This is a genomic window from Streptomyces sp. NPDC104226, from assembly GCF_055584085.1.
Genome location: NZ_JBVJMS010000017.1, coordinates 112,720 through 158,910, shown reverse-complemented (window position 1 = coordinate 158,910; position 46,191 = coordinate 112,720). Strand labels below are relative to the sequence as shown.

Genomic DNA, 46,191 nt, shown 5'->3' with positions numbered 1-46,191 from the left:
AACGGGCGAAGGGCGGGTAGGGGACCTCGCCCCGCAGGGCCGACCCAGCCGCACCCGCCCACCCGCACCCGCGCCGGACGGCAGGGGCGACAGCCACGACCGGCCACCGACGGACGGAGTCAGGCGCAGCGACGCGAAGCCCGCGCAGCGGTGCGAGCGACGCGTCAAGAAGGGGCCCGGCACAGCGACGCGAAGCCCGGGAGGCCCGCAAGGGCCGAGCGGTGCGAGCGGAGCATCAGGAAGGGGCGGTGGCCTTCAGGGAGAGCCACAGTTCCATGCGGACGTCCGGGTCATCGAGGGAGCGGCCGAGGATCTCCTCGACGCGGCGCATCCGGTAGCGCAGCGTGTGCCGGTGCACGCCGAGGTCGGCCGCGGCCGCGTCCCACTGGCCGTGGCGGGAGAGCCAGGCCTGGAGGGAGGCCACCAGGTCGCCCCGCCCCTTCTCGTCGTGCTCGCGCAGCGCCCGCAGCGTGCCGTCCGCGAAGGCCCGTACCGCGTCGTCGGCGAGGAGGGGGAGGACCGAGCCCGCGGCCAGGTCCTCGTGTTCGACCATGGGGCGGCCGCGCCGCCGGGCCACGGCCAGGGCCTGGTCGGCCTGTTTGAAGGCGGCCGCCACGCCGGAGGCCACCGCGGGCGCGGAGAGGCCGAGGACGAGTTCGTCCGGCTCCGGTTCGGCCGAGTCCCGGCCGCGGCGCGATTCCAGGGCCTCCGCGTGGTCCATGCAGGCCTGCACCGCCGAGCCCCCGTCGGCCGCCAGGACCACGAGCCGGCCGGGCTCGGGCACCACCAGCAGGGTCTCCCCCGTGCGCGCCGCCGCCGATTCCACGGCGTCGGCGAGCATCGCCAGTCCCTCCGGCTGGGCCGTGCCCGCGAGGGCGGGTTCCGCCACGAGGATCCGGAACGGGGCGTCGAGCAGGGCCCCGTACAGGTCGCCGGCCACGGCTTGGGCGGGTTCCGCCTCGCCGGCGAGCAGCATGCGCAGCACGGCGGCGCCGAGCCGGGATTCCGCGTCGTGCAGGGAGCGGGAGCGTTCGGTGGTGAGGGTGAGCAGGGCTACCGCGGAGTGGACGGCGTACCGCTCCGCGGTGCCGAGCGGGGCCCCGGTACCGACGGCGAGGGCTCCGCGCGCCCGCCGGCCGGTGCCCAGGGACTGGAGTTCCACCCGGTCCTCGGAGCCGCCGACCACGGCGCTGGCCGGCGCCGGCCGCTCGCGGAGCCGTTCCACGTCGGGGGTGAGCCGGGCGGCCCGGCGCGCTGCCCAGTCGGGGGCGGCGGCGACGACGGCGCCCGAGGTGTCGTACAGGGCGGCCCAGCCGTGCACGTGCGCGGCAAGCTTGGTCAGCAGTTCGGCGGGCCCGTCGGCGGACAGCGCGGCCCGGGTCAGCTCGCGCTGGGCCTCGAAGCCTGCGGTGACGGCCCGGTACTGGTCGGCGGCGAGGGCGGCGGAGACGGCCTTGCTGATGGCGAGGAACGGGGTGCGGCGGGGCACCTCCAGCAGCGGCAGGTCCTCGGCGGTGGCGGCTTCGACGAGCGCTTCGGGAACGGCCTCGTAGTTCACGCCGATGGCGAAGCCGATGCCGACGACCCCGGCGGCCGCGAGCCTGCGCACGTAGCGCCGCATCTCCTCGGGGTCCTCCGCGTCGAGCTTCATCGCGGTGATGAGGAGGAGCTCCCCGCCTTCCATGTACGGCACGGGGTCGGCGAGCTCACTGACGTGGGCCCAGCGCACGGGGGTGTCGAGGCGGCCTTCCCCGGCCCGGACGCTGAGTTTGAGCGCCGAGTGCTGGACGAGCGAGGCGAGGGTGAGCGGCATGGGTACCGGGGCGCCTTAGGGAGAGGAACGGAGAGGAAGAGGAGGGAAAAAGGAAGACAAGGGGGGTGCGGCGGCGAGGTGCCGACGGAGGATTCTCGCCGTGGCCCGCCCCCGCGGTTTTCGCCGTGTCGTACGAACGGCTCCCTCGATTCTGCCACCTCGTACGGATTCGCTCCCTCCGTCCGCCTTCCCCCCTCCCGGCCTCAGCCCTGCCCAGGCCCCCCGAGCCGCACCAGCAGCGGGGCGGCCCGCTCGCCGCGGACGGAGGTGAGGGAGAGCACGGCGTGGCCGGGGGGCACGGTGTTGGCGAGGGCGGAGGCCGACCAGCGTTCCCGCTCCACCTTGCGCACGGTGACCGCGTCCGTGGTGACCGCCTTGCCGGTGATCACCTTGCGGACCGCGTGCACGGCGCGGGTGAAGGGCTGGTCGGCGTAGACCGTGCGGCTCGTGACGTCCCGCGTCTCGACCAGCTCGGTCCCCCAGGCGTCGGCGAACCACTTGCCGTCCCACGTGGTGACCCCGGAGAAGGCCATCCGGCAGCCGACCGTTCCGAGGAGCGGGGTGCGCAGCCCTTCGGGTACGTCGTCCAGGGTGCGCAGCGCCAGGAGAACGCCCGCGTTGGCGGACCGGAGCCCCTGCATGCCGCGTACGGCCTCGGCGGTGAGGGTGTGCGAAGCGTCGTCGAGGGCCAGGAAGGCGAACAGGGAGCGGTCCGCGCGGGCCGCGGCCGCCGCGTTGAACTGGGCGAGGAGGAGCCGGGCCAGCAGCCGGGAGGCGTCCGGGTGCCCGCGCTCGGGGAGGTCCACGCGCACCCGGACCGGGTGTCCCAGGGCACGCAGGGAGAAGGGCCGCCCGCCGCCGGTGGTGTCGAAGAAGCCGTGGAACGCGGGCCGGTCGAGCAGGGCCGCCCGGTCGGCGAGGACCGGTCCGGGGTCGCCGTGGACGGCGTGCTGCCGTGCCCGGGCATCGAGCTCGCGCAGCATGCCCTGCTGCCCGGAGGCCTCCAGCTGGTGGCGCAGGGCCCCGAGCGCCGCGGGCAGCTGTTCGAGCAGGGAGCGCAGTTCGGGCACGGTCGGGAAGCGGCCGTACGCGGCACGGAACGGGCCGAGGATCTGGGCGAGCGCCGTTGCCGCCCGGCGTACGTCGACGCCCGGCAGGTCGCCCACGAATGCCTCGGCGAGGAGGGAGGCGGCCTCGTCTGAGTCGCCGGTGCCGCCGTAGAGGTCGAGGTCGTGCACGGATGCCGGGTCGCCCGGGCGCACCACGATGTCGTAGGCCTCGTCGGGTCCGAGGCGGGATCCGGCGGCGCCGACGGCGATCACGGCCGCCTGCCCGGCCAGCGCCTGGAGGGCGAGCGACTCCACGACCGGCCTGACCAGCCCGTGCGTCTTGCCCGAGCCCGAGGGGCCGACGGCGAGGACCGACGTGCCCAGCACGCCGGGGTCGAGGGCCAGCCCGGTCCCGCGGCGTTCGTGGGGGTTCGGCTCGGCGCCGGTGACCTTGCCGAGCCAGACCTGTCCGACGGTCAGGTCGTGGGAGGCGGTACGGGCGGGCAGGTCGCGGGCGCCCGAGGGGTGGCCGCAGGCGGCCGCGCCCTTGTCCCGTACGGCTTCCACGAAGGCGGGGCGGCGCGTGGGGTCGGCCTGCACGGACTCCCAGGCCCGCCGGATCCGTGCGTGGTCGACGTCGTTCATCCGGCCCTGCCGGGCTTCTGCCGCCAGCCGGTCCGCGCTCTCCCCGAGCCCGGCGGCACGCAGGTGCGGCCAGCCGGCCGGTGCGTCCGGGCCGTCGGGGGTCACGGCCTGCGGGGCGTCGGCGGATGGTGCGGAGGAGCGGAGGCCGGTCAGCAGGGTGGTCCAGCCGCCGAGCCGGGCGAAGAGGACGACGACGGGGGCGTAGATCAGTACGTAGAGGGCGTTGGTGACCACCGAGCCGCCCGTTTCGCCGAGCTCGGCGTACGGCAGGTGCCCGAAGACCAAGGGGTAGACGACCACGGTCTGGGTCTGGATCAGCATGACCACGACGAAGGCTCCTGCCGCGGCGCCCAGCGCGCGGTACCAGGGGCCGCGGGCCGCGATCAGCTGGTCGAAGGCGGTCCGCCAGCCGCCCATCTTGGCGAACGCGATGCACAGACCCACGGTGACCAGCAGGACGTAGACCTCGAGGGCCGCCTGCCCCCGGTGGTCGACCGGGCCGTTGATCAGGCCGCCCTCCCACCAGCTGTCGGGGGTGAAGTAGTAGAGCGGGGCCCCGAGGAAGGGGAGGTTCCCGTCGAGGAAGGCCTGCCAGCACACGAAGAAGACCAGGAAGGAGATCACGACCCGTGTGATCAGCGACCGGCCGTTGTGCTCCGGCTTCGGTGCGGCCGGGGTGTAGGCGTAGCGCCAGATGCCGGGCTTGGCCTGCGGTCGCGGGGCGTTCAGCCAGGCGGTGAAGGGCGTCGCCGCGGGAGCCTCGGGAGCCGCAGGAGCCCCGGTCGCGCCCGCGGCAGGGCTCCCCGGCGCGTACGCGGGCGGCGGCGGGGCCTGGACCGGGCGCGGCGGCGCCGGCGGCGGTCCGGCCGGCCGGGGGATGTGGGGACCGCCGGTCCCCACGTCGGGCGAGCCGCCGTGACCGCCGCGGTCCCCGCCGTGCGTGCCGTCGGTGTCCATGAAACCTCTGCCCCCTGCCCGTTGCCGCACTGCGCTGCGCCGCACTGCACTGCGCGCTCAATCTAGTGGTCGTCGCCGCTCCGCGGCCCGCACCCGGTCATGATCCACAAGACAGGCCCGGATTCCTTCCTATGGCCGTCACGGACAAGGACACGCGGGGACCACTCCCGAACGGAGCATGCAGGACCCCGCCTCCCGGGCCTAGCCTGCGGACAAAGACACAAGTGCGTCCGAAAACACCCCCCAGGAGCCCCCTATGACCGCTGTCCCGCAGGAGCGCCGCATCGTCACCGCGATCCCCGGCCCCAAGTCGCAGGAGCTGCAGGCCCGCCGTCTGTCGACGGTGGCCGGTGGCGTGGGCTCCGTGCTCCCCGTCTTCACGGCCCGCGCGGGCGGCGGCATCATCGAGGACGTCGACGGCAACCGCATGATCGACTTCGGTTCCGGCATCGCCGTGACCTCGGTCGGCGCCTCCGCCGAGGCCGTCGTGCGCCGCGCCGCCGCGCAGCTCGCCGACTTCACCCACACCTGTTTCATGGTCACCCCCTACGAGGGCTACGTGGAGGTCTGCGAGGCCCTCGCCGAGCTCACCCCGGGTGACCACGAGAAGAAGTCGGCGCTGTTCAACTCCGGCGCCGAGGCCGTCGAGAACGCCGTCAAGATCGCCCGTTCGTACACCAAGCGCCAGGCCGTCGTCGTCTTCGACCACGGCTACCACGGCCGTACGAACCTCACGATGGCGCTGACCTCGAAGAACATGCCGTACAAGCAGGGCTTCGGCCCGTTCGCCCCCGAGGTGTACCGCGTCCCGGTCGCCTACGGCTACCGCTGGCCGACCGGCGCCGAGAACTGCGGTCCCGAGGCCGCCGCCCAGGCGATCGACAACATCGTGAAGCAGATCGGCGCCGAGAACGTCGCCGCGATCATCATCGAGCCGGTGCTCGGCGAGGGCGGCTTCATCGAGCCGGCCAAGGGCTTCCTCCCGGCGATCGTGAAGTTCGCCAACGACAACGGCATCGTCTTCGTCGCCGACGAGATCCAGTCCGGCTTCTGCCGCACCGGCCAGTGGTTCGCGTGCGAGGACGAGGGCATCGTCCCCGACCTCATCACGACCGCCAAGGGCATCGCGGGCGGTCTGCCCCTCGCCGCGGTGACCGGCCGCGCCGAGATCATGGACTCCGTGCACGGCGGCGGCCTGGGCGGTACCTACGGCGGCAACCCGGTGGCCTGCGCCGGTGCGCTCGGCTCCATCGAGACCATGAAGGAGCTCGACCTCAACGCCGCGGCGAAGAAGATCGAGTCCGTCATGAAGGCCCGCCTGACGGCCATCCAGGAGAAGTTCGACATCGTCGGCGACATCCGCGGCCGCGGCGCCATGATCGCGATCGAGCTGGTCAAGGACCCCGCCTCCAAGACCCCGAACCCGGAGGCGGCCGCCGCGCTCGCCAAGGCCTGCCACGCCGAGGGCGTCCTCGTCCTCACCTGCGGCACCTACGGCAACGTGCTCCGCTTCCTGCCGCCGCTCGTCATCGGCGAGGACCTGCTGAACGAGGGCCTGGACGTCATCGAGGCCGCGTTCGCGACCCTCTGACGGACACTCGGCTCGAACGTCTGACGCGGGTGCTAGAACGCGAGGACGCGATCTTCGATCACCGCGCGGTCACTACCGCGGGTAACGGTCGGGCGCTGTGAAGAAGGTGTGGGGGGCCGATGGCGGGAGCGTTTTCCTGCTGTCGGTCCCCCTTCCGCTGCCGTACGGTTTCTGCAGATGAGTGAGACACCCCGCTCCCGGGAAATCGGAAGCGACACCAGTACCGGGCTTCCCCAGCGCCGCACTGGGCATGCGTTCGCGCACACTCCTCACCGATCGGACGGCCGCACGCCCCAAACCCCCCGGGGCGCCCGGCAACCCGATCCGGGCGGCCGCCCCGGAACCACCCCCCCTGTTCCGGGGCGGCCGGCCACTCTCCGTCCGGGGATCTCCCCGGGCCGCGCGGCCTGCGCGATCTCCGCACTCTGCGTCACGCTCTTCGCCCTGACCACCTGGCAGGTCCTCGTGTCCGGGCCCCTGCTGGTCCCGGACGCCGCCCTCAGCCGGGCGCTCGTGCGCACCGTCCCCGACGCGGTCACCCAGCGCCTGTCCGACCTCGGCAACGTCCCGGTCGCGGTCCCCGTCCTGCTCCTCGCGGCGCTCTACGCCGCCCGGCGCGGCAACCGGCGGGGCGCGGCGGCGGCAGCCCTGGCCATGGCCCTGGTGCCGGCCCTGATCGTCCCGCTGAAGGAGTGGACCGCCCGGCCGGGCCCCCTGGAGCCCTGGGCCTCGGGCTACTACCCCTCGGGCCACACGGCCACCGCCTACGTGGCGTACGCGGGCGCCGCCCTGCTCGTGCGCCCGTACGTCCGGGGCCGCTGGCCCCTGCTGCTCGCGGCCGCCCTCACCGCCCTGACGGCGACGGGGCTGATCCTGCGCGGCTACCACTGGCCCCTGGACGTCCTGGCCAGCCTCCTGATGTGCACGCCGCTGCTGCTCGGGGTGCGGCGCGCGGCGGGGCCGGGGCGCGCTCGCCCCGGCCCCGCCGTGTCCGATGGTGAAGCCTCCGGTCAGCCGCCGAAGTAGGCGTCGAAGTTCTTCGAGAACTCCCAGCTGCCGAAGCGGTCCCAGTTGATCGACCAGGTCATCAGGCCGCGCAGGGCGGGCCAGGTGCCGTGGGTCTGGTACGAGCCGCAGCTCACCTTCTTCGTCAGGCAGTCCAGCGCCTTGTTGACCTCCGCCGGGGAGGTGTGGCCGTTGCCCGCGTTGGTGGTGGCCGGCAGGCCGATGGCGACCTGGTCGGCGCGCAGCGCGGGGAAGACGCGGGAGGTGTTGCCGGCCACGGGGAAGCCCGTGAGCAGCATGTCGGTCATGGCGATGTGGAAGTCGGCTCCGCCCATGGAGTGGTACTGGTTGTCGAGGCCCATGATCGAGCCCGAGTTGTAGTCCTGGACGTGGAGCAGGGTGAGGTCGTCGCGCAGGGCGTGGATGACCGGGAGGTAGGCGCCGGCGCGCGGGTCCTGGCCGCCCCAGGGGCCGGATCCGTAGTACTGGTAGCCGAGCTGGACGAAGAAGGTCTCGGGGGCCATCGTCAGGATGAACTCCGGGCCGTACTTGGCCTTCAGGGTCTTCACGGCGGAGATCAGGTTGACGATCACCGGGGTGGTGGGGGCGCGGAAGTCTGTGTCGCCCGTGGCCAGGGAGAGGGAGTGGCCCTCGAAGTCGATGTCGAGGCCGTTGAGCCCGTACTCGTCGATGATCTTGCTGACGGAGGAGACGAAGGTGTCGCGGGCCGCCGTGGTGCCCAGCTGGACCTGGCCGTTCTGGCCGCCGATCGAGATCAGCACCTTCTTGCCCGCGGCCTGCTTGGCCTTGATGGCCGCCTTGAACTCCGCGGCCGATTCCACGGTCGGGCACTCGCTGACCGGGCAGAGCTGGAAGCGGATGTCACCGGAGGTCACCGAGGTGGGTTCGCCGAAGGCCAGGTTGATGACGTCCCACGAGGCGGGTACGTCGGCCATCCGGACGTAGCCGGAGCCGTTGGCGAAGCTGGCGTGCAGGTAGCCGACGAGGGCGTGGGCGGGCAGGCCCGGGTTGCCGGGGTTGCCCGGGCCGCTCGGCGTGGTCACCGGGACGGCGGCGCTCTTCGGGGACTCGCCGGCCGCGTTGACCGCGCTGACCTGGAAGGAGTACGTCGTCGCGGCGGTGAGGCCGGTGACCGTGGCCGAGGTGGCGCTGACGGTGGTCGGGTTCGCGCCGTCCCGGTAGACCTTGTACGAGGTGGCTCCGGTCGCGGCGGCCCAGGAGAGGTTGACCGCGGTGGAGGAGGAGGCGGACGCGGTGAGCCCGGTGGGCGCGGCCGGGACCTGGGGGCCCGGGCCGGAGCCGCCGGGGTCCGGGCCGACGAGGGTCACGTCGTCGGTGAACTGCGGCGGCTGGCCGTACCAGCCCTGCGTGTACACGGTCACGGAGGTGGTGTTCGCACCGGTACGGAAGCTCGTGCTCAGCTGCTTCCAGGCACCCGGGCTCTGGGTCCAGGTCTGCGCGTCCGTGGTCCCGGTGCCGGTCGCGCCGAGGTAGACGTACGCGCCCTGCACCCAGGCGCTCAACGTGTAGGCGGAGTCGGGCTTGACGGTGACGGTCTGGGAGCAGCGGGCGTTGTCCTGCCCGGCCGGGGTGCCCTTGAGGGCCGAAGTGCCTCCGTGCACCGGGGTGCTGACGAGGGCTCCGCTGCCGGCCGAGCAGCTCCAGCCGTCGAGGCCGGCTTCGAAGCCGCCGTTGCGGATGAGGTCGGCGTCGGCCGCGGCGGCGGGCTGGCCGGTGGCGAGGAGTCCGGCCGCCGCGAGGGCGGCGGCGGTAAGGAGGGACAGCACGGAGCGTATGACGGTGGGTCTGGCGGGGCCGCTGGGGCCGGCAGGACGGGTGGGGCGCACAACTGCCTCCGGTACATGGGGGGATGGAGCCGGGCCGCGCGCGGTGAAGCCGTGGGGGAAGGCGCAGCGGCGCCCAAGATGGTCCAGACCAATGCCCTTGTCAAGACTTCCGGCCCTCCCGCCCCACGACGCGGGCCGCCGCCTCGTGCATCGCGAGCTCCAGTACCTCCGGATCGGTGAGCGTGCCCTGCCCGTCCGGGACCACGAGCCAGCGGACCCCGCCCGTGGCCCGGCCGGGGTACGGGACCACGATCCAGCTCCCGTGTCCGGCTCCCCGCACCCCCGACCCGATCCAGCGGGACGTCGTGCCCGGAGGCACGAAGAAGCCCAGCCTGCCGAAGACCGTGCGGCTCCGCCGCGTGGCGCCGAAATCGGCGAGCACCGGGCCTGGCCGGTCGAGCAGCGCGTTCAGTACGTCGAGGGTGGCGTGTCCCAGCTCCCCCGGCAGGATCAGCACGTCCCAGCGACGGCCGGCGGGCAGCAGGGCGACCCCGAGGGGGTTGCGCTCCCACTCCCGCCGGCAGGCGTCCGGATCGGGCGCCACCGAGACCAGCCATTCCACTGCCGTCTTGTTCCCCGGGATCGTCATCGCCCGGCCTCCGCTCTCTGTGGGTGAGGTGAAGCGTTCTCACTGGAGAGAGCGGGGCCGGGCGCGGGTATGACGCGGGTTTCGTTACTCCATGGTAGTGAAGCAGGTCACACCGGACCGGGCGGTGTGCGCCCGGGGCGTGCGGAGGTCGCTTACCCGATCAGCTGTCGAAGCCGAGACCGAAGCGGTCCAGCGTCTTCAGCCACAGGTTGCGGTGCCCGCCCATCCGGTCGGCCCTGGCCAGCGACCACTTCGTCATCGTGATGCCGGTCCACGCGAAGGGCTCGGGCGGGAAGGGCATCGGCTTGGAGCGGACCATCTCCAGCTCGGTGCGCTCGGTCTTCTCCCCCGCCAGGAGGTCGAGCATCACGTCGGCGCCGAAGCGGGTGGCTCCGACGCCCAGTCCGGTGTAGCCGGCCGCGTAGGCGACCTTGCCCGCGTGCGCGGTGCCGAAGAAGGCGGAGAAGCGCGAGCAGGTGTCGATCGCCCCGCCCCAGGCGTGGCTGAACTTCACCCCTTCCAGCTGCGGGAAGCAGGTGAAGAAGTGCTCGGCGAGTTTGAGGTAGGTCTCGGGCCGGTGGTCGTGCTCGGCGTCGAGCTTGCCGCCGTACGGGTAGATCGCGTCGTAGCCGCCCCACAGGATCCGCCGGTCGGGGGTGATCCGGAAGTAGTGGAACTGGTTGGCGCTGTCGCCGAGGCCCTGGCGGTTCTTCCAGCCGATGGAGGCGAGCTGCTCCTCGGTCAGGGGCTCCGTCATCAGCGCGTAGTCGTACACCGGGACGGTGAGCGGGCGCACCCGCTTGACCAGCGACGGGAAGATGTTGGTGCCCAGCGCCACCCGGCGGGCGAAGACCCGCCCGTAGGGGGTCCGCACGGCCATCCCGGCTCCCGAGCCGGCCAGCTCCAGCCCGCGCGTGTTCTCGTAGATCCGTACGCCCAGCTCCAGGCAGGCGCGCTTGAGGCCCCAGGCGAGCTTCGCCGGGTTGAGCATGGCGACGCCGTCGCGGTCCCAGATCCCGCCGAGGAAGGTCGGGGAGTCGACCTCGGCGCGGAGGGCGTCCGCATCCAGCCATTCGGAGCGGCCCGCGAGGCCGAGCCGCACGGCCTCCGCGTGGAACTCGCGGAGCTCGGCGACCTGGTGCGGCTCGGTGGCCACGTCGATCTCGCCGCTGCGCTCGAAGTCGCAGTCGATGCCGTAGCGGGCGACCGCTTCCTCGATGGCGTCGAGGTTGCGGGCGCCCAGGTCCTCGAGCGTGGCGAGCTCGTCCGGCCAGCGGGCCATCCCGTTGGCGAGGCCGTGGGTGAGGGAGGCGGCGCAGAAGCCGCCGTTGCGGCCCGAGGCGGCCCAGCCCGCCTCGTGGCCCTCGATGAGGACGATGTCCCGGGCGGGGTCGCGCTCCTTGGCGAGCAGCGCGGTCCACAGGCCGCTGTAGCCGCCGCCGATGACGAGCAGGTCGCAGTGCTCGTCCCCGGTGAGGGCGGGCTCGGCGGCGGGCTTGCCGGGGTCGTCCAGCCAGTACGAGACCGGCTTCGCTTCGGAAAGGGATCGTGCAGCGGTGCGCATGGCGTCTGGGGCCATGTCTTCCAACTCCCTACAGGGCTTACGAGGTGTTGCTGCTTACTTGGGCTGTGCCTTCTTGCGGCGGTTGGCGACCATCTGGCCGCCCAGCACCACCAGGACCGCGATCACGAACATCGCGGTGCCGATGACGTTGATCTGTACAGGCGTACCGCGCTGGGCCGATCCCCACACGAACATGGGGAAGGTGACGGTGTTGCCCGAGTTGAAGTTGGTGATGATGAAGTCGTCGAAGGAGAGCGCGAAGGAGAGCAGCGCGCCCGCCGCGATACCGGGGGCCGCGATCGGCAGGGTGACGCGCAGGAAGGTCTGCACGGGCCCGGCGTAGAGATCGCGGGCCGCTTCCTCCAGGCGGGGGTCCATGGAGAGGACCCGGGCCTTGACGGCGGCGACGACGAAGCTGAGGCAGAACATGACGTGGGCGATCAGGATCGTCCAGAAGCCGAGCTGGATGCCCATGTTGAGGAAGAGGGCGAGCAGGGACGCCGCCATCACGATCTCGGGCATGGCCATCGGCAGGAAGATCAGCGAGTTGACCGCGCCGCGCCCCCGGAACCGGTAGCGGACCATCGCGAAGGCGATCGCGGTGCCGAGCACGGTCGCGCCGATGGTGGCCCACAGGGCGATCTGGAGCGAGAGGGACAGGGACCCGCACATGTCGGCGACCCCGCAGGGGTCCTTCCACGCGTCGAGGGAGAACTCCTGCCAGGCGTAGTTGAAGCGCCCGGTGGGGTTGTTGAAGGAGAAGACCGTGACGACGACGTTCGGCAGGATGAGGTACGCGAGCGTGCCGAGCCCCGCGATGACGACGAGGTTGCGGCGCAGCCAGGTGGTGGCGCTCTTCATCAGACCAGGTCCTCCGTCCCCGCTCGGCGGATGTAGATGGTGACCATGACGAGCACGATGGCCATGAGGATGAAGGACAGCGCGGCCGCCGTCGGGTAGTCGAGGATGCGCAGGTACTGCGACTGGATGACGTTGCCGATCATCCGGGTGTCCGTGGAGCCGAGCAGTTCGGCGTTGACGTAGTCGCCGCTCGCCGGGATGAAGGTGAGCAGGGTCCCGGAGACCACGCCCGGCATGGACAGCGGGAAGGTCACCTTGCGGAAGACCGTGGCGGGGCGGGCGTACAGGTCCCCGGCCGCCTCGTGGAGGCGGGTGTCGATGCGCTCCAGCGAGGTGTAGAGCGGCAGGATCATGAAGGGGAGGAAGTTGTACGTCAGACCGCAGACGACCGCGAGCGGCGTGGCGAGGACGCGGTCGCCCTCGGTCATGCCGAGCCAGCTGGTGACGTCCAGGAAGCCGATGGTGTTGAGGACGCCGACCACCGGGCCGCCGTCGGCCAGGATCGTCTTCCAGGCGAGGGTGCGGATCAGGAAGCTGGTGAAGAACGGGGCGATGACCAGCACCAGGAGCAGATTGCGCCAGCGGCCCGCCTTGAAGGCGATCAGGTAGGCCAGCGGGTATCCCAGCAGCAGGCAGAGCACGGTCGCGGTGCCGGCGTAGAGCAGGGAGCGCAGGAACTGCGGGTAGTACTCGGTGAAGGCGTCCCAGTAGGTCTGGAAGTGCCAGGTGACCTTGAACCCCTCTTCGAGGGAGCCGGTCTGCACCGAGGTCGAGGCCTGGTAGACCATCGGCAGCACGAAGAAGACGAGCAGCCACAGGATGCCCGGGAGCAGCAGCCAGTACGGGACCAGGCGCTTCTTCAGGGACGGCTTGTGCACCGGGGGTTCGGCCGGAGCGGGCGCCTGGGGCGGCGCGGCGACGGCGGTCACGCGGACTCCTCGACCGTCTCGATGCCCGCGTCGATGTCCTGGTCGGCGTCCAGGCCGAAGGTGTGGTCCGGGTTCCAGTGGAGTATCACGTCGGCACCGGGGACGAGGCGGGCGTCGCGCTCGATGTTCTGCACGTACACCTCCAGCTCCGGGCAGACCGGGCTGTCGATGACGAACTGGGTGGAGACCCCGATGAAGGAGGAGGCCGCGATCTTGCCGGCGACCTTGTTGCGGCCGGTCTCGATGGTGTCCTCGGAGTCCGCGTGGACCAGGGAGATCTTCTCCGGGCGCACCCCGACCAGCAGCTTGCCGCCGGCGCGGGGCGTGGTCGAACATCGCGCCGCCGGGACGCGGAGCTTCGTACCGGCCGAGGAGACGAGGACGTCGGACGCGCCGGCTTCCAGGACCTCGGCCTCGATGAGGTTGGAGGTGCCGAGGAAGTTCGCCACGAAGGTCGTCTTCGGGTTCTCGTAGAGCTCGGCGGGGGCGCCGAGCTGCTCGACGCGGCCGCCGTTCATCACGGCGACCGTGTCGGCCATGGTCATGGCCTCTTCCTGGTCGTGCGTGACGTGCACGAAGGTGATGCCGACCTCGGTCTGGATCCGCTTGAGCTCCAGCTGCATCTGGCGGCGCAGCTTGAGGTCGAGGGCGCCGAGCGGCTCGTCGAGGAGCAGCACCTGCGGGTGGTTGATGAGCGCGCGGGCGACGGCGACGCGCTGCTGCTGGCCGCCGGAGAGCTGGTGCGGCTTGCGGCCGGCGAACTGGCCGAGCTGGACCAGCTCCAGCATGTCGTCGACCTGCTTCTTGACCGACTTGATGCCGCGGCGGCGCAGGCCGAAGGCGATGTTCTCGGTGATGTCGAGGTGCGGGAAGAGCGCGTAGCTCTGGAAGACGGTGTTCACCGGGCGCTTGTACGGCGGCAGGTGCGTGACCTCGCGGTCGCCGAGGCTGACGGTGCCGGTGGAGGGCTCCTCCAGGCCGGCGATCATGCGCAGGGTGGTGGTCTTCCCGCAGCCCGAGGCGCCGAGCAGGGCGAAGAAGGAGCCCTGGGGAATGGTGAGGTCCAGCGGGTGCACGGCGGTGAAGGATCCGTAGTGCTTGCTGATCCCGGCGAGGCGGACGTCGCCGCCTTCGGTCTTGTCAGTCATGGGCCTGGGCCTTCGGTGGTGTGTCGTGGAAGGGGCAGGTGCCGGTACGGGGTCCGGTTCCGGCGCGTCGGTGGGGACTGCGGCGGGACCCGTCAGGCTCCGATGAGCTTGGCGAACTTCTCCTCGTACGCCGTCTCTTCCTCGCTGGTGAGGGAGCGGAAGGCGTGCGACTTGGCGGCCATCGCCTTGTCCGGGACGATCAGGACGTTGTCCGCGAGCTCCGGGTCGATCTTGGCCAGCTCGTCCTTGACGCCCTCGACGGGGCAGACGTAGCTGATGTAGGCGGCCAGCTGCGCCGCCACCTCGGGCTCGTAGTAGTAGTCGATGAGCCGCTCCGCGTTGGCCTTGTGCCGGGCCTTCACGGGGACCAGCAGGTTGTCGCTGGAGGTGATGTAGCCCGGTGCCGGGATCGCGTACTGGATGTCCGGGTTGCCGGCCTGGAGCTGGATGACGTCGCCGGCCCAGGCCAGGCAGGCTGCGAGGTCGCCCTTGTCGAGGTCCGCGGTGTAGTCGTTGCCGGTGAAGCGGCGGATCTGCTTCTTGTCCACGCCCTTCTGGAGCCGGCCGATCGCCTCGTCGTAGTCGGCGTCGGTGAACTTCGCCGGGTCCTTGCCCTGGTCGAGCAGGGTCATGCCGACGCTGTCGCGCATCTCGGTGAGGAAGCCGACGCGGCCCTTGAGGGAGGGGTCGTCGAGCATCTGCGTGACGGAGTCGACCTTCTTCCCGCCGGTCGCCTTGGTGTTGTAGGCGATCACGGTGTTGATGCCGGTCCAGGGGTAGCTGTACGCGCGGCCCGGGTCCCAGTCGGGGCTGCGGAACTGCGGGATCAGGTTGGCGTAGGCGTGCGGGAGGTGCGAGGGGTCCAGCTTCTGGGCCCAGCCGAGCCGGATGATGCGCGAAGCGAGCCAGTCGGTGACGACGATCAGGTCGCGGCCGGTGTCCTGGCCGGCCGCGAGCTGGGGCTTGATCTTGCCGAAGAACTCGACGTTGTCGTTGATGTCCTCGGTGTACTTGACCTTGATGCCGGTCCGCTTGGCGAACTCCTCCAGCGTGGGACGCGACTTCTCGTCCTCGCTGGTGTCCATGTACTCGGTCCAGTTGGAGAAGTTGATCTCCTTCTCCTGGTCCGAGTGGTCGTCGGAGGCCGCGGCGGTGCCCTCCGCGCGCTTGGCCGGCGGAATGCCGCACCCGGCCAGCGCGGACAGACCGCCGAGGGTGAGCGCTCCGACTCCGGAGGCGCGCAGCACGGAGCGGCGGGTGAGGGCGCCGCGCCCGGTGGTGAGGCTGCGCCGCATAGCGGCGAGTTGCGCCGCCGAGAGGCGGTCGGGCTCGAACTGCTCCATGGGAGGTGCCCTTTCGGGATGGGTGCGGGCCGCTGGTCGGGCGGCTGTCTCTTATCGGTCCCCGAAGATCGTGCGGTGCCAGTCCTTCGCGGCGACCGCGGTGTTGTCGTACATCACGTGCTTGACCTGCGTGTACTCCTCGAAGGAGTAGGTGCTCATGTCCTTTCCGAAGCCACTGGCCTTGTAGCCCCCGTGCGGCATCTCGCTGATGATCGGGATGTGGTCGTTGACCCAGACGCAGCCCGCCTGGAGCTCACGGGTGGCACGGTTCGCCCGGTACACGTCCCGGCTCCACGCGGAGGCGGCGAGACCGTACGGGGTGTCGTTGGCCAGCGCGATGCCCTCGTCGTCGGTGTCGAAGGGCAGGACCACGAGGACCGGCCCGAAGATCTCGGACTGGACCACCTCGCTGTCCTGGGCGGCGCCGGAGATGAGCGTGGGCCGGTAGTACGCGCCGTCCGCCAGCTCTCCCCCGGGGATCTCGCCGCCGGTGACGACGGTGGCGTAGGACCGGGCGCGCTCGACGAAACCGGCGACCCGGTCGCGGTGCACGTGCGAGACCAGCGGGCCGAGGTCGGTGGCCGGGTCGAAGGGGTCGCCGACGCGCACGGTCTCCATCAGCTCGGCGACCCGGGCGACGAAGGCGTCGTGGAGGGGGCGCTGGACGTAGGCACGGGTGGCGGCCGTGCAGTCCTGGCCGGTGTTGATCAGGGAGGCGGCGACGGCGCCGTTGGCGGCGGCCTCCAGGTCGGCGTCGTCGAAGACGAGGAAGGGGGCCTTGCCGCCCAGCTCCAGGTGGAGCCGCTTGACGGTGGCGGTGGCGATCTCGGCGACCCGCTTGCCGATGGCGGTGGATCCGGTGAAGGAGGTCATGACCACGTCCGGGTGGCCGACCAGGTGCTCGCCCGCGTCCCGTCCGGCGCCGGTGACGATGTTGACCACGCCGTCGGGCAGGCCCGCTTCCTTGGCCGCCTGGGCGAACATCAGGGAGGTCAGCGGGGTGAGCTCGGCGGGCTTGAGGACGATGGTGTTGCCCGCGGCGATCGCCGGAAGGATCTTCCAGGCGGCCATCTGCAGCGGGTAGTTCCACGGCGCGATGGAGCCCACGACCCCGATCGCCTCGCGGCGCACGTACGAGGTGTGGTCCCCGGAGTACTCCCCGGCGGCCTGCCCCTGGAGGTGGCGCGCGGCGCCCGCGAAGAAGGCGGTGTTGTCGATGGTCCCCGGCACGTCGAACTCCGTCGACAGCCTGACCGGCTTGCCGCACTGCAGGGACTCGGCGTACGCGAACTCCTCGGCCCGCTCGGACAGGACGCCGGCCAGCCGGTGCAGCGCGTCGGAGCGCTCCCCGGGGGTGGCTCCCGACCAGCCGGGGAAGGCCCGCTTGGCGGCGGCGACGGCGGCGTCCACGTCGGCGGTGGAGGCCAGCTCGTAGGTGAGCACCTCCTCGCCGGTGGCGGGGTCGACCACGGTGTGTGACCGGCCCGAGGTTCCGGGCCGCAGCTGCCCGTCGATGTACTGCGCGCCTTCGGCGAAGCGGTCCTTGACCTGGACCTTGACCTGGAAGCGGTTGCCCATCACGCTCTCACGCTCTCCGTAGCTACAGTTCGAGCTACAGCTCGAATTGAGTGCCGATCCTGACAGAGGTACATCCCTCGGCCAAGTGATTCCGTTGTTGCCTTTTGATTACGCGACGGAATCGGTCGACGGGGTGTCGAGGCGCGCCCGAAATCCCGTACGAAGTGTCCGCTGCTCCTGCGAGACTCGCGTGCATGGAGATGATCGAGGAACTGATCGGGCAGGTCAGCCGGGGTGAGCGGCCGAAGTTCCTGCCGTTCTGGGGACACCGCCCGCGCCCCGACGGATCGCTCGGACCGAGCTGCCTCAGTCAGTGGTGGCCGTCCGAGTTCACCGTGGGTGACGTCCGGTACGCCACCGCCGAGCACTGGATGATGGCCGGAAAGGCACGCCTGTTCGGGGACGCCGAGGCTGAGCGGGCGGCCCTGGAGGCGACGAGTCCGGCCGCGGCGAAGAAGGCCGGGCGGCTGGTGCGCGGCTTCGACGACGCGGTGTGGGAGCGGGAGCGGTTCGCGCTGGTGGTGGAGGGCAGCGTGCACAAGTTCGGCTCCGACCCGGCGCTGACCTCGTACCTGCTCGCGACCGGCGAGCGGGTCCTGGTGGAGGCCAGCCCCATGGACCGGATCTGGGGCATCGGGCTGGCCGCCGACGACGAGCGCGCGCTGGACCCGGCGCGCTGGCGCGGCCTGAACCTCCTGGGCTTCGCGCTCATGGAGGCGCGCGAGCGGCTGCGGGCGGGGCTGCAGGAGGCGGAGGTTTAATCGCTCGCGGCCGGTGAAGGCGTGCGGCTAGCGTGATCCTTGTCCAGGTGCGCAGGTGAGACCTACTTCCACTGTTAATGGGGCGGCCGCGGGTTCGAGTCCCGTCACCGGCTTCGGGCCGGTGTAGCTCAGTTGGTAGAGCACCACGTGGTTTCGCCGACCTCGATCTCTGGACACCTCTTCACGCACCTCCCGGTGCGCGGGCAACGGCTCCTTCTTTTGCAAAGAACCCAAGGCCGTCGCCACCTTGATCTCGGGAGGCGCACGTACGGGAAGCCCGGTGCGCAGGCAACGGTTACTTCCGGATCAGCAGGTCGCGGGTTCGAGTCCCGCCCGGCTCCGGCCGGTAGCTCAGATGGTTAGAGCTGCTGACACAAGTCCGTCGTCGACTTCCGATCTCGGGCCTCCCGTACGTCACGCCTCCCCCGGTTTCCACTGAATTCGGGGGGATTCACATGGCTCGTTTCAACCTGCTCCGCTCCAAGGCGGCGCCCACCGCACCCACCTCACCGGTCCGCTCCACCGGCCACCGCGCCGCCAACGCGCAGGGCAGCCCCGGCTTCCTCCGCGATCCGCGCTCCGAGCTGTTCCTGCTCGCCGTCGCCAACTTCGTGACGCAGCGGACCGCCTACGAGTCCGGCGAGGCCCGGGACGACCGCTTCGGCGCGCTCGTGCGCACCCTCGCCGTGGAGGATCCCGAGTGGACGGCCGGACTACTCGGCTGGCTGCGGCGGGGCGGCAACATGCGGACGGCGTCCCTCGTCGGAGCCGCCGAGTACGTCAAGGCGCGGCTCGACGCCGGAGCGACCGGGGGGCCGTCCAACCGGCAGGTCGTGGACTCCGTCCTGCTGCGCGCGGACGAGCCCGGCGAGCTGCTCGCCTACTGGACGGCCGCGTACGGCAGGAACGTGCCCAAGCCCGTCAAGCGCGGGATCGCCGATGCCGTACGGCGCCTCTACTCCGGGACCTCGCTGCTGAAGTACGACACCGCCTCCCGGGGGTACCGCTTCGGCGACGTCCTCAACGTCGTGCACCCCTCCCCCGACCCGGACAAGCCCTGGCAGGGCGAGCTGTTCCGGTACGCCCTCGACCGCCGGCACGCCCCGGAGACCGCCGAGGTGCCGCCCGGCAACCGCACCCTGCTCGCGCACCGGGCCCTGATGGAGCTGCCCGTGGAGCAGCGCCGGGCCGTGGTCACCGCGGCGGACGGCGCCGAGCGGCTCGCCGAGGCGGGCATGACCTGGGAGGCGCTGGCCGGCTGGTTGCAGGGACCGCTGGACGCGGCCGCCTGGGAGGCGGTCATCCCCTCCATGGGCGCGATGGCCCTGCTGCGCAACCTGCGCAACTTCGACCAGGCCGGTGTGTCCGACCTGGTCGCCTCCCGGGTCGCGGCGAAGATCTCCGACCCGGAGACCGTCGCCAGGGCCCGGCAGTTCCCCTTCCGCTACCTGGCCGCCCACCAGCACGCGCCCTCGCTGCGCTGGGCGTACCCGCTGGAGCGGGCGCTGGGCCACTCCCTGGCCAACGTACCGGCGCTGCCGGGGCGGACGCTGGTCCTGGTGGACCGCTCCGGGTCCATGTGGTCGCGGCTGTCGGAGCGCTCGCAGCTCAACCGGGCCGACGCGGCGGCCGTCTTCGGCACGGCGCTGGCGCTGCGCGCCGAGTCGGCGGACCTCGTGCAGTTCGGCACGGCCAGCAAGCCGGTCGACTTCCGGCGGGGCGAGTCGGTGCTGAAGGTGCTGGAGCGGTTCGGCGACCTCGGCGGCACGAACACGGCGGAGGCCGTGCGCACGCACTACACGGGGCACGACCGGGTCCTGATCGTCACCGACGAGCAGGCCTCGTACGCCTACGGCGGCGATCCCACGGCCCTGGTACCGGACACGGTGCCGGTCTACACGTGGAACCTCGCCGGGTACCGGGTGGGCCACGCGCCCTCCGGGTCCGCGCACCGGCACACCTTCGGCGGGCTCACCGACGCGGCCTTCCGCATGGTGTCCCTGATCGAGGACGGCCGGAACGCCAGGTGGCCGTGGGAGTCGGGCCGGGCCGGCACGACCGGCTGACGGTACGGCCGGCCGGCCGGCGGTACGGCGGAGGGCCGGGCAGGGAGGTCGTGTACCCCCCGCCCGGCCCTTCCGGTGCTTCCGCCGTCCGGTCTCAGCCCCGGTGGAGGACCTGCGTGTTCTCGACCTGGGTCGAGTGCTCCAGGTCCCAGTCGGATCCCGAGCCGGAATCACCGAGCATGAGGCCGAAGATCATGAGCGCGATGAACACGCAGCTGATCAGGATGCCGACCGCGCCGGTGATGATGCCGGCCAGCGCCATCCCCTCGTTGTCCGCCTCGCCGCGCTTGGCCTTGCCGCGGCCCAGGACGCCGAAGATGACGGCCGGGACGCCGAACAGCAGGCCCAGGTAGCAGGTGACCACGGCGAGGATCCCGAGCACGAGCGCGGTGATGCCGAAGCCGTTGCTCTTGGGCTGGTGTCCCGGGTATCCGGGGTACCCCGCATAGCCGGGATACCCCGGCTGGCCGCCGTAGGAAGGCTGCGGGGCGGGGTAGCCGCCGTACGGGGCCTGCGGCGCCCCCGGCTGGGCCGGGTAGCCGTACCCGGCCGGATCCGGCTGCGCCGGGTAGCCGTAGGCGGGCGCCTGCCCGGGCTGGGGTGCGGGCACCGGCGTGCCCGCGGGTATGCCTCCGGCGCCGGGCATGCCCGCCACGGTCTGCTGGTCGTGCACCCCCGGCGCACCCTGCGCAGCCGGTCCGCCCTGCTGTTTGCCCAGATCGACCGCGGGCTGCTCCGGCAGTGCCCAGGGGTCTCGCGACTCGGGGCTCTGATCGGTCATACGGCGCCCCCCTCTCGTACGGCCATGCTAAGCGCTCCCTCCGACAGGCCACTTCCACGGTGCGGATCCTGCCTACGATGAAGCCCGTTCCATCCGCACGCGCCCTCGGAGGCACCCTCATGCCCGACCTGCACCCCTTCATCGCGGGGCTGCCCAAGGCCGAACTGCACGTCCACCACGTCGGTTCGGCCTCCCCCCGCATCGTCGCCGAACTCGCCTCCCGGCACCCCGACTCGAAGGTCCCCACGGACCCCGAGGCCATCGCCGACTACTTCACCTTCACCGACTTCGCGCACTTCATCGAGGTCTACCTCTCCGTCGTCGACCTGGTCCGCACCCCCGACGACGTGCGCCATCTCACCTTCGAGATCGCCCGCGACATGGCCCGGCAGAACATCCGGTACGCCGAGCTCACGATCACCCCGTACTCCTCCACCCGCCGCGGGATCGACGAGAAGGCCTTCATGGAGGCCATCGAGGACGCCCGCAAGGCCGCCGAGACCGAGCTCGGCGTGATCCTGCGCTGGTGCTTCGACATCCCCGGCGAGGCCGGCCTGGAAGCCGCCGCCGAGACCGCCCGCCTCGCGGTGGACCTGCGCCCCGAGGGCCTGGTCTCCTTCGGCCTGGGCGGCCCGGAGGTCGGGGTGCCGCGCCCGCAGTTCAAGCCGTACTTCGACGCCGCCCGCGCCGCCGGTCTGCACAGCGTGCCGCACGCCGGCGAGACCACCGGTCCCGAGACCATCTGGGACGCGATCCGCGAGCTGGGCGCCGAGCGCATCGGCCACGGCACCAGCGCCACCCTCGACCCGGAGCTGCTCGCCCACCTCGCGGAGCACCGCATCGCGCTGGAGGTCTGCCCCACCTCCAACATCGCCACCCGCGCCGTCGCCACCCTCGACGAGCACCCGGTCAAGGAGATGGTGGCCGCGGGCGTGCTCGTCACCATCAACAGCGACGACCCGCCGATGTTCGGCTCCGACCTCAACAACGAGTACGCGGTGGCCGCCCGCCTGCTGGACCTCGACGAGCTCGGCCTGGCCCAGCTCGCGAAGAACGCCGTCGAGGCCTCCTTCCTCGACCCGGCCGGCAAGGCGAAGATCACCGCGGAGATCGACGCGTACACCTCCGCCTGGCTGGCTTCCTGACGGCCCAGCAGAATGGGTGCATGCGCACCCTGACTGCCGTAGGCCACCGCGGGGACCCCTACCGCGTCCGCGAGAACACCCTGCCCTCGATCCGCTCCGCCTTCGACCGGGGCGCGGACGCGGTGGAGATCGACGTGCGGATGACCCGTGACGGGGTCCCCGTACTGCTCCACGACGAGGACCTCCAGCGGCTGTGGGGCCATGACGTACGGCTCGAGGACGTCACGGCCCCGCAGCTCAAGGAGCTGACGGACGGCGGTGTCCCGACCCTGCGCGACGCCCTGATGGCCGCGGGCGCGGGCCGGGTCATGGTCGACCTGCCCGGCGCGACCCCCGAGACGGTACGGACCGTCGTCGGCCAGGTCCGCGAGTGCGGGGCCCGTGACCGCACGTACTACTGCGCGGGTCCGGCCACCATGCTGGCGGTGCGCGCCGCCGATCCGGGCGCCGAGATCGCACTGACCTGGACCACCCTGAATCCCCCGCGCCGGGTGCTGATCGACGCGGTGGCCCCGACCTGGCTCAACTACCGCTTCGGGCTGATCGGCCCGGAGCTGGTCGACGCCCTGCACCGGGACGGCCTGCTGGTGTCGGCCTGGACCCCGGACACCAAGCGGGCGATGCGCGCGCTGATCGCGGCGGGGGCCGACTCGATCACGACGAACCGGGTGGACGTGCTGGCCGCCCTGCGTGCCGAGCGCGGTCGGTGATACGCGCCTGGAGGGAGATCGGAGGGCGGGTGCGGGGGGCCGATCCGCGGCTGCAGGACCTGGGGCTGACGCTGCTGGTGCAACTGGCCGTCACGATGCCGTTTGCAGTGCCCCGTTCGGCCGACCTGCCGCCCGCCGACTGGGCCTCGTACGCGATGACCACGCTCGGCACGGTTCCGCTGGTCTGGCGGCGGCGGGCCCCGGTCGCGGTGCTGATCGCCGTCCTGGCCACCGGCGGGGTGTACAAACTGACGATCGACGGGCCGGGGCAGCCGCTCCCGTACGCCGGCCTCATCGCCTTCTACACCGTCGCACTGCTGTGCAGCGCGCGGGTGCGGCTGGGCGTGGCGCTGCTCACGGTCGGCGTGGTCGCCCTGTCGGTGGGCTGGAACACGGGGACGACGCGCGAGCTGCTCTTCACCCTCTTCGTCTCCGCCGCGGCCTACGCGCTGGGTCGGCTGCAGTACACGCGGCAGGCGTACACGTCGGCCGTGGAGGACCGGGCGGCGCAGCTGGAGCGGGCCAACCGGATCGAGGCGGAGCAGGCGGCCGCCCGCGAACGGGCCCGGATCGCCCGGGAGATGCACGACATCCTCTCGCACGCGGTCAGCATCATGATCGTGCAGGCGGAGGCCGGTCCGGTGGCCGTACGCAGGGCCCCCGAGCGGGCCGAGGCCGCCTTCGAGGCGATCGCGGAGACCGGCCGGGACGCGATGGCGCAACTGCGCACGATGCTGGGGGTGCTGCGCACGGACGAGGCGGCGCCGCGCTCCCCTCAGCCCGGTATCGGGGAGCTGGCGGGGCTGCTGGAGCGGGTCCGGGGCAGCGGGCCGGAGGTGCTCTACGAGCGCACGGGCTCGGTGCGCCCCCTGCCGGCGGCGCTGGAGGCCACGGTGCACCGGGTGGTGCAGGAGGCCCTGACCAATGTGGTCAAGCACGCCGGGGCATCGGCGGTGGCCGTGCGCCTGGAGTACGGGGAGCGGGACCTCACGGTGACGGTCACGGACGACGGGCGGGGGCCGGGGGCGGCTGCCGGCTCGGATGCGGGCGCGGGTTCCCTGCCGCGGGCGCGGCAGGGTGGGCACGGCCTGATCGGGATCCGGGAGCGGGCCGCCGCCCACGGGGGCACGGCCCGGACGGGGCCCGGGCCGGACGGCACCGGATTCGAGGTGCGGGTGGTGCTTGTAACGTCGGGCGCGGAGGTGGGGAAGTGACGATCCGTGTGGTGGTGGCCGACGACCAGGAACTGGTGCGCAGCGGCTTCGCGATGATCCTGGACGTGCAGGAGGACATCGAGGTGGTGGCGGAGGTCGGTGACGGGGCGGCGGCGGTCGCGGCCGTACGGTCCCTCGCGCCCGACGTGGCGCTGCTGGACATCCGGATGCCGGTGCTGGACGGGATCGAGGCGTGCCGGGAGATCTCGGGGACGAGTGCCTGCCGGACGGTGATGCTGACGACCTTCGACTCGGACGAGTACGTCTACGAGGCGCTGCACGCGGGGGCCAGCGGGTTCCTGCTCAAGGACGTGCGGCGGGACGATCTGGTGCACGCCGTACGGGTGGTGGCGGCGGGCGAGTCCCTGCTGGCGCCTTCGGTGGCCCGGCGGCTGATCGCGGAGTACACGGCGGCGACGGCCCGGCCCGCGGCCGGGGAGGCGGCCGCGGGGGCGCTGTCCGCGCAGCGGCTGGAGGTGCTGACGGCCCGGGAGCGGGAGACCCTGCTGCACCTGGGGCGGGGGCTGTCGAACGCGGAGCTCGCGGTGGAGCTGATGGTGAGCGAGCACACGGTCAAATCGCATGTGGGCAACGTGCTGTCGAAGCTGGGGCTGCGTGACCGGATCCAGGCGGTGATCGTGGCGTACGAGACGGGTCTGATCGCGGCTGGCTCTCCGGTATCTCCCTCTGGGGAGTGAGACGAAGGGGATCTCCTGGCTCTCGGTGGTGAGTTGTCGTACCGGCAAAGACCCCTCTCGATGGCGATCCGCAACTACCCCTGTGACCAGCAGCATTGAGGTCATCGGGGCGGAGGTCGCCCGGAGAGCCGACAGGGGGATCCCCTCATGAACGTCACGACCCGCACGCTGATCGCCACCGCTCTCATCCTGGGCGTTGCGGCCGGTCCGGCCGTCGCCCAGGCCGCTCAGGCACCGGTCGGGGTTTCGGTGGCGGCGTCGAGGCCTGCGCCGCTGGTCTCGACCCCGCCGAACGCGGCGGCGCTGGAGCAGTCGATCGCGGGCCTCGGCGCCGACCACGCGTACGCGACCGCCGCGGCGGTCCGGGTGAGCGGTACCGCCGGCGCCTGGAGGGGCAGCTCGGGTGTCTCGGACGTCCTCACCGGCGCCGCGGCGATCTCCGACGGCCGGTTCCGGGCCGGTTCGGTGACCAAGACCTTCACGGCGGCGACGGTGCTCCAGCTGGCCGCCGAGCGCCGGATCGACCTCGGCCGGCCGGTCCAGGAGTACCTGCCGGGCATGTTCCCGGACACCTTCGAGCCGATCTCGGTGCGCCAGTTGCTGAACTACACGAGCGGCATCCGGTCCGCCGACGGCCCGGGCGACACCTTCCTGGCCCAGTGGGACCACCGGTTCGACGTGGTCGACCCTCGCGCGCAGATCGCGAACGCCCTGGCGAAAGGGCCGGAGTCCCGCCCCGGCACGTTCCAGCACTACCAGAACATCAACTACACCCTGCTGGGAGTCCTGATCGAGAAGGTGACCGGCACGACGTACGAGAAGGCGGTCGGGCAGCGGATCCTCCGGCCGCTGGGCCTGCGCCAGACCTCCTTCCCGGGGCGGACGCAGACGGGGATACCCGGCCGGCACAACATCGGGTACCAGGCCGTGCCCTTGGCCGACGGGACCACCGAACTGCGCGACGTCACCGTGTGGAACCAGTCCGACCGCTGGGCCGCGGGCGACATCATCTCCTCGACGGCGGACCTGGAGCGTTTCACCCGGGCGCTGTTCGCGGGGAGGATCGTGCCCGCGCGGCAGCTGGAGGAGATGTTCACCGTCCCGCGGGTCTTCGACTTCGGCACCACGCAGCCCGCTTCGCGTACGGCGGGGATGCAGCGGCTGGTGCTCCAGGACGGCACCGAGGTCTACGGCAAGACGGGCGCCCGCCCCGGCTTCAGCGCCGGAATCGGCGGAGCCAAGGACGGGTCGCGGCTCGTCGTCTACACGATCAACTCCAAGGACGCCAAGAGCGAGGAGCCGAACCGGGTGGCCGGAGCGATCGTCGCCGCGGCCATGGCTAAGTAGCCGGTACGGGCCGCCCGGCCGGCGCGGGCTCCGGTAGGGGCACCGGCCCGGCGTCGGGCAGGGCCTCCAGCCGCTTGATCATGCGGCGCAGGATCAGCAGCGGGATCACCCCGAAGACGCCGAACGACATGTCGATCACCGACCACCAGACGGGGATGCCCCGGATGGGCCCGCAGATCAGGGCCAGCGGAATGATGCCGGCACAGGCGATCATTCCGGCCTCGACGATCCAGATGTTGCGGACCGGGTCCCGGTGGACCCCGTAGAAGAAGACGGCGATCACCAGGTGGGCGAAGGCGAGCCAGTCGGTGCCGTAGAGGAGGAAGGGGTACTCGGAGTCCGCCCGGTCGAGCCCGTCGCCCACGCGCCGCAGCCACGCGTTGTCCACCAGGGCGTTGGCCCAGTGGAGTTCGCTGACCAGCGGGAAGGCGGTGAGTCCGCTCAGCACGAGGCAGACGAGGAACAGGGCAAGCCAGGCACGGATCCGCCGCAGAAGGGCGCTTCTCTCGCTCATGGAAGGAAGCCTACCCAGCTTTCTGAACATGTTCAGCAAAATTGCTGAACATGTTCAGTTCCGCCGCAAGGGGGTGATCAGAGCCCGACGATGCCGTTCCAGCGCCTGGCGAAGGAAGGGCGCTCGGCGGAGGAGATGTCGCGGGCCACGGCGAGCCGCTTGCGCATGTCCTCGTCGGGGAAGATCAGCGGGTTCTCGGCCAGTTCGGCGGTCTCCGGGTCGTCCGAGGCGGCCAGCACCTCGCGGGCGGCCGGGACCGGGCAGACGTAGTTGACGGAGGCGGCGAGCAGCGCGGCCGTCTCCGGTTCGTAGTAGAAGTCGATCAGCGCTTCGGCGTTGGCCTTGCGTGGAGCCAGGTTGGGGATGAGCAGGCTCTCCGCCCAGAGTTCGCCCCCTTCCTCGGGGACCACGAACTCGATGTCGGGGTTGTCGGCCTGGAGCTGGATCGCGTCCCCGGAGTAGGCCTGGCAGGCCAGCACGTCGCCCTTGCTCAGGTCGGAGGTGTAGTCGTTGCCGGTGAAGCGGCGGATGTGCTTCTTCTTCACCATGCTCTCCACCTGGTCGCACATCCGGTGGAAGTCGGTTTCGGTCCACTTGGTCACGTCGGCCCCGTTGCCCTGCATCAGCAGGGAGAAGGACTCGTCCAGACCGGAGAAGAGCGTGACCTTGCCGGCCAGGTCCGGGTGCCACAGGTCCTGGACGGACTTGATCTCCCGGCCCAGCGCCTTGCGGTTGTAGGCGATGCCGGTGATCCCCGACTGCCAGGGCACGGTGTGCAGCCGGCCCTCGTCGAAGGCGGGCGAGCGCAGCTGCGGGTCCAGGTACTTCGACACGTTCGCCTGCGCCGAGCGGTCCATCTTCTGCGCCCAGCCCAGGTGGACGAAGCGGGCGGCCATCCAGTCGCTGACCACGACCACGTCGTGGCCGGTCTGCTGGTGGTTCATCAGCGCCGGGCTGATCTTGCCGAAGAACTCGTCGTTGTCGTTGATGTCCTCGGTGTACCGGACCTCGATGCCGGTCTTCTCCGCGAAGGCGTCCAGGGTCGGACGCCTGCTCTCGTCCTCTTCGTCGGTGTCGATGTAGAGGGGCCAGTTGGAGAAGGCGACGGTCCGGTCGCTCGCGGACCGGTCCCGCCCCTCCCGCCGGCTCTCGGGGACGTACGCGGCCGGGACACCACAGCCGGTGAGGCCGGCCAGCAGGCCCGCGGCACCGAGGCCGCGCAGCGCCGCGCGGCGGGAAAAGGCGAGTTCAGGCATGGAAGGAGCCTGGTGGAACGCCGAAGGGCGGGCAATAGACATGTTGTCTACTACCCGCCCCTTCGAGGCTGTGACCTGATCAGCCGTCGAGCGAGGTCATGACGTGCTTGATGCGCGTGTAGTCCTCGAAGCCGTAGGCGGACAGGTCCTTGCCGTAGCCGGACTTCTTGTATCCGCCGTGGGGCATCTCGGCGACGAGCGGGATGTGGGTGTTGATCCACACGCAGCCGAAGTCGAGGTTCTTGGACATCCGCATCGCGCGGCCGTGGTCCTTGGTCCACACGGACGAGGCGAGGGCGAACTCGACGTCGTTCGCGTACGCCAGGGCCTGGTCCTCGTCCGTGAAGGACTGGACCGTGATGACGGGGCCGAAGACCTCGTTCTGGACGATCTCGTCGTCCTGCTTGAGGCCGGAGACCACGGTCGGGGCGTAGAAGTAGCCCTTCTCGCCGACCTGGTGGCCGCCCGCCTCGACCTTGGCGTGGGCGGGGAGCCGCTCGATGAAGCCCGCGACCTGCTTCAGCTGGTTCGGGTTGTTCAGCGGACCGTAGAGCACGTCCTCGTCGTCCGGCTGTCCGGTCTTGGTGTCGGCCGCGTTCTTGGCCAGCGCCGCGACGAACTCGTCGTGGATCGACTCGTGGACCAGTACGCGACAGGCCGCGGTGCAGTCCTGGCCGGCGTTGAAGAAGCCCGCGACCGCGATGTCCTCGGCGGCCTTCGCGATGTCCGCGTCCTCGAAGACCACGACGGGGGCCTTGCCGCCGAGCTCCAGGTGGACGCGCTTGACGTCCTTGGAGGCGCTCTCGGCGACCTGCATGCCCGCGCGCACCGAGCCGGTGATGGAGGCCATCGCCGGGGTGGAGTGCTCGACCATGGCGCGGCCGGTGTCGCGGTCTCCGCAGACGACGTTGAAGACGCCCTTGGGCAGGATCTCGCCGATGATCTCCGCCATCAGGATGGTGGAGGCCGGGGTGGTGTCCGAGGGCTTGAGGACCACGGTGTTGCCCGCGGCCAGGGCCGGGGCGAACTTCCAGACAGCCATCATCATCGGGTAGTTCCACGGTGCGACCTGGGCGCAGACGCCGACCGGCTCACGGCGGACGATCGAGGTCATCCCGTCCATGTACTCACCGGCCGAACGGCCTTCGAGCAGGCGGGCGGCGCCGGCGAAGAAGCGGATCTGGTCCACCATCGGCGGCAGCTCCTCGCTGGCCGTGAGGCCGAGCGGCTTGCCGGTGTTCTCCGATTCGGTGGCGACGAGCTCCTCCGCACGGGCCTCGAGGGCGTCCGCGATCTTCAGCAGTGCCTTCTGGCGCTCGGAGGGGGTCGCGTCGCGCCACGCCGGGAAGGCGGCCGCGGCCGCGGCCATGGCGGCGTCGACGTCCGCCTGGCCGGAGAGGGGAGCAGTCGCGTACGCCTCGCCCGTGGCGGGGTTGACCACCTCGGTGGTCCGCCCGTCGGCGGCGTCCTTGAACTCCCCGCCGATGTAGTTGCGCAGACGACGCAGTTCGGTGGTCACTACAGCCACACTCCTGTGATCACATGTCCAATGGTTGAGACAGCTACCAAGCCTAGCCTCTCAGACGCCGTTTTCGACAGGCCCACACATCACGAACTACGGAATCGGTGAGATCCAGCTCCCCAAACAACGAATTTCATCGTTCTCGCCTTGCGGAACAGACGACTCCTCGTGCACAGTGAGGTCGTGGTCAGTCGAAGCGCAGATTCCAGGAACAGACAACCGTCCCCTTCGGTCGATGCTGTGTCCCTGGCGATCATCGAGCAACTGCAAGAGGACGGCCGCCGTCCTTACGCGGCGATCGGCAAGGCCGTTGGCCTGTCCGAGGCAGCGGTGCGCCAGCGAGTACAGAAGCTGCTCGACCAGGGCGTCATGCAGATCGTGGCCGTCACCGACCCGCTCACCGTGGGGCTCCGGCGCCAGGCGATGGTCGGCATCAACGTCGAGGGAGACCTCGACCCGGTGGCCGACGCGCTGACCGCGATGGCCGAGTGCGAGTACGTGGTGATGACCGCGGGCTCGTTCGACCTGATGGTGGAGATCGTCTGCGAGGACGACGACCACCTGCTGGAAACGATCAACAAGAAGATCCGTGCGCTCCCCGGCGTGCGATCAACCGAAAGCTTCGTTTACCTGAAGCTGAAGAAGCAGACCTACATGTGGGGAACGCGATAGCCGTGAGCCAGGACCTCTCCAAGACCGCCTACGACCACCTGTGGATGCACTTCACCCGCATGTCGTCGTACGAGAACTCGCCCGTACCCACCATCGTGCGCGGCGAGGGCACCTACATCTTCGACGACAAGGGCAAGCGCTACCTCGACGGTCTCGCCGGCCTGTTCGTGGTCAACGCCGGTCACGGCCGCAAGGAACTGGCCGAGGTCGCGTACAAGCAGGCCCAGGAACTGGCCTTCTTCCCCATCTGGTCGTACGCGCACCCCAAGGCCGTCGAGCTCGCCGAGCGCCTCGCCCAGTACGCCCCGGGCGACCTGAACAAGGTCTTCTTCACCACCGGTGGCGGCGAGGCCGTCGAGACCGCCTGGAAGCTCGCCAAGCAGTACTACAAGCTCCAGGGCAAGCACACCAAGTACAAGGTCATCTCGCGTGCGGTCGCCTACCACGGCACCCCGCAGGGCGCCCTGTCGATCACCGGCCTGCCAGCCCTGAAGGCCCCCTTCGAGCCGCTGGTTCCCGGCGCGCACAAGGTGCCGAACACCAACATCTACCGCGCCCCGATCTACGGCGACGACCCGGAGGCCTTCGGCCGCTGGTGCGCCGACCAGATCGAGCAGGAGATCCTGTTCGAGGGCGCCGACACCGTCGCCGCCGTCTTCCTGGAGCCGGTGCAGAACGCCGGTGGCTGCTTCCCGCCGCCGCCCGGGTACTTCCAGCGGGTCCGCGAGATCTGCGACGAGTACGACGTGCTGCTCGTCTCCGACGAGACGATCTGCGCCTTCGGCCGTCTGGGCACGATGTTCGCCTGTGACAAGTTCGGCTACGTGCCCGACATGATCACCTGCGCCAAGGGCATGACCTCGGGCTACTCCCCGATCGGTGCCTGCATCATCTCGGACAAGCTCGCCGAGCCGTTCTACAAGGGTGACAACACCTTCCTGCACGGCTACACCTTCGGCGGACACCCGGTGTCCTCCGCGGTGGCGCTCGCCAACCTCGACATCTTCGACAAGGAAGGCCTCAACCAGCACGTGCTGGACAACGAGGACGCCTTCCGCTCGACGCTGGAGAAGCTGCACGACCTGCCGATCGTCGGCGACGTCCGCGGCAACGGCTACTTCTACGGCATCGAGCTCGTCAAGGACAAGGTCACCAAGGAGTCCTTCACGGACGAGGAGACCGAGCGCGTGCTCTACGGCTTCCTCTCGAAGGCGCTCTTCGAGAACGGCCTGTACTGCCGCGCCGACGACCGTGGGGACCCGGTCATCCAGCTGGCCCCGCCGCTGACCGCCGACCAGGGCACCTTCGACGAGATCGAGGGCATCCTGCGCCGCGTGCTCACCGAGGCCTGGACCAAGCTCTAACCAGCTCGCGTCCTCCCACCGTCCCGCAGGCGGCAAACTGCCGGACCACACGGCCCGGATCCCCCGTTCGAGTGAGAACGCGGGGGTCCGGGCCGTGTGCTGTCACCATTCAAGACGTTCATCTCTTTACATCTCATTGCGGCGCCAGTGACCAAGCGGGCTCCGCTTCGTTCCCCCGGACGGAGGTGTACGCCATGGTGGCTCCACGGGACAACGCTCCGCCGGACAAGGCTCCGTCGGACAGAACTCCTTCGGACAGAGTCCCGCCCCAGGACGATCTGCTCTGGGCACGGTCCCTTCACTACTCCCACAGCGGCTCGCCGGGCCTCATCGGGGTCTCGGTCGGCGTCCGCGCCGGCGAGATCCTCGCCCTGACCGGCCCCCGGGGCAGCGGCAAGACCACGCTCCTGCGCTGCCTGTCGGGACGGCTGCGGCCCGAACAGGGCGAGGTCTGGTTCAACAGCGTCCCCGTGCACACCATGGGGACCGTGGCCCGCGAACGGCTGCTCCAGGGCAGCTTCGGCTGGATCGGCCCCGAGCCGCGCCTCCTGCCCGAACTGCGGGTCTGGGAGAACGCCGCGCTGCCGCTGCTGATCGCGGGCGCCGGACACCGCACCGCCAAACGGGCGGCCTGCGAATGGCTGGACCGCCTCGACATCGGCGCCTTCGCCCGCAAGCACCCCGGCGCCCTCACCCGGGCCGAGTCCCAGCGCGTCGCCCTGGCCCGCGCCCTCGCGCACCTTCCCGCCGTGGTCTTCGCCGACGAGCCCACGGCCCCGCTGCACCGCACCGAGCGCTCCCTGCTGCTGCGCACCCTCACCACGGCCGCCCGCTCCCACGGCATCACCGTGCTGCTGGCCACCCACGACGAGGAGACCGCAGCCGTCGCCGACCGCCGCTTCGGCCTGCTCGACGGCCGACCGGCCGCCACGGCAGCCGCGGCCGGACTCCCCCCGACCGCCATCCCCCAGCCCCCGGAGGACCAGGCCGCGTGCTCGCTCTCCGCCTAGCCCGCGGCTCCCGGCCGCTGGTACAGCTGCGCCGGCTGCTCGTCGCCGCCGCCTCCGCCGGCAGCGGCTTCCTGCTGCTGTACGTGCTCGCGCAGGCCACCGCCCGGCCCGCCGGATCGTTCCCTCAGCTCCTGTGGGCCCTGGTCCCCCTCGCCGTCACCGTCCAGTTCGCCGTCGCCGTGGCCCGTACCGACCCAGCGACCCGGCCCCCGGAAGGACTGGACGCCGCCGGGCTGGGACCCGTACGGCTCACCCTGGTCGCGACCATCTCCACCGCCGTGGCCTGCACTCTCGGCAGCGCCGTCGCCCTGGCCGTCTTCCTCCACCTGCGCGGGGAGGTGACCGGGCTGCCCTTCGACGGCGCCGGGGCCGGACTGCTCCACGCCGAGGAGCCGCTGCCCGTGGCGGCCGCCCTCACCCTGTTGGCCATGCTGCCGCTGGCCGCCTCGGTCACCACCGCCCTCGCCCTGCGCCCGCACCCCCGGCCCGCACCTCAGACCGCGCTGCCCTGGGGCATCGCCCTCACCGCCTGCGGACTCGCCGTGCTGGCCTACGCCCGCCCCGGCGGAGCCGGCATGCCCGCGGGTTGGGCGCTGACCGCCCTCGGGCTCGCCCTCGCCGGACCGGGCCTGGCCTACGCCTGCGGGGCGCTGGTCCAGTCCGTCCGTCCGAGCGCGCTCAGGCTGCTGGCCGGGCGGGCCCTCCAGGAGGAGGCCCCCCGCGTGGGCGCACCCCTCGGTGTCCTGTGCGCCGTCGGGGCGGGCGCCCTCAGCGCCGTGGCCCTGCGCGGCCACGGCGGGCTCCAGGTCCCGCTCGGGCCGCTGACGGTTCCCGCCGCCGTTCTCGTGGCGCTGTGCGCGGCCGCCACCCTGCTCACCTCCGCGGTCGAGGTCCACCAGGCACGGGCCGCCACCCGCGAGACGCTGACCGGGCTCGGAGCCCCGGGCAAGGTCCTCCGTACGGCCGCGACCGTACGCGCCACCGCGCTGGTGGCGGTGTGCCTGCCGCTCAGCTGGGGTGTGTCACAGCTGACGTCGCTGGCATTGACCCGCTGAGACGGACAGCCCTTAGGGTGGGCCGAATGGTCAACCCACACATCGAGACCGACATCGAGATCGAGACCCTCGCCGAATTCGACCGGGTCGCTGCCCGCGGCTCGCTCAGCGGGTACCGGATCCAGTCGGTCAACCTGCTGGAGCGGACCTTCGCCCTGCTGTCCGCCGACACCTCGTCGGCGGTCTTCCTGGGCTGCGCGATGGAACCGGACGCCTCGGTCAAGGTGCGCGCGGACGGCGCCCTGGTCTTCCCGCCCGTCCCCGACCTGCCCTTCAACCCGTACCGGGGCCTGCTCTACACGCCCGAGGAACTCTTCACCGGGCTGTCCGAAGGCTACGAGGCCACCCCGGACGCCGAGGCGTACGCCTGGTTCCAGGAGACCAAGGCGGACGGGGACATCTACTCCTCGATGCTGCGCTCCATCCACGACGACGCCATCTCCGACGCCCTCGACGAGCACCTTGCCGGCGCCCGCGTGGTCGGGGTGATGGGCGGCCACGCCATGACCCGCGGCGGCGACGCCTACCGGGGCGCGGCCGAACTCGCCCGGACGCTGACCCGCTCCGGACACACCGTGGCCACCGGCGGCGGCCCCGGCGCGATGGAGGCGGCCAACCTCGGCGCCTACCTCGCCCCGGCCCCCGACGAGGCCCTGCCCGAAGCCCTGCGGATGCTGGCCAAGGCCCCGTCCTTCACCCCGTCCGTGTCCGACTGGGCGCGCGCGGCCTTCGCCGTACGGGAACGCTGGCCGGCGGCCGCGGGCGGCGACTCGGTGGGCATCCCGACCTGGTTCTACGGACACGAGCCGCCGAACCCCTTCGCCGGGCACATCGCGAAGTACTTCGCGAACGCCACCCGGGAGGACGGACTGCTCGCCCGGTCCAACGCGGGCGTGGTGTTCCTGCCGGGCGCGGCGGGCACGGTCCAGGAGATCTTCGACAACGCGACGCCCAACTACTACGCGTCCCGGGGCGAGCCCACCCCGATGGTCCTCGTCGACCGCGCCCACTGGACCGAACAGCTGCCGGCCTGGCCGCTGCTCCAGGCACTGGCCCGCGGCCGGTCGATGGAGTCCCGGATCGCCCTGGTCGACTCGGTGTCCGAGGTCCCGGCGGCCCTCGCCGCAATGAACTGACCTCGACGACCTGCCCCGGGCAGGCAACTTCTTTCCCCTTTTCCACGTCTGGAAGAGGTACGCACTACGTAAAACCTGCCAGACGTGAACGGAGCCCTCGGGTGCTCATAGGCCTGCTCACCGCCATCGCGGCGTCCATCTGCTACGGCACCGGGTCCGTCCTGCAAGCCGTGGGCTCACGGCGGGCGGCCCGGATGTCGTCGGCCGCCGCAGGGGTCACCCAGCACGGCGGCCCGAACCTCAGCTCCACGGCGAAGGCCGCGATGACCTGGGAGTTCATCGTCGGGACGATCCTGGACTTCGTGGGCTTCGGCCTGGGCGCCCTGGCGGCCCGCCTCCTGCCGCTCTTCCTCTCCCAGACCGTCATCAGCGCCAACCTGGTGATCACGGCCGTGCTGAGCGTGAAGATGCTCGGCATCCGGCTGACCCGCAAGGAATGGACCTCCATCGGGGTCGTCTGCGCGGCCCTGGTCCTGCTGGCGACGGCCGCGGGCCACGAGGGCGGCCACTACGCGCCGGCCGCCACGCACTGGTGGCTCCTGGCGGTGACCGTGCTGATCATCGTGGGCGGCACGGTGGCGGTACGTTTCCTCGGTGCCCGGGCCGCGATCCTGGCGGGCCTGCTGTCGGGTCTGGCGTTCGGCGCGCTGGGCGTCGGGGTCCGCATCCTGAACGGCGTCGACCCGTTCTCTTTCGCCTCGCTCCTCACCGACCCGGCCCTGTACGCGATCGTCCTGGCGGGGGTCGGCGGCATGTACCTGCACACCGTGGCCCTCCAGATCGGCTCGGTGAACGGCGCCACCGCCGCCCTGGTGGTCGGCGAAACCGTGCTCCCCGGAGCGATCGGCGTCCTCTGGCTGGGCGACGCCTCCCGCCCCGGCATGGCCTGGCTGGCGGTCCTCGGCTTCGTCCTGGCGGTAACCGGCGCCGTAGCAGTCGCCTGGTACGGCAACCACGAGGGCGCCGAAGCGACCGCCCCTGCCGAACCGGTCCCGGTCCCCTGACCCTGCGCACTCCAGCCGTCCGGCGTACGAGAACCCGGGCCTGGGCCAGAGCCAATCCAGCCGTCCGGCGTACGAGAACCCGGGCCTGGGCCGGAGCCAATCCAGCCGTCCGGCGTACGAGAACCCGGGCCTGGGGCGGAGCCAATCCAGCCGTCCGGCGTTTGAGGACCGGGGTCTGGGGCGGAGCCCCAGAAGGGGTCCGGGCACAGCCTGGGGAACGGGCGAAGGGCGGGTAGGGGACCTCGCCCCGCGCAGCGGGCAAAGGGTGCTGCGGGGACCTCGCCCCGCACAGCGGGCAAAGGGTGCTGCGGGGACCCCGCCCCGCGGGGCCCTACTCCCCCGGCAGCACGACCACCTCGCCCGGGGCGAAGGTCACCGCAACCCGGTCCCCGACGGCCGGCGCCCCGGCCAGGTCGCACTCCGCCTCCAGCACCGGCCCCACCTCGGGCCGCAGCAACAGCGCGACGTGCGTCCCCCGGAAGGTCCGCGACACCACCTCGCACCCCAGCCCCCCGGGCGACAGCAGCACACCGGCCGGCCGGATCAGCACCTTCCGCTCCCCCGCCGGCGCCCCGGCCGGAACCGGGACCTTCCCCCACGGAGTCGCCGCCACCCCGGCGGAAAGCTCCGCCGGCACGACGTTCTCGAAGCCCAGGAACCGCGCCACGAACTCCGACGCCGGCCGCTGCCACACCTCCAGCGGGGTCCCCGCCTGCGCGATCCGCCCGTCCCGCATGACGACCACCCGGTCGGCCAGCGCGAACGCCTCGCCCTGGTCGTGCGTGACGGCCAGCACGGTCGTGCCCAGCCGCGAGAACAGCCCCTGCAGCTCCACCACGAGCCGCTCCCGCAGCCCGCGGTCCAGCTGCCCGAGCGGCTCGTCCAGCATCAGCAGCCGCGGCGAAGGCGCGAGCGCCCGCGCCAGCGCGACCCGCTGCTGCTCGCCGCCGGACAGTGAGGCCACCGCCCGGTCCTGCGCCCCGGGGAGGCCGACCAGCTCCAGCAGCTCCGCGACCCGGGCCCCGTAGGACTGCTTCGAGCCCGAGCCCCGCATCCGCAGGCCGAAGGCGACGTTCCCGCCCACGTCCCGGTGGGGGAACAGCTGGTGGTCCTGGAACATCAGGCCCACCCCGCGCCGGTGTACGGGCACTGCGGCCTGGTCGGCGCCGCCCAGCAGCACCCTCCCGCCGGCGACGGTCTGGAGCCCGGCCACCACCCGGAGCAGGGTGGACTTGCCGCTCCCGCTCGGGCCGAGCACGCACACGATCTCGTGCTCGGCGACGGCCAGGTCCACGGCGTCCACGACCGCGCGCTCACCGAAGCGGACCGACACCCCTTCCAGCTGAAGCAGGGTCATCAGAATTCTCCGGAGGTCTTGTCGGGTCGCAGCCGCTCCAGCAGGAGCAGGGACACCGCGCACACCAGCATCAGGATCGTGCTCAGGGCCATCGCCTGCCCGTAGTTCATCTCCCCGGCCCGCCCCAGCAGCCGCGCCACGGCGACCGGCAGCGTCGGGTGGTCGGGCCGCGCGATGAAGACGGTCGCCCCGAACTCCCCGAGGGACACGGCGAAGGCGAAGCCCGCCGCGATCAGCAGGGCCCGCCGCACCATCGGCAGGTCCACCTCCCGCCAGGCCCGCAGCGGTGAGGCGCCGAGTACGGCGGCGGCCTCCCGCAGCCGGCCGTCCACCGCGCGCAGGACCGGCAGCATGGTCCGTACGACGAAGGGAACGCCCACCAGCGCCTGCGCCAGCGGCACCAGGATCCACGAGGTCCGCAGGTCCAGCGGCGGCTCGTCGAGGGTGATGAGGAAGCCGAAGCCGACGGTCACGGCGGACACCCCCAGCGGGAGCATCAGCAGCGCGTCGAAGCCCCGTACGAAACGGCCCGCGCGCCGGGTCAGCGCCGCGGCCGCGAGCCCGCCGACGACCAGCGCGATGGCGGTGGCGGCGAGTGCGTACTGCAGGGAGTTCCAGATCGCCTCCAGCGGCGGAACCAGGAAGGTTCCGCCACCGGCTCCGACTTCCTGGAGCGCCCGGTAGAAGCCGAACCCGTACCCGCCCGGGGCGTCGAGGGAGCGTTCCACGAGCACGGCGAGCGGCGCCACGATCAGCAGCGCCACCGTCAGCAGCACCCCGCCGAGCAGGGTGCGCTGGGCCCAGCCGCGCGGCCGGTGCGTGGTCCGCCCCGGGTCGACCAGCCGCAGCGCGGTCTCCCGCTTGCGCACGGTCCAGGCGTGCACGCCGAGGATCGCTCCGATGGCCGCGAACTGCACCATCGTCAGCACGGCGGCCGTCGGCAGGTCCAGGAGCTGCGCGGTCTGCCGGTAGACCTCCACCTCCAGGGTGGAGTACGCGGGCCCGCCCAGGATCTGCACGACGCCGAAGGAGGAGAACGTGAACAGGAACACCATCAGCGAGGCGGCCGCGACGGCCGGCCCCAGCGCGGGCAGGGTCACGCGCCGCCAGGCGGCGAACCGCCCGGCGCCCAGCACCCGGGCGGCCTCCTCCTGGCGCGGGTCCAGCTGCGCCCACAGCCCGCCGACCGTGCGGACGACCACGGCGTAGTTGAAGAAGACGTGCGCGAGCAGGATCGCCCAGACGGTCGTGTCGAGGCGGATCCCCCACACCTCGTCCGTCAGACCGTTCCGGCCCACCAGTGCCAGGAACGCGGTGCCGACCACGACGGTCGGCAGCACGAACGGCACCGTCACGAGCGCCCGCAGCAGCTGTTTGCCGGGGAACTCGAAGCGCGCGAAGACGTACGCGCCGGGGAGTGCGATCAGGAGCGTGAGCGCCGTGGACGCGAGCGCCTGCCAGGTGGTGAACCAGAGCACGTCGCCGATGTCGGGCCGGGCCAGCACCTCGCCGATCCGGCCGAACTGCCAGCCGGCGTCCGTCTTGAGCCCGCGCCCGACGATCGCGGCCACGGGGTACGCGAAGAACAGCCCGAAGAAGACGAGCGGCACGGCCATCAGACCGAGCCTGACGGCCGTGGCCCGCCCGCTCTCCTTCGCAGCCTCGTTCACCCGTCCTACTTCACGACGAGGGCGGACCAGGTCTTGATCCACTGGTCACGGTTCTTCGCGATCGCCTCCGGGGCGACCGTCTCGGGCTTCTCGATGACCACGCCGTGCTTGGTGAACAGCTCCGGCAGGGCCGCGTCCTTGGCCACCGGGTTCACGAACATCTGGAGCGGCATGTCCTCCTGGAACTTCTTGGAGATCAGGAAGTCCAGGAGCGCCTTGCCGCCCTCCTCGTTCTTCGCGCCCTTGAGCAGGCCCGCGAACTCGGTCTGGCGGAAGCAGGTGCCCGTCGAGACGCCCGTCGGGGCCTCGGCCGGCTGCGGCTCGCCGTAGAGGACCTCGACCGGCGGGCTGGAGGCGTAGGAGACGACCAGCGGGCGGTCGCCCTTGGCCTTCTTGCCGCCGGCCGAGCCGGAGAAGCGCTCGTTGTAGGCCTGCTCCCAGCCGTCGACGACCTCGACGCCGTTGGCCTTGAGCTTGGTCCAGTAGTCCTTCCAGCCCTCGTCCCCGTACTTGCCGACGGAGGCGAGGAGGAAGCCGAGGCCGGGCGAGGAGGTCGCGGCGTTCTCGGTGACCAGCAGGTTCTTGTACTCCGGCTTGATCAGGTCGTCCAGCGTCTGCGGCGGGGCGAGCTTCTTGTCGGCGAAGTAGGCCTTGTCGTAGTTCACGCAGATGTCGCCGGAGTCCACGGGGGTGACCCGGTGCTCCTTGTCGAGCACGAACTCGGGCTTCACGCCGGCCAGGCCCTTGGCCTCGTAGGGCGTGAAGATGCCCTGGTCGAGGGCGCGGGACAGGAGCGTGTTGTCCACGCCGAAGAAGACGTCGCCGCGCGGGGAGCCCTTGGTGAGGATCTCCTGGTTCAGAGCCGCGCCCGCGTCGCCGGACTTCAGGACCTTGACGGTGTAGCCGCTCTGCTGCTCGAACTCCTTGAGGACCGTGTCGGTCACGTTGAAGGAGTCGTGCGAGACGAGGGTGATCGTCTTCGACTTCGGGGCGTCGCTCGCCCCGGCGGACTTGTCCTTGGCGTCGCCGCCGCCGCAGGCGCTGAGCGTGGTGACGCCGAGCGCGGCCGCGAGCGCGACGCCCGCCATCTTCTTGGTGGTGCTCATTGGTGCATTCCTCCTGGGATGTCCAGGAGAAGACGCGGCCCTGCCCGGCGCTCTGTGGAGCGGACGCCGGGCAGGGCGCAACAGCTTGAGTGATGACCGAACTTCCTACCCCGAATGACCGGGGCGAGGTTCAGAGGGTCTGCGGTGACGGTTACCGCACTCTCAGCGCTGTGGCGCTCCCCTGTCGGAATATGAAAATTTGGTTCGGCCACAGGGTACCCCGCGGCCGAAAGTAAACCTCAATTGACGAAAATCAGCGCTCCGAGGCGGCGAGCTGGCCGCACGCGCCGTCGATCTCCTGACCGCGGGTGTCGCGGACGGTCACCGGCACGCCGTGGCGGGCGATGGCCTCCACGAACGCCTTCTCGTCCTCGGGCCGCGAGGCGGTCCACTTCGAACCCGGCGTCGGGTTCAGCGGGATCAGGTTGACGTGCACGCGCTTGCCCTTGAGCAGCCTGCCGAGCAGGTCGCCACGCCAGGCCTGGTCGTTGATGTCGCGGATCAGGGCGTACTCGATGGAGATCCGGCGGCCGGACTTCTCCGCGTACTCCCAGGCCGCGCCGAGCACCTCGCGGACGTTCCAGCGGGTGTTCACGGGCACCAGGGTGTCGCGCAGCTCGTCGTCCGGGGCGTGCAGGGAGACGGCCAGGCGGCACTTGAAGCCCTCGTCGGCGAAGCGCAGCATCGCCGGGACCAGGCCCACGGTGGAGACGGTGATCCCGCGCTGGGACAGACCCAGGCCGTCGGGCTCCGGGTCGGTGAGGCGGCGGATGGCGCCGACGACGCGGTTGTAGTTGGCGAGCGGCTCGCCCATGCCCATGAAGACGATGTTCGACAGCCGGGCGGGCCCGCCGGGGACCTCGCCGTCGCGCAGGGCGCGCATGCCGTCGACGATCTGGTGCACGATCTCGGCCGTCGACAGGTTGCGGTCGAGGCCCGCCTGGCCGGTGGCGCAGAACGGGCAGTTCATGCCGCAGCCGGCCTGCGAGGAGATGCACATGGTGACCCGGTCCGGGTAGCGCATCAGCACGGACTCGACGAGCGTGCCGTCGTGCAGCTTCCACAGGGTCTTGCGGGTGGTGTCGTCATCGCACGAGATGTGGCGGATGACGTTCATCAGGTCCGGCAGCAGCTCCTGCCGGAGCCTCTCGCGGGACGCCGCGGGGATGTCGGTCCACTCGGCCGGGTCGTGCGCGTACCGGGCGAAGTAGTGCTGGGAGAGCTGCTTGGCCCGGAAGGGCTTCTCGCCGATCGCGGCGACCGCCTCCCGGCGCTCCTCCGGGGTGAGGTCGGCGAGGTGCCGGGGCGGCTTCTTCGCTCCCTTGGGGGCGACGAAAGTGAGCTCTCCCGGAACGGGGCGGGCCATGGCAGGTACTCCTTGTAAGACGAAAGGCGCGCCGCAGAAGCAGCGCGCCTTCCAAGAGTAACCGCCCGGCGTGTACGGGCGCCTTTTCGCAGGTCAGACGGTCAGCCGGTGCCGACGAACAGCGCCAGCAGCAGCCAGACCACCGGAGCCGTCGGCAGCAGGGAGTCCAGCCGGTCCATGATGCCGCCGTGACCCGGCAGCAGGGTGCCCATGTCCTTGATCCCGAGATCCCGCTTGATCATGGATTCCCCGAGGTCGCCGAGCGTGGCGCTGACCGCGACGGCGAGGCCGAGCACGAGGCCCTGCCACCAGACGCCCCCGTCGATCAGGAACTCCATGCACAGCGCGCCGGCCGCCATCGCGAAGGCCACCGCTCCGAAGAGCCCCTCGCGGGTCTTTCCGGGGCTGATGCGCGGGGCGAGCTTGGTCTTGCCGAAGCGCCAGCCGACCGCGTAGGCCCCGGTGTCGCTGACCACCGTCAGGAGCAGGAAGGTGATCACCCGCTGCGGCCCGTCGTCGGCGGTGAGCAGCATCGCGACGAAGGTGGCCAGGAAGGGCACGTAGAACGCCGCGAAGGCACCCGCCGTGACGTCCTTGAGGTAGTCCTCGGGCGGATCGGTCATCCGCCAGACGAGGACGGCCAGCACCGTCAGCGCCATGGCCACCCAGGCGCCCTCGGCACCGCGGACGTATCCGGCGATGACCATGGCCGCGCCGCCGATGGCGAGCGGGACCAGCGGGGCCTTGATGCCCTTCTTCTCCTGGAGCCGGGAGGTGAGCTCCCACAGGCCGACGACGACCGCCACGACGACGACGCCGACGAAGACGGCCTTGACGATCAGCAGCGAGGCGAAGATCACCGCGCCGAGGCCCACTCCGACCCCTATGGCGGCGCGCAGGTCCCGCCCGGCCCGCTTCTTCTGAGGCGGGGGCGAGGCGTCCTGCGGTGCCGGCGAAGGCGGGGTCGGCGGGGGGCTGGGCATGGGCTCCTGCGGCGGCGTCTCGGCGCGGAAGAGGGAGCCGCCGTCAGCGGCGGCCCCCCGATCGCGTGCTTCCCGGTCGTCGAAGTCACGGCCGGCGGCATCGGGCACGATGGGCATGGGCCGAGTGTGCGGGCCCACCAGCGCATCGTAGGCGGGACCCGCCGGAACCGGCTCCGGCTGCCAGGAAGTGTCGTTCATCAGACTTCGAGGAGCTCGGCTTCCTTGTGCTTGAGGAGCTCGTCCACCTGCGCGACGTACTTCGCGGTGGTGTCGTCGAGCTCCTTCTCGGCGCGGCGCACCTCGTCCTCGCCGGCTTCCTTGTCCTTGACGAGCTTGTCGAGGGCGTCCTTCGCCTTGCGGCGGATGGCGCGGATCGACACCTTGGAGTCCTCGGCCTTGGTGCGCGCGACCTTGATGTACTCCTTGCGGCGGTCCTGCGTCAGCTCGGGGAAGGTCACCCGGATGATGCTGCCGTCGTTGCTGGGGTTGACGCCCAGGTCGGAGTCGCGGATGGCCGTCTCGATGTTGCGCAGGGCGCTCTTGTCGAACGGGGTCACGATCGCCATGCGCGGCTCGGGGACCGAGAAGGAGGCGAGCTGGTTGATGGGCGTGATGGCGCCGTAGTACTCCGCCACGATCTTGTTGAACATCGCCGGGTGCGCACGGCCGGTGCGAATCGCGGCGAAGTCTTCCTTGGCGACGACGACGGCCTTTTCCATCTTCTCCTCGGCCTCGAGGAGGATCTCTTCGGTCACCACGTGCTCCTGCATGTCAGAAATGGATGGTTCAGGCGGACGGGGGCCTGCTCAGGCCCGGGTGCCCTGGTCGCTCACGAGCGTGCCGATCTTCTCACCCTTGACCGCTCGCGCGATATTGCCCTCGGCGAGCAGCTCGAAGACCAGGATCGGCAGCTTGTTGTCGCGGCACAGCGTGATGGCGGTGGCATCGGCGACCTTGAGGTCGCGCGACAGCACCTCGCTGTACTCCAGCGCGTCGAACTTCACCGCGTCCGGGTTCTTCTTGGGGTCGGAGTCGTAGACCCCGTCGACGCCGTTCTTGCCCATGAGGAGGGCTTCCGCGTCGATTTCCAGGGCGCGCTGGGCGGCCGTGGTGTCGGTGGAGAAGTAGGGCATGCCCATGCCGGCGCCGAAGATGACGACGCGGCCCTTCTCCAGGTGGCGGACGGCGCGGAGCGGGATGTACGGCTCGGCGACCTGGCCCATGGTGATGGCCGTCTGGACGCGGGAGTCGATGCCTTCCTTCTCCAGGAAGTCCTGGAGGGCGAGGCAGTTCATGACCGTACCGAGCATGCCCATGTAGTCGGACCGGGCCCGGTCCATGCCGCGCTGCTGGAGTTCGGCGCCGCGGAAGAAGTTGCCGCCGCCGATCACCACGGCGATCTCCGCGCCGTCGCGGACCACCGCGGCGATCTCGCGGGCGATGGCGTGGACCACGTCGGGGTCGACGCCGAGTCCTCCGCCACCGGAGAAGGCCTCGCCCGACAGCTTCAGCATGAAGCGGCGGCCCTTCTTGTCCTGGTCGCTCTTGTCGTCGGAAGCGGTGTGGGTGTCCACGCCCTGATTCATGGAGATCTCCTCGTGCACATACGAAGAAGGCCATTGCCGGTGGGTCCTCGCGGTTCCCTCTACGGCAATGGCCTCCTCGTCAGATCTGCGGTCGCCCTGCGCGAACGCGGGCGACTGCTTCAGACCCTACCGGGGTCCGGTGTCCGTCGCGTACGGACGGACTCAGATGCCGACCTTGATGCGCGAGAAGCGCACCAGGGTGACACCGGCCTCGTCCAGAACCTTCTGGACGGACTTCTTGGCGTCCAGGGCGTACGCCTGGCCGAGCAGCGTGTTGTCGCGGAAGAAGCCGTTGACACGACCCTCGACGATCTTCGGCAGCGCGGCTTCCGGCTTGCCCTCGGCGCGGGTGACCTCTTCGGCCACGCGGCGCTCGGACTCGACGACCTCGGCCGGAACGTCCTCGGCGGACAGCCACTTCGGCGCGAACGCGGCGATGTGCTGCGCGACGCCGCGGGCGACCTCGGCGTTCTCCTTGTCGAGCTCGACCAGGACACCGATCTGGAACGGCAGGTCGGGCATCGTGCGGTGCATGTACGCCGAGACGTAACCGCCGGTGAACTGCGCGAAGCGGTCCAGGACGATCTTCTCGCCGAGGTTGGCGTTGGCCTCGTCGACGAACGCCTGCACGGTCTTGCCGGGGGCGATCTCGGACGCGAGCAGCGCGTCGATGTCGGCCGGGGAGGTCGCGGCGACGTGCGCGGCCAGCTCTTCGGTGACGGCCAGGAACTTGTCGCCCTTGGCGACGAAGTCCGTCTCGCACTTCAGCTCGACGAGGACACCGGAGGTGTTGTCGTCGGCGATGAGGGAGACGACGGCACCGTTCTCGGCAGAACGGCCCTCGCGCTTGGCGACGCCCTTCTGACCCTTGATACGGAGCGCCTCGACGGCCTTGTCGACGTCGCCGTCGGCCTCGACCAGAGCGTTCTTGCAGTCAAGCATGCCGACGCCGGTGAGCTCGCGGAGCTTCTTGACGTCAGCGGCGGTGTAGTTCGCCATGAGTCTGTGATTCTCTCTCGAAGTCGTAGATCTACGGGTGAACGGCGGAGGAGCGCGCTCGTGGCGCGGCTCCCCCGCCGTCATCGTCCGTGCTGCGAGTGCCCGGCGCGTGAACGCCGGGCGCTCTCAGTGGGTCAGGCCTGCTCGGCGTCGGCGGCCGGAGCCTCGACGACAGCCTCGGCGGCGGGGGCCTCGACAGCGGCCTCGGCCGGAGCGGCCTCAGCGTCGTCGGCCTTCTTCTCGCCCTCGAGCAGGTCGCGCTCCCACTCGGCGAGCGGCTCGGCGGCGGCCTTCTCGCCCGGCTTCGAGTCGCCCGTGGCGGCACCGGAACGGGCGATGAGGCCCTCGGCGACGGCGTCGGCGATCACGCGGGTGAGCAGGGTGACGGAGCGGATCGCGTCGTCGTTGCCCGGGATCTTGTAGTCGACCTCGTCGGGGTCGCAGTTGGTGTCGAGGATCGCGACGACCGGGATGTGGAGCTTGCGCGCCTCACCGACGGCGATGTGCTCCTTCTTGGTGTCGACGATCCAGACGGCGCTGGGGACCTTCGACATCTCGCGGATACCACCGAGGGTCTTCTCCAGCTTGATCTTCTCGCGGGAGAGGACCAGGAGCTCCTTCTTGGTGAGACCCGAGGCGGCGACGTCCTCGAAGTCGATCGCCTCAAGCTCCTTCAGACGCTGAAGGCGCTTGTAGACGGTGGAGAAGTTGGTGAGCATGCCACCCAGCCACCGCTGGTTGACGTAGGGCATACCAACGCGCGTCGCCTGCTCGGCGATGGCCTCCTGGGCCTGCTTCTTGGTACCGACGAACATGATGGAACCGCCGTGGGCGACGGTCTCCTTCACGAACTCGTAGGCGCGGTCGATGTACGACAGCGACTGCAGCAGGTCGATGATGTAGATGCCGTTGCGCTCCGTGAAGATGAAGCGCTTCATCTTCGGGTTCCAGCGGCGGGTCTGGTGACCGAAGTGGACGCCGCTTTCCAGCAGCTCCCGCATCGTTACGACGGCCATGGCCATCTCCTTGTTTTCTCGGTTTGGTTCCTGACGCCCCTGTCGCGCCCTGCCCCCGTGGAGGGGACCGAGAGACGCTGCCACCTGGCCCTGAGGAGCCGGTGCTGGGGCGTGCGAAGTCGACCCGGTGACCCGGATCGCCACAAGAAGTGTACGGGACCCGCTGGTATGCCGGATGACGCGGTTGTCCACAGCCGCCCGCCCGTCCACAGGCCCGGGCGGGACCGGCCCGGGGTCCGGAACCCTGGCCCCCATGACAAAGCTGCTGCTCACCCTGCTTCTGCCCCTGAGCCTCGCCCTGGGCCTCGCTCCGGGCCCGTCTCCGGCCACCGGGCCCTCACGCGCTCCGGCGGGCGGGCGCCCGCTCCCTTCCCCCTTGACGGTGGTCCGCTGGTGGGACCCGCCTCCGACCCCGTACGCGGCCGGCCACCGCGGGGTGGACCTGGCGGCCCCGGTGGGCACGGAGCTCCGCGCGGTGGGCCCGGGCCGGGTCCACTACGCCGGCCCGGTCGCGGGCCGCGGAGTCCTCTCCCTGACCCTCCCGAACGGCCTGCGGACGACCTACGAGCCGGTCCGCCCCCTGGTGGCGGAAGGCGCCGAGGTCACGGCGGGCCAGGTGGTGGCCGTCCTCACGGACGGCCGGCACTGCCCGAGCCCCTGCCTCCACTGGGGCCTCCTCCACGCCCACACCTACCGCAACCCCCTGGCTCTCCTCCCCCGCCCGACTCCCCGCCTCCTGCCCACGCAGCCGTCCGGCGCTTGAGGAGCGGGGCCGGCTCAGCCCCCGACGCCCCGCAGGGCCATCGCCACCGCCGCGTCCGTCACGACGACGGGATCCTCCCCCGCACCCGCCTCGATCCGCCGGACCGCCGCGTCCACCACGCCCTGGAGCAACATCGCCGCAAGCCTCGGC

General features: G+C 71.2%; 40 protein-coding genes and 1 tRNA gene (1 of these 41 only partly in view). 17 read left to right on the top strand and 24 right to left on the bottom strand.

Annotated elements, in window-relative coordinates:
* Nucleotides 1–235: 235 nt before the first annotated feature.
* Nucleotides 236–1,813 carry a PucR family transcriptional regulator gene (locus ACZ60J_RS38120; protein ID WP_469688750.1) on the bottom strand — a complete coding sequence of 526 codons (1,578 nt, stop codon included), beginning with the start codon at nucleotides 1,811–1,813 and terminating at the stop codon, nucleotides 236–238.
* Between the two features lie 203 nt (nucleotides 1,814–2,016).
* Nucleotides 2,017–4,464: an ATP/GTP-binding protein gene (locus tag ACZ60J_RS38115; RefSeq protein WP_469688749.1), complete on the bottom strand. Its 2,448-nt coding sequence runs from the start codon at nucleotides 4,462–4,464 to the stop codon at nucleotides 2,017–2,019.
* A gap of 256 nt (nucleotides 4,465–4,720) precedes the next feature.
* Here ACZ60J_RS38115 and gabT point away from each other — a divergent pair, with 256 nt between their 5' ends.
* Together gabT and ACZ60J_RS38105 are read left to right on the top strand one after the other, a co-directional pair.
* The gene (gene gabT / locus ACZ60J_RS38110; RefSeq protein ID WP_469688748.1) at nucleotides 4,721–6,055 is read left to right on the top strand and encodes a 4-aminobutyrate--2-oxoglutarate transaminase; all 1,335 of its coding nucleotides are present in this window, start codon (nucleotides 4,721–4,723) and stop codon (nucleotides 6,053–6,055) included.
* Nucleotides 6,056–6,520: 465 nt separating this feature from the next.
* A complete protein-coding gene (locus tag ACZ60J_RS38105; RefSeq protein WP_469688747.1) occupies nucleotides 6,521–7,081 on the top strand; it encodes a phosphatase PAP2 family protein in 561 nt (186 codons plus the stop codon).
* Here ACZ60J_RS38105 and ACZ60J_RS38100 read toward each other — a convergent pair.
* The 8 genes from ACZ60J_RS38100 to ACZ60J_RS38065 form a co-directional block, all read right to left on the bottom strand.
* Nucleotides 7,066–8,868: a chitinase gene (locus ACZ60J_RS38100; protein ID WP_469688746.1), complete on the bottom strand. Its 1,803-nt coding sequence runs from the start codon at nucleotides 8,866–8,868 to the stop codon at nucleotides 7,066–7,068. The genes ACZ60J_RS38105 and ACZ60J_RS38100 overlap by 16 nt on opposite strands.
* A gap of 160 nt (nucleotides 8,869–9,028) precedes the next feature.
* The gene (locus ACZ60J_RS38095) at nucleotides 9,029–9,517 is read right to left on the bottom strand and encodes a bifunctional DNA primase/polymerase (RefSeq protein WP_469688745.1); all 489 of its coding nucleotides are present in this window, start codon (nucleotides 9,515–9,517) and stop codon (nucleotides 9,029–9,031) included.
* Nucleotides 9,518–9,677: 160 nt separating this feature from the next.
* Entirely contained in the window at nucleotides 9,678–11,096 is a 1,419-nt protein-coding gene (locus ACZ60J_RS38090) for an NAD(P)/FAD-dependent oxidoreductase (RefSeq protein WP_469688744.1), read from the bottom strand.
* A gap of 39 nt (nucleotides 11,097–11,135) precedes the next feature.
* Nucleotides 11,136–11,942: an ABC transporter permease gene (locus ACZ60J_RS38085; RefSeq protein ID WP_266881382.1), complete on the bottom strand. Its 807-nt coding sequence runs from the start codon at nucleotides 11,940–11,942 to the stop codon at nucleotides 11,136–11,138.
* Nucleotides 11,942–12,871, bottom strand: a complete 930-nt coding sequence (locus tag ACZ60J_RS38080; protein WP_469688743.1) for an ABC transporter permease — start codon at nucleotides 12,869–12,871, stop codon at nucleotides 11,942–11,944. The genes ACZ60J_RS38085 and ACZ60J_RS38080 overlap by 1 nt, the downstream gene beginning before the upstream one ends.
* Nucleotides 12,868–14,019 (bottom strand): ABC transporter ATP-binding protein, encoded by a 1,152-nt coding sequence (locus tag ACZ60J_RS38075; RefSeq protein WP_469688742.1) that lies wholly within the window; start codon nucleotides 14,017–14,019, stop codon nucleotides 12,868–12,870. The genes ACZ60J_RS38080 and ACZ60J_RS38075 overlap by 4 nt, the downstream gene beginning before the upstream one ends.
* Before the next feature lie 92 nt (nucleotides 14,020–14,111).
* Complete coding sequence (locus tag ACZ60J_RS38070) at nucleotides 14,112–15,362, bottom strand: polyamine ABC transporter substrate-binding protein (RefSeq protein ID WP_469688741.1); 1,251 nt, start codon at nucleotides 15,360–15,362, stop codon at nucleotides 14,112–14,114.
* Nucleotides 15,363–15,413: 51 nt separating this feature from the next.
* On the bottom strand, nucleotides 15,414–16,940 hold the full coding sequence (locus ACZ60J_RS38065; protein WP_469688756.1) for a gamma-aminobutyraldehyde dehydrogenase: 1,527 nt from the start codon (nucleotides 16,938–16,940) through the stop codon (nucleotides 15,414–15,416).
* Nucleotides 16,941–17,134: 194 nt separating this feature from the next.
* Between ACZ60J_RS38065 and ACZ60J_RS38060 the strand changes: the two genes are divergently transcribed.
* From ACZ60J_RS38060 to ACZ60J_RS38050, 3 genes are all read left to right on the top strand, one after another.
* Nucleotides 17,135–17,701, top strand: coding sequence for an NADAR family protein (locus ACZ60J_RS38060; protein ID WP_469688740.1), 567 nt, complete (start codon nucleotides 17,135–17,137; stop codon nucleotides 17,699–17,701).
* A gap of 9 nt (nucleotides 17,702–17,710) precedes the next feature.
* Nucleotides 17,711–17,814: transfer RNA gene (locus ACZ60J_RS38055), tRNA-Asn, on the top strand.
* 342 nt (nucleotides 17,815–18,156) lie between these two features.
* Nucleotides 18,157–19,767, top strand: a complete 1,611-nt coding sequence (locus tag ACZ60J_RS38050) for a TROVE domain-containing protein (RefSeq protein ID WP_469688739.1) — start codon at nucleotides 18,157–18,159, stop codon at nucleotides 19,765–19,767.
* Between the two features lie 94 nt (nucleotides 19,768–19,861).
* Here the strand turns inward: ACZ60J_RS38050 and ACZ60J_RS38045 are convergent, their stop codons facing one another.
* Nucleotides 19,862–20,548: a DUF4190 domain-containing protein gene (locus ACZ60J_RS38045; RefSeq protein WP_469688738.1), complete on the bottom strand. Its 687-nt coding sequence runs from the start codon at nucleotides 20,546–20,548 to the stop codon at nucleotides 19,862–19,864.
* 119 nt (nucleotides 20,549–20,667) lie between these two features.
* Between ACZ60J_RS38045 and ACZ60J_RS38040 the strand changes: the two genes are divergently transcribed.
* The 5 genes from ACZ60J_RS38040 (at nucleotide 20,668) to ACZ60J_RS38020 (ending at nucleotide 25,662) form a co-directional block, all read left to right on the top strand.
* Nucleotides 20,668–21,693, top strand: a complete 1,026-nt coding sequence (locus tag ACZ60J_RS38040) for an adenosine deaminase (RefSeq protein ID WP_469688755.1) — start codon at nucleotides 20,668–20,670, stop codon at nucleotides 21,691–21,693.
* A gap of 20 nt (nucleotides 21,694–21,713) precedes the next feature.
* On the top strand, nucleotides 21,714–22,403 hold the full coding sequence (locus ACZ60J_RS38035; protein WP_469688737.1) for a glycerophosphodiester phosphodiesterase: 690 nt from the start codon (nucleotides 21,714–21,716) through the stop codon (nucleotides 22,401–22,403).
* A 29-nt stretch (nucleotides 22,404–22,432) separates the two neighbouring features.
* On the top strand, nucleotides 22,433–23,617 hold the full coding sequence (locus tag ACZ60J_RS38030; RefSeq protein WP_469688736.1) for a sensor histidine kinase: 1,185 nt from the start codon (nucleotides 22,433–22,435) through the stop codon (nucleotides 23,615–23,617).
* Nucleotides 23,614–24,315, top strand: coding sequence for a response regulator transcription factor (locus ACZ60J_RS38025; RefSeq protein WP_469688735.1), 702 nt, complete (start codon nucleotides 23,614–23,616; stop codon nucleotides 24,313–24,315). The genes ACZ60J_RS38030 and ACZ60J_RS38025 overlap by 4 nt, the downstream gene beginning before the upstream one ends.
* Before the next feature lie 147 nt (nucleotides 24,316–24,462).
* Nucleotides 24,463–25,662: a serine hydrolase domain-containing protein gene (locus ACZ60J_RS38020; RefSeq protein WP_469688734.1), complete on the top strand. Its 1,200-nt coding sequence runs from the start codon at nucleotides 24,463–24,465 to the stop codon at nucleotides 25,660–25,662.
* On the opposite strand, the gene ACZ60J_RS38015 is transcribed toward ACZ60J_RS38020, so the two are convergent.
* From ACZ60J_RS38015 to ACZ60J_RS38005, 3 genes are all read right to left on the bottom strand, one after another.
* Nucleotides 25,655–26,176 (bottom strand): hypothetical protein, encoded by a 522-nt coding sequence (locus tag ACZ60J_RS38015; protein ID WP_469688733.1) that lies wholly within the window; start codon nucleotides 26,174–26,176, stop codon nucleotides 25,655–25,657. The genes ACZ60J_RS38020 and ACZ60J_RS38015 overlap by 8 nt on opposite strands.
* A 77-nt stretch (nucleotides 26,177–26,253) precedes the next feature.
* Entirely contained in the window at nucleotides 26,254–27,432 is a 1,179-nt protein-coding gene (locus tag ACZ60J_RS38010) for a polyamine ABC transporter substrate-binding protein (protein WP_469688732.1), read from the bottom strand.
* 79 nt (nucleotides 27,433–27,511) lie between these two features.
* Nucleotides 27,512–28,951 (bottom strand): gamma-aminobutyraldehyde dehydrogenase, encoded by a 1,440-nt coding sequence (locus ACZ60J_RS38005; protein ID WP_469688731.1) that lies wholly within the window; start codon nucleotides 28,949–28,951, stop codon nucleotides 27,512–27,514.
* A 171-nt stretch (nucleotides 28,952–29,122) separates the two neighbouring features.
* Between ACZ60J_RS38005 and ACZ60J_RS38000 the strand changes: the two genes are divergently transcribed.
* The 6 genes from ACZ60J_RS38000 to ACZ60J_RS37975 all read left to right on the top strand — a co-directional run bounded on the left by ACZ60J_RS38000 (nucleotide 29,123) and on the right by ACZ60J_RS37975 (nucleotide 35,195).
* Complete coding sequence (locus ACZ60J_RS38000; protein WP_073910973.1) at nucleotides 29,123–29,626, top strand: Lrp/AsnC family transcriptional regulator; 504 nt, start codon at nucleotides 29,123–29,125, stop codon at nucleotides 29,624–29,626.
* A complete protein-coding gene (locus ACZ60J_RS37995) occupies nucleotides 29,611–30,990 on the top strand; it encodes an aspartate aminotransferase family protein (RefSeq protein ID WP_469688730.1) in 1,380 nt (459 codons plus the stop codon). Before ACZ60J_RS38000 ends, ACZ60J_RS37995 begins: the two co-directional genes overlap by 16 nt.
* Nucleotides 30,991–31,184: 194 nt before the next feature.
* Nucleotides 31,185–32,000 (top strand): ABC transporter ATP-binding protein, encoded by an 816-nt coding sequence (locus ACZ60J_RS37990; protein ID WP_469688729.1) that lies wholly within the window; start codon nucleotides 31,185–31,187, stop codon nucleotides 31,998–32,000.
* On the top strand, nucleotides 31,982–33,055 hold the full coding sequence (locus ACZ60J_RS37985; protein ID WP_469688728.1) for a hypothetical protein: 1,074 nt from the start codon (nucleotides 31,982–31,984) through the stop codon (nucleotides 33,053–33,055). The genes ACZ60J_RS37990 and ACZ60J_RS37985 overlap by 19 nt, the downstream gene beginning before the upstream one ends.
* Before the next feature lie 26 nt (nucleotides 33,056–33,081).
* Nucleotides 33,082–34,191 (top strand): LOG family protein, encoded by a 1,110-nt coding sequence (locus tag ACZ60J_RS37980; protein WP_469688727.1) that lies wholly within the window; start codon nucleotides 33,082–33,084, stop codon nucleotides 34,189–34,191.
* Nucleotides 34,192–34,292: 101 nt separating this feature from the next.
* Nucleotides 34,293–35,195: a DMT family protein gene (locus ACZ60J_RS37975; RefSeq protein WP_469688726.1), complete on the top strand. Its 903-nt coding sequence runs from the start codon at nucleotides 34,293–34,295 to the stop codon at nucleotides 35,193–35,195.
* A 331-nt stretch (nucleotides 35,196–35,526) separates the two neighbouring features.
* Here the strand turns inward: ACZ60J_RS37975 and ACZ60J_RS37970 are convergent, their stop codons facing one another.
* The 9 genes from ACZ60J_RS37970 to rpsB form a co-directional block, all read right to left on the bottom strand.
* Nucleotides 35,527–36,552, bottom strand: a complete 1,026-nt coding sequence (locus tag ACZ60J_RS37970) for an ABC transporter ATP-binding protein (RefSeq protein ID WP_469688725.1) — start codon at nucleotides 36,550–36,552, stop codon at nucleotides 35,527–35,529.
* Nucleotides 36,552–38,168 carry an ABC transporter permease gene (locus ACZ60J_RS37965; RefSeq protein WP_469688754.1) on the bottom strand — a complete coding sequence of 539 codons (1,617 nt, stop codon included), beginning with the start codon at nucleotides 38,166–38,168 and terminating at the stop codon, nucleotides 36,552–36,554. The genes ACZ60J_RS37970 and ACZ60J_RS37965 overlap by 1 nt, the downstream gene beginning before the upstream one ends.
* Before the next feature lie 59 nt (nucleotides 38,169–38,227).
* Complete coding sequence (locus ACZ60J_RS37960; protein WP_469688724.1) at nucleotides 38,228–39,328, bottom strand: thiamine ABC transporter substrate-binding protein; 1,101 nt, start codon at nucleotides 39,326–39,328, stop codon at nucleotides 38,228–38,230.
* A 253-nt stretch (nucleotides 39,329–39,581) separates the two neighbouring features.
* Nucleotides 39,582–40,694, bottom strand: a complete 1,113-nt coding sequence (gene rlmN, locus ACZ60J_RS37955; RefSeq protein WP_469688723.1) for a dual-specificity RNA methyltransferase RlmN — start codon at nucleotides 40,692–40,694, stop codon at nucleotides 39,582–39,584.
* Nucleotides 40,695–40,795: 101 nt separating this feature from the next.
* The gene (locus ACZ60J_RS37950) at nucleotides 40,796–41,875 is read right to left on the bottom strand and encodes a phosphatidate cytidylyltransferase (protein WP_469688722.1); all 1,080 of its coding nucleotides are present in this window, start codon (nucleotides 41,873–41,875) and stop codon (nucleotides 40,796–40,798) included.
* The gene (gene frr, locus ACZ60J_RS37945) at nucleotides 41,875–42,432 is read right to left on the bottom strand and encodes a ribosome recycling factor (protein ID WP_112453867.1); all 558 of its coding nucleotides are present in this window, start codon (nucleotides 42,430–42,432) and stop codon (nucleotides 41,875–41,877) included. The genes ACZ60J_RS37950 and frr overlap by 1 nt, the downstream gene beginning before the upstream one ends.
* Nucleotides 42,433–42,483: 51 nt before the next feature.
* Nucleotides 42,484–43,263: a UMP kinase gene (gene pyrH / locus ACZ60J_RS37940; RefSeq protein ID WP_250743872.1), complete on the bottom strand. Its 780-nt coding sequence runs from the start codon at nucleotides 43,261–43,263 to the stop codon at nucleotides 42,484–42,486.
* Nucleotides 43,264–43,425: 162 nt separating this feature from the next.
* On the bottom strand, nucleotides 43,426–44,262 hold the full coding sequence (gene tsf, locus ACZ60J_RS37935; protein ID WP_469688721.1) for a translation elongation factor Ts: 837 nt from the start codon (nucleotides 44,260–44,262) through the stop codon (nucleotides 43,426–43,428).
* A gap of 134 nt (nucleotides 44,263–44,396) precedes the next feature.
* A complete protein-coding gene (gene rpsB, locus ACZ60J_RS37930) occupies nucleotides 44,397–45,278 on the bottom strand; it encodes a 30S ribosomal protein S2 (protein WP_469688720.1) in 882 nt (293 codons plus the stop codon).
* A gap of 253 nt (nucleotides 45,279–45,531) precedes the next feature.
* Here rpsB and ACZ60J_RS37925 point away from each other — a divergent pair, with 253 nt between their 5' ends.
* Nucleotides 45,532–46,041: a M23 family metallopeptidase gene (locus tag ACZ60J_RS37925; protein ID WP_469688719.1), complete on the top strand. Its 510-nt coding sequence runs from the start codon at nucleotides 45,532–45,534 to the stop codon at nucleotides 46,039–46,041.
* 14 nt (nucleotides 46,042–46,055) lie between these two features.
* Here ACZ60J_RS37925 and ACZ60J_RS37920 read toward each other — a convergent pair whose 3' ends face one another.
* A protein-coding gene (locus tag ACZ60J_RS37920; RefSeq protein ID WP_250743946.1) for a TetR/AcrR family transcriptional regulator crosses the window boundary here: on the bottom strand, nucleotides 46,056–46,191 show its end. 422 nt of this gene lie beyond the right edge of the window; only the last 136 of its 558 coding nucleotides appear in the window; its start codon lies beyond the right edge, outside the window; it ends in the stop codon at nucleotides 46,056–46,058.

Coding starts and splice junctions, on each gene's coding strand:
- ACZ60J_RS38120 (WP_469688750.1), bottom strand. CDS start 1,813: ATGCCGCTCACCCTCGCCTCGCTCGTCCAGCACTCGGCGCTCAAACTC.
- ACZ60J_RS38115 (WP_469688749.1), bottom strand. CDS start 4,464: ATGGACACCGACGGCACGCACGGCGGGGACCGCGGCGGTCACGGCGGC.
- gabT (WP_469688748.1), top strand. CDS start 4,721: ATGACCGCTGTCCCGCAGGAGCGCCGCATCGTCACCGCGATCCCCGGC.
- ACZ60J_RS38095 (WP_469688745.1), bottom strand. CDS start 9,517: ATGACGATCCCGGGGAACAAGACGGCAGTGGAATGGCTGGTCTCGGTG.
- ACZ60J_RS38090 (WP_469688744.1), bottom strand. CDS start 11,096: ATGGCCCCAGACGCCATGCGCACCGCTGCACGATCCCTTTCCGAAGCG.
- ACZ60J_RS38085 (WP_266881382.1), bottom strand. CDS start 11,942: ATGAAGAGCGCCACCACCTGGCTGCGCCGCAACCTCGTCGTCATCGCG.
- ACZ60J_RS38075 (WP_469688742.1), bottom strand. CDS start 14,019: ATGACTGACAAGACCGAAGGCGGCGACGTCCGCCTCGCCGGGATCAGC.
- ACZ60J_RS38070 (WP_469688741.1), bottom strand. CDS start 15,362: ATGGAGCAGTTCGAGCCCGACCGCCTCTCGGCGGCGCAACTCGCCGCT.
- ACZ60J_RS38065 (WP_469688756.1), bottom strand. CDS start 16,940: ATGGGCAACCGCTTCCAGGTCAAGGTCCAGGTCAAGGACCGCTTCGCC.
- ACZ60J_RS38060 (WP_469688740.1), top strand. CDS start 17,135: ATGGAGATGATCGAGGAACTGATCGGGCAGGTCAGCCGGGGTGAGCGG.
- ACZ60J_RS38050 (WP_469688739.1), top strand. CDS start 18,157: ATGGCTCGTTTCAACCTGCTCCGCTCCAAGGCGGCGCCCACCGCACCC.
- ACZ60J_RS38045 (WP_469688738.1), bottom strand. CDS start 20,548: ATGACCGATCAGAGCCCCGAGTCGCGAGACCCCTGGGCACTGCCGGAG.
- ACZ60J_RS38040 (WP_469688755.1), top strand. CDS start 20,668: ATGCCCGACCTGCACCCCTTCATCGCGGGGCTGCCCAAGGCCGAACTG.
- ACZ60J_RS38035 (WP_469688737.1), top strand. CDS start 21,714: ATGCGCACCCTGACTGCCGTAGGCCACCGCGGGGACCCCTACCGCGTC.
- ACZ60J_RS38020 (WP_469688734.1), top strand. CDS start 24,463: ATGAACGTCACGACCCGCACGCTGATCGCCACCGCTCTCATCCTGGGC.
- ACZ60J_RS38015 (WP_469688733.1), bottom strand. CDS start 26,176: ATGAGCGAGAGAAGCGCCCTTCTGCGGCGGATCCGTGCCTGGCTTGCC.
- ACZ60J_RS38010 (WP_469688732.1), bottom strand. CDS start 27,432: ATGCCTGAACTCGCCTTTTCCCGCCGCGCGGCGCTGCGCGGCCTCGGT.
- ACZ60J_RS37990 (WP_469688729.1), top strand. CDS start 31,185: ATGGTGGCTCCACGGGACAACGCTCCGCCGGACAAGGCTCCGTCGGAC.
- ACZ60J_RS37980 (WP_469688727.1), top strand. CDS start 33,082: ATGGTCAACCCACACATCGAGACCGACATCGAGATCGAGACCCTCGCC.
- ACZ60J_RS37970 (WP_469688725.1), bottom strand. CDS start 36,552: ATGACCCTGCTTCAGCTGGAAGGGGTGTCGGTCCGCTTCGGTGAGCGC.
- ACZ60J_RS37965 (WP_469688754.1), bottom strand. CDS start 38,168: ATGGCCGTGCCGCTCGTCTTCTTCGGGCTGTTCTTCGCGTACCCCGTG.
- ACZ60J_RS37960 (WP_469688724.1), bottom strand. CDS start 39,328: ATGAGCACCACCAAGAAGATGGCGGGCGTCGCGCTCGCGGCCGCGCTC.
- rlmN (WP_469688723.1), bottom strand. CDS start 40,694: ATGGCCCGCCCCGTTCCGGGAGAGCTCACTTTCGTCGCCCCCAAGGGA.
- ACZ60J_RS37950 (WP_469688722.1), bottom strand. CDS start 41,875: ATGAACGACACTTCCTGGCAGCCGGAGCCGGTTCCGGCGGGTCCCGCC.
- pyrH (WP_250743872.1), bottom strand. CDS start 43,263: ATGAATCAGGGCGTGGACACCCACACCGCTTCCGACGACAAGAGCGAC.
- tsf (WP_469688721.1), bottom strand. CDS start 44,262: ATGGCGAACTACACCGCCGCTGACGTCAAGAAGCTCCGCGAGCTCACC.
- rpsB (WP_469688720.1), bottom strand. CDS start 45,278: ATGGCCGTCGTAACGATGCGGGAGCTGCTGGAAAGCGGCGTCCACTTC.
- ACZ60J_RS37925 (WP_469688719.1), top strand. CDS start 45,532: ATGACAAAGCTGCTGCTCACCCTGCTTCTGCCCCTGAGCCTCGCCCTG.